39 protein-coding genes are annotated in these 50,372 nt (G+C 45.1%); 26 read left to right on the top strand and 13 right to left on the bottom strand.

The features are described 5' to 3' along the window. Positions 1-84 precede the first annotated feature (84 nt). The 3 genes from yjjG to CEX98_RS01265 form a co-directional block, all read right to left on the bottom strand. On the bottom strand, positions 85-762 hold the full coding sequence (gene yjjG / locus CEX98_RS01275; protein ID WP_099640336.1) for a pyrimidine 5'-nucleotidase: 678 nt from the start codon (positions 760-762) through the stop codon (positions 85-87). Next, the gene (gene yjjX, locus CEX98_RS01270) at positions 762-1,295 is read right to left on the bottom strand and encodes an inosine/xanthosine triphosphatase (protein ID WP_099640335.1); all 534 of its coding nucleotides are present in this window, start codon (positions 1,293-1,295) and stop codon (positions 762-764) included. The genes yjjG and yjjX overlap by 1 nt, the downstream gene beginning before the upstream one ends. Before the next feature lie 77 nt (positions 1,296-1,372). Continuing rightward, complete coding sequence (locus tag CEX98_RS01265) at positions 1,373-2,272, bottom strand: phosphoribulokinase (protein WP_099640334.1); 900 nt, start codon at positions 2,270-2,272, stop codon at positions 1,373-1,375. A gap of 135 nt (positions 2,273-2,407) precedes the next feature. Between CEX98_RS01265 and CEX98_RS01260 the strand changes: the two genes are divergently transcribed. The 3 genes from CEX98_RS01260 to phnW all read left to right on the top strand — a co-directional run bounded on the left by CEX98_RS01260 (position 2,408) and on the right by phnW (position 5,667). Beyond that, positions 2,408-3,292, top strand: a complete 885-nt coding sequence (locus tag CEX98_RS01260; protein WP_099640333.1) for a hypothetical protein — start codon at positions 2,408-2,410, stop codon at positions 3,290-3,292. Positions 3,293-3,351: 59 nt separating this feature from the next. Then, positions 3,352-4,368: a UDP-glucose 4-epimerase GalE gene (galE, locus tag CEX98_RS01255; protein WP_099640332.1), complete on the top strand. Its 1,017-nt coding sequence runs from the start codon at positions 3,352-3,354 to the stop codon at positions 4,366-4,368. A gap of 192 nt (positions 4,369-4,560) precedes the next feature. Beyond that, positions 4,561-5,667: a 2-aminoethylphosphonate--pyruvate transaminase gene (gene phnW, locus CEX98_RS01250; RefSeq protein WP_099640331.1), complete on the top strand. Its 1,107-nt coding sequence runs from the start codon at positions 4,561-4,563 to the stop codon at positions 5,665-5,667. A gap of 369 nt (positions 5,668-6,036) precedes the next feature. Here phnW and CEX98_RS01245 read toward each other — a convergent pair whose 3' ends face one another. The 8 genes from CEX98_RS01245 to CEX98_RS01210 all read right to left on the bottom strand — a co-directional run bounded on the left by CEX98_RS01245 (position 6,037) and on the right by CEX98_RS01210 (position 14,635). Then, on the bottom strand, positions 6,037-6,471 hold the full coding sequence (locus CEX98_RS01245; protein WP_099640330.1) for a PIN domain-containing protein: 435 nt from the start codon (positions 6,469-6,471) through the stop codon (positions 6,037-6,039). Beyond that, entirely contained in the window at positions 6,468-6,689 is a 222-nt protein-coding gene (locus CEX98_RS01240) for an AbrB/MazE/SpoVT family DNA-binding domain-containing protein (RefSeq protein WP_099640329.1), read from the bottom strand. Before CEX98_RS01240 ends, CEX98_RS01245 begins: the two co-directional genes overlap by 4 nt. A gap of 155 nt (positions 6,690-6,844) precedes the next feature. Next, positions 6,845-7,537: a UTRA domain-containing protein gene (locus CEX98_RS01235; protein WP_099640328.1), complete on the bottom strand. Its 693-nt coding sequence runs from the start codon at positions 7,535-7,537 to the stop codon at positions 6,845-6,847. A gap of 80 nt (positions 7,538-7,617) precedes the next feature. Continuing rightward, positions 7,618-8,166, bottom strand: coding sequence for an HD domain-containing protein (locus CEX98_RS01230; RefSeq protein ID WP_099640327.1), 549 nt, complete (start codon positions 8,164-8,166; stop codon positions 7,618-7,620). Continuing rightward, on the bottom strand, positions 8,163-9,581 hold the full coding sequence (locus CEX98_RS01225; RefSeq protein WP_099640326.1) for an FAD-dependent oxidoreductase: 1,419 nt from the start codon (positions 9,579-9,581) through the stop codon (positions 8,163-8,165). Before CEX98_RS01225 ends, CEX98_RS01230 begins: the two co-directional genes overlap by 4 nt. Beyond that, the gene (gene phnX, locus CEX98_RS01220) at positions 9,581-10,390 is read right to left on the bottom strand and encodes a phosphonoacetaldehyde hydrolase (RefSeq protein ID WP_099640325.1); all 810 of its coding nucleotides are present in this window, start codon (positions 10,388-10,390) and stop codon (positions 9,581-9,583) included. The genes CEX98_RS01225 and phnX overlap by 1 nt, the downstream gene beginning before the upstream one ends. 17 nt (positions 10,391-10,407) lie before the next feature. Further along, complete coding sequence (locus tag CEX98_RS01215; protein WP_242441588.1) at positions 10,408-11,754, bottom strand: DUF5690 family protein; 1,347 nt, start codon at positions 11,752-11,754, stop codon at positions 10,408-10,410. Between the two features lie 85 nt (positions 11,755-11,839). Continuing rightward, positions 11,840-14,635 carry a TonB-dependent receptor gene (locus tag CEX98_RS01210; protein ID WP_099640323.1) on the bottom strand — a complete coding sequence of 932 codons (2,796 nt, stop codon included), beginning with the start codon at positions 14,633-14,635 and terminating at the stop codon, positions 11,840-11,842. Positions 14,636-14,883: 248 nt separating this feature from the next. On the opposite strand from CEX98_RS01210, the gene CEX98_RS01205 reads away from it, so the two are divergent. Both CEX98_RS01205 and CEX98_RS01200 read left to right on the top strand, forming a co-directional pair. Then, complete coding sequence (locus tag CEX98_RS01205; protein WP_099640322.1) at positions 14,884-16,098, top strand: cation:proton antiporter; 1,215 nt, start codon at positions 14,884-14,886, stop codon at positions 16,096-16,098. Between the two features lie 174 nt (positions 16,099-16,272). Further along, positions 16,273-17,937 carry an alkaline phosphatase gene (locus tag CEX98_RS01200; RefSeq protein ID WP_099640321.1) on the top strand — a complete coding sequence of 555 codons (1,665 nt, stop codon included), beginning with the start codon at positions 16,273-16,275 and terminating at the stop codon, positions 17,935-17,937. Positions 17,938-17,952: 15 nt separating this feature from the next. On the opposite strand, the gene CEX98_RS01195 is transcribed toward CEX98_RS01200, so the two are convergent. After that, positions 17,953-20,946, bottom strand: coding sequence for a bifunctional diguanylate cyclase/phosphodiesterase (locus CEX98_RS01195; RefSeq protein WP_099640320.1), 2,994 nt, complete (start codon positions 20,944-20,946; stop codon positions 17,953-17,955). A gap of 428 nt (positions 20,947-21,374) precedes the next feature. On the opposite strand from CEX98_RS01195, the gene mraZ reads away from it, so the two are divergent. From mraZ to lpxC, 16 genes are all read left to right on the top strand, one after another. Continuing rightward, the gene (mraZ, locus tag CEX98_RS01190) at positions 21,375-21,833 is read left to right on the top strand and encodes a division/cell wall cluster transcriptional repressor MraZ (RefSeq protein ID WP_099640319.1); all 459 of its coding nucleotides are present in this window, start codon (positions 21,375-21,377) and stop codon (positions 21,831-21,833) included. Positions 21,834-21,847: 14 nt separating this feature from the next. Next, on the top strand, positions 21,848-22,780 hold the full coding sequence (rsmH, locus tag CEX98_RS01185; protein ID WP_099640318.1) for a 16S rRNA (cytosine(1402)-N(4))-methyltransferase RsmH: 933 nt from the start codon (positions 21,848-21,850) through the stop codon (positions 22,778-22,780). Next, the gene (gene ftsL / locus CEX98_RS01180) at positions 22,780-23,103 is read left to right on the top strand and encodes a cell division protein FtsL (protein WP_099640317.1); all 324 of its coding nucleotides are present in this window, start codon (positions 22,780-22,782) and stop codon (positions 23,101-23,103) included. The genes rsmH and ftsL overlap by 1 nt, the downstream gene beginning before the upstream one ends. Continuing rightward, complete coding sequence (locus tag CEX98_RS01175; protein ID WP_099640316.1) at positions 23,100-24,914, top strand: peptidoglycan D,D-transpeptidase FtsI family protein; 1,815 nt, start codon at positions 23,100-23,102, stop codon at positions 24,912-24,914. The genes ftsL and CEX98_RS01175 overlap by 4 nt, the downstream gene beginning before the upstream one ends. Next, positions 24,907-26,370: a UDP-N-acetylmuramoyl-L-alanyl-D-glutamate--2,6-diaminopimelate ligase gene (locus CEX98_RS01170; RefSeq protein WP_099640315.1), complete on the top strand. Its 1,464-nt coding sequence runs from the start codon at positions 24,907-24,909 to the stop codon at positions 26,368-26,370. The genes CEX98_RS01175 and CEX98_RS01170 overlap by 8 nt, the downstream gene beginning before the upstream one ends. Further along, positions 26,367-27,761 carry a UDP-N-acetylmuramoyl-tripeptide--D-alanyl-D-alanine ligase gene (locus tag CEX98_RS01165; RefSeq protein ID WP_099640314.1) on the top strand — a complete coding sequence of 465 codons (1,395 nt, stop codon included), beginning with the start codon at positions 26,367-26,369 and terminating at the stop codon, positions 27,759-27,761. The genes CEX98_RS01170 and CEX98_RS01165 overlap by 4 nt, the downstream gene beginning before the upstream one ends. Beyond that, positions 27,755-28,837 carry a phospho-N-acetylmuramoyl-pentapeptide-transferase gene (gene mraY, locus CEX98_RS01160; protein WP_099640313.1) on the top strand — a complete coding sequence of 361 codons (1,083 nt, stop codon included), beginning with the start codon at positions 27,755-27,757 and terminating at the stop codon, positions 28,835-28,837. The genes CEX98_RS01165 and mraY overlap by 7 nt, the downstream gene beginning before the upstream one ends. Then, positions 28,837-30,159: a UDP-N-acetylmuramoyl-L-alanine--D-glutamate ligase gene (murD, locus tag CEX98_RS01155; RefSeq protein WP_099640312.1), complete on the top strand. Its 1,323-nt coding sequence runs from the start codon at positions 28,837-28,839 to the stop codon at positions 30,157-30,159. Before mraY ends, murD begins: the two co-directional genes overlap by 1 nt. Then, complete coding sequence (gene ftsW, locus CEX98_RS01150) at positions 30,156-31,331, top strand: cell division protein FtsW (RefSeq protein ID WP_099640311.1); 1,176 nt, start codon at positions 30,156-30,158, stop codon at positions 31,329-31,331. Before murD ends, ftsW begins: the two co-directional genes overlap by 4 nt. Continuing rightward, a complete protein-coding gene (gene murG / locus CEX98_RS01145) occupies positions 31,328-32,395 on the top strand; it encodes an undecaprenyldiphospho-muramoylpentapeptide beta-N-acetylglucosaminyltransferase (RefSeq protein ID WP_099640310.1) in 1,068 nt (355 codons plus the stop codon). Before ftsW ends, murG begins: the two co-directional genes overlap by 4 nt. An 8-nt stretch (positions 32,396-32,403) precedes the next feature. Continuing rightward, entirely contained in the window at positions 32,404-33,837 is a 1,434-nt protein-coding gene (murC, locus tag CEX98_RS01140) for a UDP-N-acetylmuramate--L-alanine ligase (protein ID WP_099640309.1), read from the top strand. Continuing rightward, a complete protein-coding gene (locus tag CEX98_RS01135) occupies positions 33,834-34,745 on the top strand; it encodes a D-alanine--D-alanine ligase (RefSeq protein ID WP_099640308.1) in 912 nt (303 codons plus the stop codon). Before murC ends, CEX98_RS01135 begins: the two co-directional genes overlap by 4 nt. A 1-nt stretch (position 34,746) precedes the next feature. Next, positions 34,747-35,532, top strand: a complete 786-nt coding sequence (locus tag CEX98_RS01130; RefSeq protein WP_099640307.1) for a cell division protein FtsQ/DivIB — start codon at positions 34,747-34,749, stop codon at positions 35,530-35,532. After that, entirely contained in the window at positions 35,529-36,761 is a 1,233-nt protein-coding gene (gene ftsA, locus CEX98_RS01125; RefSeq protein WP_099640306.1) for a cell division protein FtsA, read from the top strand. The genes CEX98_RS01130 and ftsA overlap by 4 nt, the downstream gene beginning before the upstream one ends. Positions 36,762-36,782: 21 nt before the next feature. Then, complete coding sequence (gene ftsZ / locus CEX98_RS01120; protein ID WP_099640305.1) at positions 36,783-38,033, top strand: cell division protein FtsZ; 1,251 nt, start codon at positions 36,783-36,785, stop codon at positions 38,031-38,033. Positions 38,034-38,121: 88 nt separating this feature from the next. Then, positions 38,122-39,045, top strand: coding sequence for a UDP-3-O-acyl-N-acetylglucosamine deacetylase (gene lpxC / locus CEX98_RS01115; protein ID WP_099640304.1), 924 nt, complete (start codon positions 38,122-38,124; stop codon positions 39,043-39,045). Positions 39,046-39,078: 33 nt separating this feature from the next. On the opposite strand, the gene CEX98_RS01110 is transcribed toward lpxC, so the two are convergent. Beyond that, positions 39,079-39,579 (bottom strand): DUF721 domain-containing protein, encoded by a 501-nt coding sequence (locus CEX98_RS01110; RefSeq protein WP_099640303.1) that lies wholly within the window; start codon positions 39,577-39,579, stop codon positions 39,079-39,081. 576 nt (positions 39,580-40,155) lie between these two features. Between CEX98_RS01110 and secA the strand changes: the two genes are divergently transcribed. From secA to nagP, 5 genes are all read left to right on the top strand, one after another. Continuing rightward, positions 40,156-42,864: a preprotein translocase subunit SecA gene (secA, locus tag CEX98_RS01105; RefSeq protein ID WP_099640302.1), complete on the top strand. Its 2,709-nt coding sequence runs from the start codon at positions 40,156-40,158 to the stop codon at positions 42,862-42,864. 62 nt (positions 42,865-42,926) lie between these two features. After that, positions 42,927-43,319 carry an 8-oxo-dGTP diphosphatase MutT gene (mutT, locus tag CEX98_RS01100; RefSeq protein ID WP_099640301.1) on the top strand — a complete coding sequence of 131 codons (393 nt, stop codon included), beginning with the start codon at positions 42,927-42,929 and terminating at the stop codon, positions 43,317-43,319. 115 nt (positions 43,320-43,434) lie between these two features. After that, positions 43,435-45,504, top strand: a complete 2,070-nt coding sequence (locus tag CEX98_RS01095; RefSeq protein WP_099640300.1) for a M13 family metallopeptidase — start codon at positions 43,435-43,437, stop codon at positions 45,502-45,504. 368 nt (positions 45,505-45,872) lie between these two features. Beyond that, on the top strand, positions 45,873-48,464 hold the full coding sequence (locus CEX98_RS01090; RefSeq protein WP_099640299.1) for a family 20 glycosylhydrolase: 2,592 nt from the start codon (positions 45,873-45,875) through the stop codon (positions 48,462-48,464). Positions 48,465-48,658: 194 nt separating this feature from the next. Next, complete coding sequence (gene nagP / locus CEX98_RS01080; RefSeq protein WP_425334964.1) at positions 48,659-49,948, top strand: N-acetylglucosamine MFS transporter NagP; 1,290 nt, start codon at positions 48,659-48,661, stop codon at positions 49,946-49,948. The last annotated feature ends 424 nt before the right edge of the window (positions 49,949-50,372 follow it).

Here is a 50,372-nt window from a genome sequence, read left to right as displayed (position 1 = left end):
TAGCAAGGTGCACCTATTGTAGGAGCCGATTTACTCGGCGAGCCTTTAATATCCTGTAAGATCAGCTAGCTCCCGAGCACAGCATTACCCGTTTAAAATAGCTTGCAGCTGGGCAAGTGATCCCACTGTATAGGTTGGCTTTATATGATCAGGGCAGACTTTGCCATCGTGCTTTAGCCAGCAGCTATCAATCCCAAAGCGGTTTGCCCCTAAAATATCACTAGCTGGGGTATCACCAACCATCAATACTTTAGACTTGTCTGGGTTACCGAGTAACGCCAAGGTGTGTTCAAAAATACAGGGATCTGGCTTTGCCTTGCCAACCAGCTCAGAGATCACCACTTCAGAAAAACGATCAACGAGCCCTGTGTGCTCTAAGCGCTTTTGCTGCAGCGCCGCAAAGCCGTTGGTAATGATAGCCAAAGTACATTGGTCTTTAAGACTGTCAAGCAACGCTCTTGCTCCAGGTAACGGCTGGCAAATTTCGGCCATCGCCGCTAAGAACCCGGCATTAAGTGTTTCTGGTGCTACATCGAGCTTTTCGGCCCAGCGGCTAAAACGGGTAACTTGCAATGTCTTAGCATCAATTTCACCGTTTTGATACTGTACCCAAAGTGGTGCATTGAGGCTGTTATATTCCTCATAATCTGCATCACTAAAGGCAACATCATAATGTGAAAATAGTTTTTGTAGACCCAGTTTGGCATTAAAACTAAATAGGGTTTCATCGGCATCAAATAGAATATGGCTGTAGTGCGACATTATGAATACATCTCTGGGTGATTAAACGGTGCCATGGCGAGTAATAACGCCTGCGTATAGCTACTTTCTCGAGTGGCTAGGTGATTGGTCAACAGTCCAATCGCACCGCCTTGTTGCTTGATATTAGTGGTATTGAACAGGTCATCCATTACATGTCCTAGCTCTTCACCTTGTTCAAGGCGTGTGTAGACCGGTGCCGGTAGAGGCAAGTTACAACTACGGCCGACACTCGTACGACGGTTATCTGCAATGACTACGAAAGCAAATGTTGCTGCACCGTATTCAAACTTGGCAGCGCCTCCTTCCATCGCACAATAAAAATCGGCTTGATGATGTTTCTGAAGATAGCTGACTCTATTCTCAGCACCTTCACGGGTGGCTTGTTCACCTAAAGGTTGATCTGCAACGAGACTCGGCGCGGAGATGCCCTGACAGTCGATTTTTGTATTGGGAAAATACTGCGTGAAGATAGTTTTTGCAGCGTTGATTTTTACTGGGTTTTTAGACCCCACTAAAACGGTAAGCACGTCCATATAACAACTACTCGTGATGCTCTAAAAGGCGTCAGTGTAAAGTGTGATATGGACCGATGCAAGGAAGCTAAGCTGAGTTAAATTGGTAAATCGACGGGGGCCATATTTTCAAGGGCACGTTTTTTGATTAATAACTCTTTAATGAGTGGCGTGAGCACGAGCTCCATTGCTAGCCCCATCTTGCCACCGGGCACCACGAGCGTATTCACACGAGACATAAAGCTACCTTCAATCATTTGTAAGTAGTAAGGAAAATTAACATCTTCAATACCACGAAAGCGGATCACTACAAAGCTTTCATCTAGCGAGGGAATATCTTTGGCACTAAATGGGTTAGAAGTATCTACGGTTGGTACGCGCTGGAAATTTATATGGGTGCGTGAAAATTGCGGCGTAATATGGTTGATATAATCATCCATTGAGCGCACGATTGAGGTCATCACCGCTTCTTTAGAATGGCCGCGCTCATTGGTATCGCGGATCAATTTTTGGATCCACTCCAAGTTGATAATTGGCACCATACCAATTAATAAGTCTACATTGCTCGCCACATCATATTCAGGTGTTACAACGCCGCCATGCAATCCCTCGTAAAAGAGCATATCGGTGTTGTGTTCTAACTCTTGGTAAGGCGTGAAGGTGCCAGGCAGTTGATTGAATGGTACAGCATCATCAAAAGTGTGAAGATACCGGCGTACTTTTCCGTTACCTGTTTCTCCGTAACTTTTAAACAAGCTTTCCAGTGCGCCAAAATCATTGGCTTCCTCACCGAAGTAACTAATATGCTTGCCTTCTTGTTGGGCCTCGCGGCGGAGCTTATCCATTTCTGGTCGAGTGTAACGATGAAAGCTATCACCCTCCACGTACGCGGCCTTGGTATTTAGGCTGCGGAAAATATGTTTGATAGCGCTCGTGGTGGTCGTGGTGCCGGCACCTGAGCTGCCGGTAATCGCGATAATTGGATGTTTGTCTGACATAAATTTGCCTTTGCTTTCATCGTCCGTTAATTCGATGTTACTTGAAGCAAAGTTTTTGGCAAGCTTTGCTTGAAGCCAAGTGTTGGGTATTATAGCGAGGCGATATAACTACAATGAAAAATCAAAGGAACGTTCATGCCTACTTCAATGCGTGTGAAGCTCGCAGTTTGTCTACTCGCTTTCGCGTCCTGTTTACCCGCTTATTCAGCGATGCCAAAAAGCCAGATCTGGCTTGCAGAACTTGGAGAACATTTTAGTGCTAAGCCAATTACCGACAATACGGCTTATTTTAATCAACCATTGGTGACGGCTTCTGGCGTGTACTATACCGCGGAAGTGACAGAAGAGGGCAACAGTCAAACGGATTTGTTCTTTTATGACTATGAAAGTGCAAGTGCCCGTAACTTAACCCAGTCTCCAGTCTCTGAATACTCACCGACGCTCCACCCCAATGGTAACGGGTTGACGACGATTGTGGTCGAAGCATCTGGTAAGCAAAAGCTATGGTTTTATCCGTTCGACCAAGCGGAAAAGCCGAGTCGTGTATTTGAGCATATAGAGCCTGTGGGCTATCACGCTTGGGGCAGCAACCAAGATCTCATTATGTTTATTTTAGGTGCAACACAAAGCGCACCACACACGTTACAGTACACAGATATTAACGGTCATTTGCCACAAATTCTTGCCGAAGATATCGGTAGAAGCTTGTCGTACAACCGAGCTCGTGACGTGTTCGCTTTTACTTACCAAGTTAATGGCTTGATGTGGTTTGCAACATATCATCGTGAGAGTGACCATATTGAACGTTTCTTTGCTTTGCCAAGTCAGGTTCAGGATTATACTTGGTTAAACGACAATCAAGTGGCATATGCACTCGATAACAAGATTTATTATCGGGATTTAGACTCCCCCAAAAAAGTGCATTTATTAAGAAACTTAAGAAGTTACTGCCAGACGTCAATTTCTCGTTTAAGCTTTTTTGATAACAAGTTGGCATTTGTGTGCCATAGGCAAGACTGACAACAACAAATTAAGTAGAATATAGACGCGATGCGTAGACAACAACCACAGGAATAGGTATGACGATTCTCGTAACAGGTGGTGCAGGCTATATTGGCTCTCACACTGTATTAGAGCTGCTACAGCAAGGCAAAAAGGTAGTGGTCGTAGATAATCTAAGCAATTCTCAACAGACTTCATTACATAGAGTCGCTGAGATAGTAGGAAAGGAAGCTACATTCCATCAAGGTGATATTCTTGATAAAGCATTTCTTGATAGTGTATTTGCACAATATGATATCGAAGAGGTGATCCACTTTGCTGGCCTGAAGGCAGTAGGTGAGTCGGTTCAAAAGCCAATCGAGTATTATCAAAACAATGTGCAAGGGACGTTAACACTGCTGGATGCAATGCGTGACGCCAATGTATTTAAGTTGGTGTTTAGCTCGTCAGCGACGGTCTATGGAGATCCTGCAAGTTTACCCATCCGTGAAGATTTCCCTGTCGGTGGTACAACCAATCCTTATGGTACTTCAAAGCTAATGGTTGAAATGCTATTACAGGATGTCGCTAAGTCAGACCCTCGTTGGGCCTTTGCTATTTTGCGTTATTTTAACCCAGTTGGCGCACACGAGTCGGGGTTAATTGGTGAAGACCCAAATGGCATTCCCAATAACTTACTGCCCTACATCTCACAGGTTGCTGTTGGTAAACTGGCGAGTCTTGGCGTCTTTGGTAACGACTATGACACCAAAGACGGTACGGGCGTGAGAGATTACATTCATGTGGTTGATCTAGCTATTGGCCATTTAAAAGCACTTGAAAAAATCGCAGTAGCAGCAGGCACACACATCTATAACTTAGGTACCGGCAATGGCTACTCAGTACTAGAGATGGTTACCGCGTTTGAAAAAGCCGCGGGCAAAGCTATACCGTATGACATTAAACCACGTCGCGATGGTGACATTGCCGCCTGTTACGCAGCCCCTGAAAAAGCCAAATCTGAATTAGGCTGGCAGGCTGAGCGCGGTCTTGATGCCATGATGCAAGATGCATGGCGCTGGCAAAGCAATAACCCAAATGGGTATAAATATTAACTAACTTCTTATCCTGAGTTCAGGTTAAATAACCTGAACATCTGTAGCTTTTCTTCGCCTTTGCCTGTTAGGGTAAAGGCGAGGTTTCATTCAGCATCGTTACTACATCAATCTTAGTTTCATAAAACTGTCATGCCGTTGTCACCTAAACTCGGTTAAATAATCTGGTATAGACCAGTTTAGAGGCAAGTTATGAACAACGATTATTTACTCCTGACGCCAGGCCCACTCAGTACCTCTCATACCGTGAAAGAAGCCATGTTGAAAGATTGGTGCACTTGGGATGATGAATATAACCAAGGTGTGGTGCAAGTCATTCGCAAGCAACTTTGTGAAGTTGCGGTTGCAGATCCACAGTATCGCAGTGACTACAGTGCAACCTTAATGCAGGGCAGTGGTACAGCAAGTGTAGAAGCGGCTATTGGAACTTTTATTCCTAAGTCTGGCACTTTACTGGTTATCAATAATGGTGCCTATGGTGCGCGTATTATTGAGATAGCCAATTATCTAAATATTAATGTGATAGCACTCAACTTTATTGAAACCGAATTGCCGCAACTTGAGCAGATCTCACAAGCGCTTGAGCAACACCCAGAGATCACCCACGTAGCAATGGTACACTGCGAAACTACAACGGGGATGCTGAATCCAGCTAAACGCGTAGCGGAGCTTGTGAAACATCACAACAAAGTAATGATCCTCGATGCCATGAGCAGTTTTGGCGGCATTGAGATGGATATGCACCAGTGGCAAATTGATATCCTCATTAGCTCAGCAAATAAGTGTATTCAAGGTGTTCCGGGTTTTGGCTTTGTGATCGCAAAAACAGCGCTCTTGGTTGCCTCTGAAGGACAAGCACGTTCACTTTCTTTGGATCTTCACGCCCAGTGGAAAACCATGGAAAACCACCACGGTAAATGGCGTTTTACCTCGCCAACCCATGTTGTCAGGGCTTTTGCCAAGGCACTGGAAGAATTGGCGCAAGAAGGAGGGGTCTCTGCGCGATTTAAGCGTTACAGCGAAAATCAAAAGCAGCTCGTTAGCGGCATGAAAGCCCTTGGTTTTGAAGCCTTGTTACCAGAAGTTATGCATTCACCTATTATCACTTCTTTTTATTCACCAAGTGACGAAAGCTATGAGTTTAAGCGCTTTTATGAAGCATTGAAGCAAAAAGGATATGTAATTTACCCCGGCAAGGTATCAAACGCAGATTGCTTTAGGATCGGTAATATTGGCGAAGTGTATGCCGCAGATATTAGCGGGCTACTCGAAGCTATCGCACAAGCAAAATACTGGTAAACCGTTAGGGTAGGAGCCGCTTTACGCGGCGATTAAACGCAGATTGCTTTAGGTTTGGTAATATTGGCGAAGTGTATGCCGCAGATATTAGCGGGCGACTTAAAGCTATCGTACCGGTAAGCCGGTTAGCATACAGGGTAGGAGCCGCTTTACGCGGCGATTAAACACAGATTGCTTTAGGATCGGTAATATTGGCGAAGTGTATGCTGCAGATATTAGCGGACTACTCGAAGCTATCGCACAAGCAAAATACTGGTAAACCGTTAGGGTAGGAGCCGCTTTACGCGGCGATGGGTTAAGGGGGTTACACCCCTTTAGCTAAATATATGCACCTATTTAGCTGGTAACCCTTGCTGTTTATATCAATTATTACGGTTGCTTAGTACCGTCTATTTCTAACGCGGCTTTATCGAACGTATAAACAGTTGAGACTTCATCTTTATTCAAATAGCCATGACGCTTCGCTTTATTTACAATTAGTGCATCAGGGAAATCAGCTTGCTTGGTCTTGCCACCAGACTTAATTGGTGTTGCATTCGTGAAATCTTTTAATGCCCCCCATACCGCTTGAGCATCTTCAAACTTCAAATTCGGCTCCGCAAACAGTGCGTGAACCACATCAATAATTTGCTCTTTGCTTAGGTTGTAACGCTTGCCTTTGAGCGTCCAAATTGTTTCTGTTAGCACTACATCAGTTATCAGTACAGGTTGACTTCCTAAAATCAACTTGGACGCTTTATTGGCTTGCTTTTCATCGTCTTGCAACAAGTAGCGAAGCAATACATTTGTATCAATCGCTATCATTTATCTAGTGCGCTCTCTAATGACTCTTGATCATTTACTTGTGTATTAGTAGCAATACCTTTTAGTAAGCCTCTCGCTGCACCTGGCTGTTTTTTCACGATTGAAATAACACCTTGCCTATCCACAAAGCTTTCAACATCATCACCTGCGTTAATGTGTGCTATTACACATTGCTCTATGGGTAATGTAATTTGTCGTTTTGCGCTTACTTTAGCCATAAATGCCTCTTTACCAGTTAATGATAAGTAAAGATTAGCGTATCTTTACTTTGTGTCAATTGGTAAAGATAAAATTCATATTCAATACAATGATTGTGTCTACCATGTGACGAAAAATGGGAAAGGTTGTCGTGCAAAAGCACGACCTACGGGGGTTACACGCCTTCAACAATCATCTCGATGGCGTCATGGAGCCAATATTCAATATTGTAATCCACCAATGCTTGCTCGGCATCATAGCGGGCGCGCAGTACCTTTAAGCAAGGTGCGCCGCTGTTCTTTTCTAATTTGTCGGCAACATCATCGGGTAGTACGGTGACGCTTATTACACACTGTTCAAAGCTGACGTCAACTTGGTAGTGAGTCGACATCACTTCTGTAATAGAACCATCCAGCGGTTGGTTATGTAAGTCGGCAAAACGTTCGGCTGCACAATAGATCTGTTCCATCATTATTGCGCGACCATCTAACGCGCGTACTCGGGTTAATTCATACACCGGCTGGCCGTCAAAATGAGAGTCGCTAAACTCAGGGTCAGTGGAAGGAAGATTGATTGCTACCACTTGAGTTGTTGGCGTAAAACCCTGCTCAATGGCAAGGTGGTTAAAGTTCACTTTTTTAGCTGGATGCCATTTGAGTTTTTCGGGTGTGACAAACCAGCCGCGACGCTTTTGGCTAAAGATAAGTCCTTCGGCTTCTAGTCGTGCTAGGGCTTCACGGACGGTGATCCGTGTTGAGCTAAATGTTTCTTGCAGCGCGCGCTCTGAAGGCAATTTGGCACCGGGCGTCATGCTGCCAGCGGCTAGCAGCTTTTGGATATGGTTTCGAATACGTTGATAAAGCAGCATAATAGAGTCGATAAAACCTTTTGTGACAAGCTTACTATCGTTTTATGACAGGATAAATAGACTTGTAAACTCAGATTGGCCTAACTCGCGAGGTAGGCCTCTATTTGGCTAAACCAATAACTGCTAGGCAAAACGGTTAAACTTGGATCTTTTCCTAAATCATCAAAACGACGCAGCGCGATAATGGCATCCAATTCAGGCAGCTTGGAGAACGCCGCAAGTTCTTCGCTGCTCATCTTTCCGCCTTGTCTTGTTAGCGTTAATTGGCTGGCAGGAGAGAGGGTTTGGTAATACTTCTCATCCATACTGACCAGATAGCGCTTAGCATCTACGTGTTTACGCACTAGTATTGTCACCGCGCGGTCAAAACCAAGTTGAGTTAAATGATCCGCCCCTAAATCGCCATGATTGCTATATCCTTGTGGAGTAAAGTCGGAGTTATTCTGATATTGGGCAACAAAATGGCCAATATCATGTAAAAATGCGGCGATTTGGGTCGCTTGATCATAACCATTTTCTTTCGCGAGGGTGGCGCATTGCTCGGCATGGTAAATTTGGCTACATGCCTCGTCATAGGTGGCGTGACCATATTGCTCGAATAGCTGTTTGATTTGTGCGATGGCATTCACTTTATATACTCCTGCTTCACGTTCGGATCTAGTTTTGCTGCGCTGCCACTAAGCCTGCTTAGCCAAACATCGAGTTTATGCGGTGGCATGTTGCTATCTTCAGCGCTTTCTTTACGGCGAATGGCATTTCTCACCATTAAGGCCCCCGCGGTGCGAAATGGCTCGACGGGAAACTGTTTAAGCGTTTGGTTGACCAAGGCGCAGTGACGCCAGTCGTTATGTTGATTAAGCAGTAGACTCGCTAAGATTTGTCCACCTAAATAGGATTGCACCACGCCATTGCCCGAGTAACCACTGCCATAAAACACATTAGCTTGACCATTTAAGTGACCAAAGAAAGGCATACCAGAGACACTTCGGTCTGAGGGGCCGGTCCAGGTTCTTTCTATCTCAAGCTGGTGGGGGGCAAAAAAATGGCTAAATGAGCGTTCAAGAATGGCTTGATAACGGCTAGCACGGTGAAAGGTGTCTCTCACTTGGTTATTGAAACTAAAATAATTCCCGCCTTTGCCAAGCATTAATCGACCGCTTGAAGTGGTGCGATAGTAATTCACAAAAATACGTGCATCAATCACCGGAGCACCGTGGTTCAACCCCATTGCCGCAAGCTTTTCAGGTGCTGGTGTGGTGATCGCCATATCGCTCGAAACCAACACCACGCTGCGAGAAAACTGTGGCAATAAGCTTGGCAGCCAAGCGTTAACGGCAAATACCAGCTGATTGGCTCTGATCTCGCCTTTGTCTGTGGTAATGCTTAGTGTGTCTTGGCCTTGGTGCTTTAGGTAGCGGGTGTGTTCAAATACCTTGACCCCAAGGGTTCTTGCCACCTTCATTAGTCCACGCACAAGCTTGGCGGGTTGAACGCTACCGGCATGGGGAGAGTAAATTCCAGCAAGGTTGGCATTAGAGCCCGTTGCTTGTAACTGCGCTTTAGTTAGTCTTTGCCACGCATTAAGTTGGTGTTGCTCAAGTAGGGTGGTAATGGGGCCAAAGGCATTTCGCTGGCTGAGATTTGAAGCCGTATAGTAAGTACCATCAACGCGGCAATCACATTCAATCCCGTGTTTACTGGTAAAGGCTTTAATATCATGAACGGCCTGCTCTGACTGGCGTACTAAAAAGCAGGCTTGTTCTAAGCCAAACTCTTTAATTAAGCTGGCAAACTTAGTCGACCATGTCAGCATAGCTCCACCATTACGACCCGAGGCGCCTTGTCCACAGAGGTCTTTTTCAATAATGGCGATATTCAGCTCAGGTTTTTGCTTTTTCAGCGTTATGGCTGTCCAAAGGCCAGTAAAGCCGCCACCTATGATACAAACTTGGGTATCCAACGCGCCATGGGGCGGCGCGCTTGCTGCGGCTTTAATATCGGCTTGAGTGATTGCTTCATCAAACCAAAAAGGCTGAAAACGCATTACGGGCGCTCTCCACGGGCAATACGAGCAGAAATATCCACCAAGATCATTTCGATGTCGGCTAGTGAATCAATCACATAGTGCGCACCGGCCTCGCCAAGTTGCTGATAAGCATTAAGGGAACGTGCACTTTGCTCTTCATCACTCAGCGCCGTCCACTCTTCTTCGCTAAGTCCCACCGCATTACCCGTTAAAGCAAGTCCTACGGTCCACATACCAGCATTTAACCCCTCGCTTATTCCCGGCGCGGAGTCATCGACTTTTACGCATCCTGATACGCGATTAATCCCAAGTCTTTGCACGTTTTCTAGCGCCATCCAGGGGCCAGGGCGAGAGCCCGCCACGCATTCATCACTGGCAACCACACAATCTGGCTGATAACCATAGTCGGCAGCGGCTGGTACTAGCACGTCCATAACAGGCTTGGGATACCCAGAACAACTGCCAATCTTAACGCCTTGTTGTTGCAAACGTTTGATCACCGCAAGTACGCCCGGAATGGGGGCAGCTCGGTCGGCGACTTTTGCTTTTTGGAGCGGCATAAAGGTTTGATAAATATGGTCAACATCTGCCGTACTCGGTGCCTGACCAAACTGTGTTATCCAGCGAGTGCGGACGCTCTCCATTTGCAGCAAGGTATTAATGTGATCCCATTTGCCCATACCCATCGGGCCGCGCGCTTCAGCTAAGGAAATATCAAATTGATACGCCTGCTTAAATGCTTCAACAAAAATGCTAGTAGGGGCAATCGAGCCATAGTCGACTACAGTACCGGCCCAATCCAAAATTAATGCTTCAATGTGTTTCATGTTGCTATGACTCCTAGCTAGGAAATATGTGATGAAAGTGCCGTGGTGCGTACTTGCGTTGACGCCTTACGTGGTCGCTTTAATTTCACGGCAAAATAAATAATTGAACTCACTACAAGGGCACTTGCAATAAACGCTACCCAGTAGCAGGCCATGGTAAAAAAGTGCAGCCAACTGAGCTCAGGTGTGGCAAAGGTTTTATAAAGCAAAATGCCCACTGAGCCGATGTAGCCCGCCGAATCCGCCAGATAAATCAAAAACCCGGCGTTCGCAGTCGAGCCAACCGCTGAGATCATGCGGTCAAACAAAAAGCAGTTATAGGGGATATAACTGATATAAAGACCAGCCCCCAGCAGTACCATCCACGTTTTAGGATCGAGACTTTGGGTTTGGTATAAATACGTACTGCCAGCCAGCAGTAAAGCCCCGAGTAAGACAAAGCCATGGTTGGCAAAAAATGCGATACGGTTATTTTTAATTAACACCAATGCGGCAAGCGCAATGAGTACGATAAAGGCGATGCGGATCCCGGCATAAGCAAAAATGGCGGGTTCTTGCCCATACCCTAAGGCCTGCCAGATCTCGGCTGAGAAGTTATCTCTAAAGTCACGAAAGCCAGTAAAGAGTAAAAAGCTGAGCACCAGTACGGTTATTCCAAACCAATACTGTTTAAAAAACGCCAGCCGTGCTTTGCCATCCATTGGTGCGCGCTTTTGTCGTAATTGTTCATCCTCTTGTGTAGGTTCAGGAATGCTATTGAGACAAGCAACGCTGAGTACAAGCAGTGGCAGAAAAATCGCTCCGGTTGCCGCTGGCATCCATAGTTCAGGCACATTGAGCTCACTTACCAGCCATTTGCCCACAGTTCTAACCAACCCAGAGGCAAGAATAAAAGTCACGCTGAGTACCGCACCTAAGATTTCGGTGGTTCTGCGACCTTCTAAAAAGCTAAAAACCAGCCCCCAGATCATGCCAAGGGAGAGGCCATTGGCAAACAGCCAAACCAGATTCCAGCCCGTAGGAGTGATGGCAAATAGCACCAGTGCAATCTCGGCGGCTAAAATCATGGCCAAAATCGCACGACCGCGATAATGATGCTGCATTTCAGCAATCACTTTAACGCCGACAAATTTCGCGCATAAGTAGCCAAACACTTGCGAAAGGATCAGGGCAATTTTAAAGCTAACAATCCAGCTTGGGTCGTCAAAGGCTTCATAGGTATTGACCGAAAATGGCTTACGAAAGGCGTACATACAAAAGTAAGTCATAAACGCACTGGTCGCGGCAAATAGCACAAAGCCGATACCTTGGGCGCTTTTTAGCCAGTGTGGGCGAGTGTTAAATAGGGTGATCTGCAACATCATAGGATCCTCGGTAATTCGAGGGCAATCCTATGCGAATTGCCCATCAACCGGTTTATACCAATTGGCTTAATCAAGAGAGCTTGGATTAAAATTGATAGTTAATGCCGACCATACCGCGGATACCATAGTATTCCACCTGTAATGGACGACCTTGCTCACCTTGGTAGTACTGCAATGCTTCATTGGTGAGGTTACTCAGCTCTAGGTAAACTAATGTTTGTTCATTAAGTTGGTATGACGTTGTAAAGTCGACGCTGGTATTGGCGCCATAGTAGCTATCCGATTGGTTATCGCCACCGTGCTCTTCGATATAAGCACCTTTATGATTGAGTGCTATTCGAGCGGCAAAGCGGGTGTCGTCGTAATACAGCGTAAAGTTGTAAAGCTCATTGGCCTGACGTGGAATGGCTACTTTTTCTGTGCGCTCTGGGATCTGCATTTCAGAATCCATAAAGGTCGCATTGGTCATTACCCCAAAGTTGCTCAAACTGTCAGAAATAAAACCAAGGTCGCGGTTAAACGCCAGTTCAATGCCCGCAAGCCAAGCGCTATCACCGTTTTCAGGACGGATGATGGTCACGCCTTGCTTGTCGTTGTAATTGCCAACGCTGGTGGCTTGGAAGATTGGGTCTTGGATATCTTTGTAGAATACCCCCGCAGAGACCAAGCCAACGCGGTCAAAGTAATGTTCTACCATCAAGTCGAGATTATTTGAGTACGTAGGGTCGAGTGCTGGATTGCCTGAATTAAGCTGGTTGTCTTGTTCAAGGTAAGTTGCGCCTGGTGTTAACGAACCAAAGTCAGGACGGGCAAAGGTGCGAGTTAGTGCGAGGCGATAATTGGTAGCGTCATTGGCACGATAAGTAACATGTAGTGCGGGTAATATGGACCAATAATCATTGCTGTTGGTGGTATCAACAACTTTGCCTTCGTCGGCTAAATAGGTGTAGCCAGACACTTCGGTATCGGTGCGGGTAACGCGTAAGCCACCTAATACCTCCCAGTTGTCGCTGGCTTGGTAAGTTGCCATACCGTAGAGCGAGGTGTGGGTTTCTTCAACATCAAAGTTTCTGCCCAGCGCTCCACCATTGCTGATGAGTGCTGATTCACCAGCATCCAGCTTGAACTTATTGCGATTTTGCGTCCAAAACTGAGCAAGAACATCGGTGGAGGCCACTTGCGACAGCTGCGTGCGATAATCAAACTTGGCTTCGCTTAAGTAATCACTGCGACCGGGTTGATCGCTTAGCGCAAACTCTGCAAGCGTTGGCGCTGCGCCATATTGTTCGCTGTCCCAGGCGTAAAATTCATCAGCAAAGTCAGCTTTACGGACTTTGTCGCGGTATTTTGCCCCAAATTTAACCGCTAGCTGGTTATTGTATTGCCAGTCAAAGTCGGCATTGGCCACCAGTCTGTCTTTTTCGTTGACGTAGACTTTGTATAGCTCAACCCAAGATAAGCCCATTTTGCTAGGATCGAGTGTAAAACCCGTAGGGAAGTGATTACTAATGGCGTTCCAAGGATCGTTGCCGCCGTCTACTTGGTTGTAGGCATAATTTTTACCGGTTTCGCGGTCTTCAAGTCCAACATATCCCACATTTTTTTGATCAAAACGGGCGACAAAATAGCTGTTGTCATCGCTGTTGGGTTTATCGCCATAGCGGAACTCATTTTCGTAGGTCGCTAGTTGCCAAGAGAGCGTTTTATCAAAGCCAAAGTCATGTTCACCCGCAATTTCAAAGCCTTGCATTTCGGTAATGAGTTCGTTGCGAATATGCTGAAGCTCAGCACGGTCTTTATCAAAACGCAGTCTGTGTTTATAGTGGGTTTCATCGTCAATCAGTGTACCATACAGCGCGCTGGCGCTGAGCGTGCCGTTTTCAAGCTGATATTCCATCGAGCCATTTAAGCCATAAGTTTCACGGGTTCCCGTATAATCACGCAGCTCTAAGCGATAAATACCTAAGCCATCGTTACCACGACGTGGCTCATAGTTATCGGTTGCCCAATCTCGCTGCCAAGCTGTGGCGTTAATAATAAAACCTAGCTTGTCGTCGAGTAGACGGTCGCCGTACACCACATTGGCAGAATAGTTTGTGCCATCGGCCAGTTCATTTTGGCCCACAGCAAAGTTGGTTTTGAGAATAAAATCATCAGCGCCTTTTTTGGTCACGAAATTAACATTACCGCCAATCGCATCGCCTTCCATGTCGGGAGTGATAGCTTTAGACACTTCCACAAACTCAATCAATTCGCTTGGAAAAAAGTCGAATGCAGTGGCGCGGCTGGTGGTTTCCTCTTCAGCAGTGGGAAGGCGGTTACCGTTGATGCTGGCCGAACTCCATTGTGACGGTAAACCACGCACTGCAACAAACCGGCCTTCACCTTGGTCACGCTCTATCGACACACCTGGAATACGTTGCACGGCTTCAGCGGCATTTCTGTCTGGTAACTTACCAATTCCATCGGCAGAGATGATACTTTTGATATTGCTGGCATTTTTTTGGTTATTTGCAGCGGCCATTTCGCCACGGAAGATTTGCCCAACCGTAACGACTTCTTCCATCGCTTGTTGATGGTTTAATAAGATGGGAGACAACCTAGTGACTTTGCCATCAGTTACCTCAACTTGAAGCTCAGTTTCCTGATAACCCATATAATTCACGACTAAGGTGTAGCGACCGGCATCTAGTTTTGGCAGTTCAAAGCGACCACGATAATCAGATACAGTGGATACATCTTGGCCTTTTACCGAGACAACGGCACCAGATAAATTACTTTGTGGATCTTTTACAACACCAACGAGTTTACCTGTCGCAGCATATAGACTGGGGCTGGTGGCGAGTAACACGGCAGCAGCGATTTGGGTTAGTTTTTTCATTGCTCTTTTCTCAAAAGTTTGGGTTAATTTATCTGGTCTAGTCCAGTTTGTTGCAAATAGCCTAATGGTGGTTTTTTACAGTCCGATGACACAAAGGTGAAAAATTAACTAACCTGAGGTTTCAATGAGTGGTTATTTTGAGTTTGTGTGCTGTGATAACGTAGTATTTTTATCAACTTGGCTTACTTAGACTCACAAGATTTGCCATACTCGTTTGACAGCAGCAGTTTAAATAAAGGAATGGCAACGTGATTTATGCTTTGATTGCAGCGATTGGGCTCTCTCTTTTTATCTATAGCATCACGGCTCGGCAACTTGATAGAGCTGAGTTGACGGCCCCGATGTGGTTTGTCTTGACTGGGGCCACAATAGGTTTAGTGCTGGGTAATATGGAAGGAGGGCAGCAGGCATTAGCGGTAGATATTAACGGCCTACAGACGCTGCTGCCCATAATTGAGCTAACGCTAGCGATATATTTGTTTTCTGATGCTGCAAAAACGCGATTGCGGGTACTGTCTCATAGCTTTCAATTACCCTTAAAATTACTACTAGGATTGCCTTTCACTATGATATTGGGGGCCTGGGTGGCCTATGAGCTGTTTCACTTGTCGTGGCTAGCTTGTTTTTTAATAGCTGTGATCATTACCCCAACCGATGCGACTTTGTGTAAAACCTTTATCCAAGATAAGGTCGTACCTACTCGATTACGTGAAGCAATCAATGTTGAAAGTGGCCTTAATGATGGCTTATGTATTCCGGTTTTTCTCTTTTTACTCGGGGTGTTAGCAGAGCGAATGCAAGCAACGACTGAATCATTCGCTTGGATTTTTATACGAGAAGTAGGGATTGCACTTTTGGTTGCCGTGATACTTACAGGCATTATTATTTGGCTACTAAAACGGGCATATCAACATCATTATTTTGCCTCTAAAACCAGTCCCTTTTTGTTTGTGGGGATCGCATTTTTGGTTTTCTCTGCGACCCAAGCATTACACGGCAGTGGCTTCATTGCCGCATTCGTTAGTGGTTTGCTGTTTGATAAATATTATCGTGATGAGTTTAAAGATCAGCTCATTGAAGAAGGGGAGCACCTCGCCGAGTTTGCCGCCTTTATGATTTGGGTTGTATTTGGTCTCTCGGCCAGTGTGGTGTTGTTTCAGGTCACGCAATGGCAGGTTTGGTTATACGCGGTGTTAGCAACCGCTTTGTTTCGATTGATCCCCGTTTTTATTTGCTTGTTAGGCGGTGGCTTAACCACCAAAGAGCGCTTTACCTTAGCTTGGTTTGGGCCTAAGGGGCTGGCGTCTGTGGTGCTGACTTTAATGCTTTTAAGTGAAGAGCTACCAACGGGGCTACAAATTACGCAGGTTGCAATGGCAACCGTTCTATTGAGCATTTTTGTGTTTGGATTATCTAGTCGGCCGATTTCTAATTGGTTTTCCAATCGCTCGGAACGAGAGTAATCACTCTAAAATGGAGTGTAAATTGTTTCATTTTACCAAATTATTTGCACTGTTATATTATAACTCTTTGTAAACTAATATAATTTTTGTCACGTTGCTGAAATAAAAAAGTCATGTATTAGGCCTAGACTGTGCCCGCCTTACAGACAAATATTACGTTTCAGGAACAGTACAATGAATAAAAAGTTACTTACAGTTGCTATCTCTGCAATACTACTTACCGCGTGTGATGACGATACAAAAACCGTTGAGGTGATCAAAGAAGTTGAAGTCATCAAAGAAGTGCCAGTGCAAGAAGTGACACAAGTAAAAAATGTGATCCTTATGATTGGTGATGGTATGGGACCACAGCAAGTCGGCTTACTTGAAGAGTATGCTCAGCGCGCGCCAAACTCAACTTATAAAAATAAAGGCAATCAAACTGCGCTATCTAAGCTTGCGAATGGTGGTCATTTAGGTCTATCACTCAATGCTCCGCATGGTGCTTCTGGTAGTCTAGTTACTGATTCTGCATGTTCAGCTACGCAACTTGCAACTGGTCTTGCTGCTGGTTCAGAAATGATAGGTCTAGATGCTCAAGGTAACAAAGTGGCGACTATCCTAGAAAAAGCCAAAGCGGCAGGCAAAGCCACAGGTCTTGTGTCGGACACTCGTATTACTCATGCTACGCCAGCGGCATTTGCAGCACATATGCCACACCGTTCATACGAAGCTGAGATCGCAGAGCAATTGGTTCGCTCTGGTAGTGTTGATGTTATGCTATCTGGTGGTGCACGTGTTTTTGTACCAAAGAGCACACCTGATAACGCTGATGTAAAAGCGCAGCTAGACGCGCTAGGAATGCCTAGTAGCGTATATAAAAAATCAAAGCGTGGAGACGAAACTAACCTAGTTGTTGAAGCAAAAGAACAACACGGTTATGGCTTGGCATTTGATAAAGCACAGCTAAGTAGCTTTGAAGGTGAAAAGGTACTTGGTCTATTCGCAAACTCAGGCATGGACGATGCTATCGCGTATAAAGCTTGTCAGCAAAACGATAGCTGTACGCAGCCTTCACTGAAGGAAATGACGGTTAAAGCACTGGATATCTTATCTAAAGATGAAGACGGTTTCTTCTTAATGATTGAAGGTGGTCAAATTGACTGGGCGGGTCACGCAAATGACGCAGGTTGGATGCTAAACGAGTTACTTAAATTTGATGAAGCAGTAGAAGCCGTTCATGAATGGGTAAAAGACCGTAACGATACCCTAGTTGTTGTGACAGCAGACCATGAAACAGGCAGCTTTGGTTTTAGTTACTCTAAACATGAACGTCCTGAAGCACAGATGCTTTCAGGTGATGGCATGCATGTGAATGGCGTAGCGAAAGAGTACCATCCTAAATTTAACTTTGGCCCACTTGCGCAACTAGATAAGCTTTACGCGCAAACAGGGACTTTCTTCGATATTCTTGCTGAGGCAGCTCCTGATGAAGCTTATGAAAATGTATCAGGACCAACTTGGAAGCAAACCATTGAAGAAATGACATCTTACACGGTAACGCTAGACAACGCCGCGAAAGTGAGCGAAAGCGTATATGACGACAAAGATGCTACCATGATCCCAGCGTTTGAAGACTTTAGCGATTTCTATGTATACGCGAAAGAAGATTACACTGGTAAAATTGCGCGTGCTATTGCATCTGAACAGAATGTAGTTTGGGGCACAGGTACACACACGGCAGCACCTGTACCTGTCTATGCGTTCGGCCCTGCTGGTGTGACTAAACAGTTCTCAACCATGCAGCACCATGTTGATATCGCGAACAAGATGATGACTGCATTGGGGTTGGCTGAGTAATTCGAGCCGCACAGATTAAGCCACAGCAATGTGGCTTTTTTCTGTCATTAAGACTAAAAACTCGCTTTGTGGCAGTGGCTTTGAGTAATAATAACCTTGACCAAAATCACATCCAGCTTGTTTTAACAGCTGATGCTGAGTTGCGGTTTCAACGCCTTCTGCAATGACTTTTAAGCCAAGGCGATGGGCCATAAGAATAATGGTCTCGCACAGCGTTAAATCATCTGCATTGGTCGCAATCCCGTCAACAAATCGTTTGTCGATTTTTACAAAGTGACAATCTAGCTGCTTAAGGTAAGCCAAAGAAGAGTACCCAGTCCCAAAGTCATCAAGGGCAAACTGGAAGCCCTGTTGCTTTAATCGCTCAACTCGCTGTTTTGTGCGGCTATCATTATGCATCATCATGCCCTCAGTCACTTCCAATACCACCTGTGTTGTTGGTAACTTCAACGTGGTCAGCTTGTCACGCCATGTTGCTAAGGTACAGTTTTTTGCAGCAAACTGCACCGGCGACACATTGATACTAATTTGGGTGTCGTGACCTAAGTGTTTAAGTTGTGACAGAGTGTCTACCGATTGCGCAAAAGCAAAGTCCCCAATGTTATGGATCAACTGGGTTTCTTCTGCAAGCGGAATAAATTCAGCTGGGCTTATCATACCTTGCTCTGGGTGACGCCATCGGATCAAGGCTTCAGCCTTTACTACCTGATTATTAGTCATTGCAACAATGGGTTGATAATGCATTTCGAATTGGTTTTGCTGCAGCGCGGTACGGATCCCTTTAAGCATATGCATTCTGGATTCTGCAACTTTACGTAAGGTATCGTCAAAGATGACATAGCCATTACGACCTTGTTGTTTTGCTCGGTACATGGCTTGATCTGCCGCCTTTAACAAGGATTCAGCACCACTCCCATCATGAGGTGCAATAGCGATCCCAATACTCGCTGTGATGTGGCATTGTTCGTCTTGGATCTCAAATGCTTGCTTTAATGTAGACTGGATCTGAGTGGCTAGGGCCTTACATTGGGTTTTATGCTCATCATTCGGCAGCACAAAAACGAATTCATCTCCGCCAATACGAGATAAAAACGAATGTGGCGCGACGGTTTTCAAGCGCTGTGCGACAGCTTTTAGGAGTAAATCACCGTAATAGTGGCCTAACGTGTCGTTAATGTCTTTGAAGTTGTCGAGATCGAGAAGTAAAACAGCGGTGTGCTGCTGACTGTTTGCGACTTGTTTTTTAAGGTGCTTTTTTAAGCCCACGCGGTTATGTAAGTCGGTTAACTCGTCAAAGTGAGCTTGTTTCCAGATCAAAGCATCTTTTCGTTTTATCTCGGTAATATCGGTGAAGATCGCAACACGACGATAGATTTCACGGTTTTTATCATAGACACTGTCTATAGTTAGCCACTCCGTGTAGAGCTCTCCGTTTTTCTTTCGGTTAACTATCTCACCTTGCCAGCGTCCATGCTCATTGAGCTGTCGCCACATTAATTGATAAAAGCTGCGGTCGTGTTGTCCCGAGCTTAGCATAGAGGTTGACTTGCCCAAGACTTCAGCTTGGGAGTAACCCGTTACCTTGGTAAACGCGAGGTTGACGTCGAGAATAAAGCCATTTGCGTCCGTGATAATCATGCATTCACTGCTGTTGTTATACACCAAGGCCGCGAGGTTTAAGGCTTCCTCTTGATGTTTTCGCTGACTGATATCACGGAATATGAGCAATGCTTGAGGGTGCGACTCAAGCGCACATAAGCGACATTCGATGACTTTGTTGGAGCTTGGAGAAAACTCAAGTTGCACGTAGGTTTTATCGTTTAATAAAGCAAGCTCTGCACGAATACGCTTGTAGATATGCTCCGGTAAAAGCTCTCTAAGTGTCAGGGAGTTATTGGTATATTCACCATAGCGCGATAAGATTTGCGCATGTTTATCTAGGCGCACATAGCTGTCAGGTAGCGCATTCACCAATGCCCTTACCACGGCCAATCTGTGATTTGCATTATCTTCAGCTGCTAAGCGAGTTTGTGCCATATGAGCAAAACGCTCGGCGATATGCTCAAATTCACTCGGGACTTTAGCGGCATCTAGAGTCGAGTCCTGTTTGCCCGACTCAAGTTTAGTGATAGCGCGCCTTAATGTGCCTAACGGTTTCAATAGCTGCTGTTTAAGCTGCCAATGTGTTTGCCAAAACAACACAAAAACCATGCTGAAGAACACACCTAAAAATAGTATAAAACGTTGATCTATGGTGCTTAACTGAGATTCAAAATCAAAACTGAAGTAGATTTGCAGCGCACCATTACTGTTGTTGAGCGGCTGTTTAACATACACCAAGCGGTTCCCTTGCGGCGTCTTCATTAAGGTTGCTTGTTCCGTCAGTCCGCTTGGCCAAGTACTATTTACTACTCGGCCAAGCTCAGATTTTGAAGCTGGGTACTCTGCAATTATCTGCTCCTTGGCATCGGCAATCATCACTCGAGTACCCACTGGCAGAGGCAGTTTTGCCAGTGTTTGGCTCCAGTGCGTTAGCCCTTTAACGGCAACGAGCATAAATAAGAACTGTTGTTGTTCGTTGTAGATAGGCAAGGCAAAATTGACGGTTGCGCGCTGCATACTGCGATCAATTTGATAATCTCCAACACTGAATTTGGCGGTTCGCATTGCGGCTTGAAAATAGCCTCGATCGGCAATATTGATTGCACCTTGTCCCGCTTGATGAGTGGTGCACAGGACGTTTCCTTGGGCATCGACAATACCAAGGTTAGCGAGATGTGGGCTGAGTAACATAGCGTGGTACAGCAGGGGCGGGCAATTACCGTCGTCTACGGTAAGATGATCAATACGCGTCGACAGCTGTTGCAGCACAAGTTCAGTGTCTGCCAGTTCCACCTGTTGGATAGCCGCAACTTGCTTAGCATAGTGCAGGGCTTGTTGTGACTGTTGTGTTAATGCCTGTTGGCGTTGCTCACATAATAGAAATAAAATAATGATCAGACATGGCAAGCAAAGCAGAACTAGTAAGCGATAAAATCGAAACTGTATTGAAGATTTCAGAATAATCCCACCTTTGGAGCTGATCAGAGAGCGCGAATGATACCGAATCAATGGGGTACAACCAAGCGAATTTGCATAAATAATTCACTGTTTTTCGGTCTATCGCGAGTGAATGACGAACACGAATTTTTAATTTCTAATTTGAAAGTATTAAGTGATTATCCAGTCAAAAAACTGAGCTATTTTCATCTCTCCACTTTTTTCCACCAAATTCATGATCTTCCACAAATCCCGCGATTTTTCTGGCTTTCAAAGGCGTTAAAGGTGCCGACTTAGCTTGACAAAAGTGCTTGTCAAGCCCTAGACTGTTCTTCTGTGGTAAAAAGTGGGTTTTAGTGGATCAAACTGGATCAACCAACTTATAAATAGGATCACGCATGTTTCGAGGTGCAAGTTCGCTAGCTTTGGATGACAAAGGGCGTTTTGCGGTACCAACTAAGTACCGTCAACCGCTGCTGTCTGAAGAACAGGGAACGGTCATTTGCACTATTGCGATCAACGAACCATGTTTGTGGCTTTACCCACTCACCGAATGGCTAGAAATTGAGACCAAACTAAGTCGCATCTCTAACACCAATCCCAGAGTGAGACGCTGGCAGCGAATGTTGCTAGGTCATGCTACAGAATACCAACTAGATAAAAACGGTCGGATCTTACTGGCGCCTTCATTGCGCTCTCATGCGCAGCTCGGCAAAAAGATCATGTTAGTTGGCTTACTCAACAAATTTGAAATCTGGGATGAAGAACGCTGGTATCAGCAAATGCAAGCTGATACCCAAATTGAACACTCAGGAAACTTTGAGGAAAGCCCTGAACTGGAAAACTTTTCCTTGTAGGGGTAAACGAATTAATGAGCGAAGAGTTTAAGCATATTTCGGTACTAATGACCGAAACCCTAGATGCCCTAGCAATAAATCCTGAAGGTATTTATATCGACGGGACATTTGGTCGTGGTGGGCACTCAGGTGAAATCCTCAAACGATTATCGACTGGGCGTTTACAAGCGATAGACCAAGATCCACAAGCCATCAAAGCCGCTGAGAAGTTTGCTGACGATACGCGTTTTTCTATCGCCCGTAATCGCTTTTCACAGATTAAATCGGTTGCTGAGCAAGCGGGTATTTTAGGTCAGGTTGATGGCATCTTGTTAGATATTGGTGTGTCTTCACCTCAACTTGATGATGCTGACCGTGGCTTTAGTTTTATGAAAGACGGCCCACTTGATATGCGTATGGACCCAGATTCTGGTCGCAGTGCTGCGCAGTGGTTAGCGGAAGCCGAATTAGAAGAAATGGTGTTTGTGATCAAAAAGTATGGCGAAGAAAAATTTGCGACGCGTATTGCTCGTAAAATTATCGAAACCCGTGAGCACACTACTATCACCACAACAGCGCAATTGGCGCAATTAATCGACGATGCAGTGCCGGTAAAAGACAAGCACAAACATCCGGCAACTCGTACATTTCAAGCGATCCGTATTTATATCAACAGTGAACTGGAAGAAATTCAAACGGCATTACAAGCATCTTTAGAAGTATTGAAACCAGGTGGTCGTCTCGTGGTGATCTCGTTTCATTCGTTAGAAGATCGCATTGTGAAGCAGTTTATTAAAAAGCAGAGTAAGGGAGAGGCGATACCCAGAGGTCTGCCTTTAACGGATGAACAACTTAAACAAAATCTCACCTTAAAGGCAGTGGGTAAAGCCATTAAGCCAAGCGACGAAGAGATTGCACAAAATCCGCGTTCGCGAAGCTCAGTATTAAGAGTGGCGGAGAAGCTCTAATGAACGCCAGCAAGCAGCGTCAACCCAATCTGTTTGTCGAAATTGGACATTATTTAATTTCCAATAAGTTGACGGCTTTCTTGCTCTTGACGATCTTAATTTCGGCGCTGTCTGTCGTGCAGATCACCCATTTAACCAGGCAGCAACTAATACTGCAAGATGAGTTATTACAGCAGCGCGATGAACTCGATTTGCAGTGGCGTTACCTTGTTGTAGAAGAAGAGTTTTACTCACAGCACGCCAGAATCGAAGAAATTGCAAAAATGCAGTTAGAGATGCAACGTCCAACCAGTAAAGATGAACAGGTGATTGTGCTGCCATGAATAAACCTAAGCAAAAAACTCAATCCATTATTACCTGGCGCTTTGCATTGGTGTGCGGTGTGATGCTCACGGTATTTATGACGTTAGTCGCACGTGCAGCTTTCCTCCAAGTTATTGAACCCGATAAAGCAATAGAAGAAAACGAAAAGCGTACTGTACGTGTTGAAAAGCTCAACGTGCAGCGGGGAATGATCTTCGACCGCAACGGCAAAGAGCTGGCGGTGAGTGTTCCTGTGGTCAGCGTCTATGCAGATCCGTTAGCCATTGATAAAGCCTTAGCCAAAAAGGTGTTGCGTAGGGCACGCAAAGAAGGCGAAGATTACAAAGCACTAGAGAAAAACGCTGCCGAGCTGAGCAAACGTAAACAAGCTTGGTACGATGATGAGCTCAGGTGGAAAGAGCTTGCGGATGTGCTCAGACTCAAACCAGAGAATGTCGATGAACGGCTTCGGGGAGACCCAAGCCGTCGTTTTGTCTATTTGAAACGCCAAGTCACCGCGGTTGTTGCCAACTATATTCGTCAAATGCGCCTTCCTGGGGTTCACTTACTTGATGAGTCTAAACGTTTTTATCCCAGTGGCGAAGTAACTGCACACATGATCGGTGTAACCAACATTGATGGTAAAGGGATTGAAGGCGTAGAGCGTATGTTTGATTCGGCCCTGACGGGGACAGCGGGTCAACGTACCATTCGTAAAGACGCACAAGGCCGAGAGGTTCAAGTACTTTCAGAAGAGCAGCGGGTCGAACCTGAAGATGTCTATCTCAGCATTGACCTTCGGATCCAAGCCATCGCCTATCGAGCGTTAAAGTCAGCAGTATTAAGCTACAAAGCGACTTCTGGGTCGGCAATGGTTGTTGATGTTCATACCGGTGAAATTTTAGCTTTGGTGAATAGTCCAAGCTTCAACCCTAACGACTTGAGCACCGCAGCACCATATAAGCGCCGTAATCGTGCCATGACTGATTTGTTTGAGCCAGGCTCAACGCTGAAACCACTAGCGATACTCGCAGGTTTACACTATGGCGCAGTGAAGGCGACAGACACCATAGACACTTACCCAGGCTGGATGAACTTAAGCGGCGGGTTGGTGAAAGATACGCGTAACAATGGTGAGCTAAGCCTTAGAGAGATCCTCAAGATTTCCAGCAATATGGGGGTTGCCAAGATCTCGCAAATGATACCGAAAGAAGCATTTATAAACCTTTATCAGCAGGTTGGGTTTGGCGAGCCAACAGGCTCTCATATGATTGGCGAAAGCGCGGGGTTATTTTATCCAAACCGCCGTTGGTCTAACTTTGAAATTGCGACTTTGTCTTATGGCTATGCGGTGTCGGTGAGCACAGCGCAAATGGCAAGACTGTATGCGATGTTTGGTGCAGGCGGCATCTTGCGACCGCTAACGATAGTTAAACAAGACGAAGTACCAGAAGGTCGACGTATTTTTAGTGAGCGAGACACGCACGCTGTTGTAGAAATGATGGAATCGGTATTTGAGCGCGGCGGCACGGCTCATAACGTTAAGGTTGATGGTTATCGTGCTGCAGGTAAAACCGGTACTTCAGAAAAAGCGGTAGCAGGTGGTTATGGTGATGAATACGTAGGCTACTTTGCCGGCGTAGCACCGGTGAGCGACCCAAGACTGGCAGTGGTGGTGATGGTGAATGAGCCCGCTGGTGATGTATATTACGGCGGTCAAACTGCAGGCCCTGCATTTGCTGAAATCATGTCAAATGCATTACGAATTTTAAATGTGGCGCCAGATAAAGAACGCGTTGCCTATATCTCGGGAGCGGATAACGATGCGTGATCTGGCTCAAGTACTAAGTGACTTTGGGGTAACGATTGCTTCACTTGAAGTAGAAAACCTACGAATAGACAGCCGTGCTATCGAACCGGGTGATTGTTTTGTTGCCTTGCAAGGCCATACGCAAAATGGTGCTAAATATGCAGCCAGTGCACTTGCACAGGGCGCTAAGTGCGTATTAGCCGAAACGGGAAGCGAGCTTAACGCACCACCAGAGCAGGTTATTTTCATCGATAACCTTGCTGAGAAAGTAGCGGCTATTGCAGCCAAATTTTATTGTTACCCTAGTAAGAAGTTGAAGTTAACTGGAGTGACAGGCACTAATGGCAAGTCCACAACAACAGCCATGATTGCCAATTTAGCGACCCTAGTTGGTGGTGCTGGAGCCGTGATAGGCACGCTAGGCTATGGTCAGCCTGAGGCACTTATTCCACTAGAAAATACCACCCCATCGAATGTAGATTTACAACGTATTTTAGCGTGCTTGAACCGCGACTATAAGCAAGTCGCGATGGAAGTGTCTTCACATGGTTTAGTACAAGGCCGTGTTGATGAATGTGATTTTGATGTCGCTGTATTTACTAACTTGTCCCGTGACCACCTTGACTATCATGGCGATATGGACAGCTACGCTGAAGCTAAGCGGTTATTATTCACGCGCTGTGCGCCTAACTACAAAGTGATTAACTTAGATGATGAAGTTGGGGCAAGCTGGGCGCAAACCTTTGACGATGAGACGTTGGTAGTTTACGGGCGTTGGCATGCTGAGCATAGGTTCGAGCAATTTGTGTTTTTTGATGCCGTGTCGGCACATCCTAATGGCTTAACAGCGATGTTAAAAACCAGTTGGGGTGAATGTGAAGTCAACGTGCCGCTGTACGGTGAATTTAACCTTTATAACTTAGCAGCTGCCTTTGCCACGTTATTGATCCAAGGGGAGAGCCTTGAATCGCTGGCACAAGCGTGTTCTAAGCTTTCTCCCGTTGCCGGGCGGATGCAGCCTTTTAGCGCTCCAGAACAGCCCACTTGTATTGTTGACTATGCTCACACACCCGATGCGCTAGCCCTAGCGCTACAAGCGTTGAGACAACACGTACCTGGTGAACTTATTTGCGTGTTTGGTTGTGGCGGTGATAGAGACAAAGGTAAACGGCCTGAGATGGCCCGTGCGGCGGAAAAGTTTGCGGATAAGCTAGTGATCACCAGTGATAATCCGCGCAGTGAAGATCCTAATTTAATCATTGATGACGTTAAGGCAGGACTCATCCACTCTGAGTATGCTGTCTGCCAGCCTGACAGAGGGTTGGCCATTCAACACGCAATAGACCTTGCTGACGAAAACAGTGTGGTGTTGATTGCGGGGAAAGGTCATGAAGATTATCAGATTATAGGTACTGAACGCATTGATTTTTGCGATAGACAATGCGTTGCAGCGATTTTAAAAGGGGAAAAGGCATGATCAAGATGGATTTCTCTTGGCTTGCAGCAGTCTTAACAACCCCTTACGACGGGGAGAATTTGGCAGTCGCCAATATAAATACTGACACCAGAACCATTCAACCTGGAGAAGTATTCTTAGCGCTTAAAGGGCCTAATTTTGACGGTCATCGCTTTTTAGCCGTTGCGAAAGAACGTGGGGCAATTGCAGCCATCGTATCTAGTCGTGACGAAGACATTGATTTAGTGCAATTTGTGGTAGATGACACCCGCATTGCTTTGGGGCAAATTGGTAAGGCAGTTATTGATATTGTAGCACCAAAAACCATTGCCATCACGGGGAGTGTTGGTAAAACCACAGTAAAAGAAATGTGCGCAGCCATTTTAGCGCAAAAGGGTAAAGTACTGGCGACCAAAGGTAACTTTAATAATGATATTGGTGTGCCTCTGACACTATTACGTTTAAGCGAAGATGACCAATATGCAGTGGTTGAGTTAGGTGCTAACCATTTAGGTGAAATCGCCTACACAACTGCGCTGGTAAGCCCTGATGTTGCAACTGTATGTAATGTTGCCCCAGCGCATATCGAAGGGTTTGGTTCTATCGATGGTGTTGGTAAAGCAAAAGGAGAGATCTTCTCAGGTCTTAAAGCGGACGGTGTTGCAGTGATCAACGCCGATAGTGATTATGCCCAAATGTGGCAAGAAAATCTTACCGTTACAAACATGAAACGCTACAGTTTGCAGGAGTCGCTGGATACTTGGGTGGAAGATGTTGAATTAGACGAGTTAGCGCGTCCATCATTTACCTTATGCCGAGGTACACAGCGTGCTAGTGTGAGTTTGCCGCTATCTGGACAGCATAATGTGGGCAATGCACTTATTGCTGCGGCGCTCACCACTGAATTGGGAGCAAGCCTTGCAGAGGTAGCATCTGGTCTTGCACAGATGAGTGAAGTGAAAGGCAGAGTCAACATGATCCAAGTGTCAGACACGCTCCGAGTGGTAGATGACACTTATAATGCCAATGTTAAATCTGTGAATGCAGCAATTGATTTACTCGCTTCTATGTCTGGCTATAAGGTACTGGCCCTTGGCGATATGGCAGAGCTTGGTGAAGATGCCCGTGAATACCACCGTGAAGTGGGCGAGTACGCTAAACAACAGGGTATTGATGAGCTGTTTTCTTTGGGGGTTTTGAGCAGTAGTGCGAGCAATGTGTTTGAAAAACCAAACCGTCACTTCTCTACCAGAGAAAACCTGCTAAAGGCGTTAAAGGTTGTGTTGGCTGAGCAATCAGGCCAGTGCACCGTTATTGTAAAAGGATCACGTAGTGCGCGGATGGAATTGCTGGTTGAAGAATTAGTAAACGCTGGCCAGTCGGATAGCGAGACAGGAGAAGTAACATGTTAGTTTGGCTAGCCGAGTATCTCACCCAATATTACTCTGGGTTTAACGTATTTTCATACCTTACGCTTAGAGCAATTTTAGGCATTTTAACTGCCTTAATGATTTCATTGTATTTTGGTCCAAAGCTGATTGCAGCGTTACAGCGCATGCAAATTGGTCAAACCGTACGAGATGATGGCCCTGAGTCTCACCTTTCTAAATCCGGTACGCCTACGATGGGCGGGATTTTGATCCTCGCGGCAATTTTCACTAGTACACTGCTATGGGGAGATCTGAGTAACAAGTACGTTTGGGTTACGCTATTTGTTATTGGTAGCTTAGGTATTGTTGGCTTTGTTGACGACTATCGTAAGGTGATCAGAAAAGACAGCAAAGGTCTAATCGCTCGTTGGAAGTACTTTTGGCAGTCGGTGATTGCGATTTCAACCGCGGCATTTTTATATTTTACCTCTACCAACGCAGCAGAGACCACTCTAGTAGTGCCGTTTTTAAAAGATGTATTACCACAACTTGGCCTGTTCTATTTAGTGATGAGCTACTTTGTGATTGTAGGTACATCAAACGCAGTTAATCTTACCGATGGGTTGGATGGATTGGCGATTGTGCCGACCATTTTAGTGGCGTCAGCACTTGCCATCATTGCTTATGTAACTGGTAACGCTAACTTCTCAAGTTATCTTCATATTCCGCACTTACCACTGACCAGTGAGTTAGTGGTGGTATGTACTGCCATTGTTGGGGCAGGACTTGGCTTTTTATGGTTCAACACCTATCCCGCACAAGTGTTTATGGGAGATGTAGGTTCCCTAGCGCTTGGTGGCGCACTTGGCATTATTGCTATTTTGGTGCGTCAAGAATTGGTACTGTTGATCATGGGAGGCGTGTTTGTAATGGAGGCTCTGTCGGTTATCTTACAGGTCGGTTCATACAAGCTGCGCGGACAGCGGATCTTTAGAATGGCGCCTATTCACCATCATTACGAATTAAAAGGATGGCCGGAACCACGAGTGATCGTCCGCTTTTGGATCATCTCAATCATCTTGGTTTTGGCAGGTCTTGCAACGTTGAAGATTAGATAATGACGTATATTGAGCAATTACAAAAAATGCATGTCACGGTACTGGGGCTTGGTGTCACCGGGCAGGGGATTGTGCGTTTTTTGCTTTCTCACGGTATTAATCCAAAAGTGGTTGATAGCCGTCCTGTGCCGCCTGGCGCGGATTGGTTGAATCACAGCGCACCTGAATGTGAAGCGGTATTTGGCAATCTTGCCGATGCCGCTTTGGCGCAAACTGATCTCATCATTATTAGTCCTGGGATCCCACTTTTTGAGCAAAGTGTTGCGGAAGCCATAGCACAAGGCGTTGAAGTAATTGGGGATATTGAGCTTTTCGCGCGGCTAAATACTCGTCCCGTCATTGCTGTAACGGGCTCAAATGGAAAATCAACGGTCGTCAGTTTAGCCACTGAAGTGCTCAAAGCGGCAGGGTTAAAAGTTGGGCTGGGCGGTAATATTGGCACTTCCGTGTTGTCATTGCTTGAGCAACCCTACGATGTTTATGTGCTGGAGCTGTCAAGCTTCCAGTTAGAAACAACCCATAGCCTTGCTTGTTTATCCGCGATGATCCTCAATATTACTGAGGATCACATGGACCGTTACCCAGACTTCCAAGCGTATATCAAGGCAAAGCAACGCATTTATCAGCATGTTGAGCATGTTGTATTTAACGCCGAAGATAAGCATACCTTTGCTCAGCATGGTCAAGGCAGCAGTGTGTCGCTTACTGAAGGTGATTACCATTTGATGAATGTTGCAGGCGAGCCCTATTTTGCTCACCAGCAAAACCCGCTATTACCGGTCAGTACATTGACTATGGTAGGTAAGCACAACCAGTTTAATGCACTGGCTGTATTGGCTCTACTTTCACCGATGCAGATCGCGATGACTGCATTTGCTCAGGCATTTTCTAGCTTTACTGGGTTACCACATCGCTGTCAGTTGGTCGCCGATGTTGCTGGAGTCCGTTATTTTAATGACTCTAAAGCAACGAATGTTGGGTCAACGGTCGCCGCTATTGAATCTTTAGCGACGGATAAAAAGAACATTATTTTGATTGTTGGCGGTGATGCCAAAGGAGCTGATCTTACGCCGCTAAAAGCGCCGCTGAGTGCACACTGTAAGGCGCTATTCTGCTTTGGACAGGATGGCGAGCAGTTTATGCCTTTATTAAGGAACAGCCATCGGGTTAATAGTTTAACTGAAGCCGTGTTGGCTGCTAAAACTATTGCCACCAATGGTGACATTGTATTGCTAGCGCCCGCTTGTGCCAGTATCGACATGTATCCGAATTACATGGCGCGGGGGGATGAGTTCGTCCGTTTGGTGGAGGAACACGCTTGATTAATGTTGCGAACATCACAGAGGCGTTGACGCCTCGCCAGTCCGAAAGCTTATTTGACGTGCCGTTAATGTACTGCATGTTGATGCTTATTGGAGTGGGGTTCGTGATGGTGACAAGTGCTTCTATGCCGGTTGCAGAGCGGTTATTCGACAATCCTCTGCACTTTACTATCCGTCATCTGATCTTCTTGGTAGGTGCATTTATTCTGTTTTGGTTCGCCACCAATATTCCGATGACATGGTGGAAACGTAGTAATCCATATTTGCTGCTTTTTGGTTTGGTATTGTTAGTGGCGGTACTGATTATTGGCCGAGAAGTGAATGGTGCAAGGCGCTGGATCCCGCTAGGGCCTTTTGGCCTTCAGGTTGCAGAAGCATCTAAACTGTTCTTCTTTAGTTATATTGCAGGCTATTTGGTACGTAAGCGCGAGGAAGTACAAGAAAACATTAAGGGGTTCGCAAAACCTATGGTGGTGTTTGCAGCCTATGCGTTTTTAATTTTGATGCAGCCTGACTTAGGAACCGTTGTCGTGATGTTCGTGACAACCGTGGGGCTGTTGTTTTTAGCTGGCGCAAAGCTTTGGCAATTCTTTACCTTAATGCTAACTGGGGTTTCTTTGGTTGTGCTGCTGATTATTATTGAGCCTTACCGAATGAAACGTGTGGTGGGCTTTTTAAACCCTTGGGAAGATCCATTTGGCGCGGGCTATCAATTAGTCCAGTCATTGATGGCATATGGTCAAGGTGGCTGGTTCGGTCAAGGTTTAGGCAACAGCATTCAAAAATTACAGTATTTGCCTGAGGCACATAATGACTTTATTTTTGCGGTAATTGCTGAAGAGCTCGGTTTTATTGGGGTGTTTAGCATCATTATTTTATTGGGCGTGTTAGTCACTCGGGCACTATTTATCGGCCAAAAGGCGTTGAAAGCCAACAAAGAATATGAAGGATACTTTGCGCTTGGTATTGGTATTTGGTTCGCGTTTCAAGCGGTTGTGAATATTGGCGCCAGTGCAGGTATTTTGCCAACAAAAGGTCTCACGCTGCCGTTTGTGTCTTATGGTGGGTCAAGTCTATGGGTCATGACAATCGCGGCTGGTATTCTACAGCGCATTGATTTTGAAACTAAAATGTCTACAAGACAAGCAACATCCCGTGGAGGTAGACGATGACAAAGCGTCTTCTAGTGGTCGCGGGCGGTACAGGTGGGCATATATTCCCAGGTATTGCAGTGGCTCAGTTTTTACAGCAACAGGCTTGGCAAGTCAGTTGGGTGGGTACTGCCGATAGAATGGAAGCCGATGTAGTGCCTCGTTACGGTTTCGAAATAGATTTTATTGCGATGAAAGGGGTTCGTGGTAATGGCATTAAACGCCTAGTTACCGCGCCATTTATGGTGATAACCGCGATACTTGCGGCTAAACGCATACTTAAGCAACGTAAACCCGATGTCGTGTTGGCAATGGGAGGATACGTCACCGGTCCTGTTGGCGTAGCGGCAAAGCTGCTTGGGATCCCTTTGGTTATCCACGAACAAAATGCCGTTGCAGGCATGAGCAACAAGCTACTGGCCAAAATTGCCAACAAAGTATTGGCTGGGTTTCCGGGGGCATTTAGTGAAGAGCTTGCCGACGTGGTGGGCAATCCGGTTAGAGCCAGTGTGGCAGAAATCACCGAGAAGTCGCCTTCGGTGCCACTGAATATACTCATTGTAGGTGGCTCGCTCGGCGCAAAAGCACTCAATGACGTGGTGCCTGAAGGGCTGATGAAGTTGCAGCAACAAGCTGGTAATTTATCGCTGGCAGTTCGTCATCAAAGTGGCAAAAATAACCATCATGATGTGCAGCAGCGCTATGAAAATGCCGGTGTTAATGCTGAGGTCAGCGAGTTCATTCATGATATGGACGCCGCATACGCTTGGTCAGATATTGTCATTTGCCGTGCAGGTGCGTTAACCGTGAGTGAAATTGCGGCTGCTGGGAAAATGGCAATTTTTGTGCCGTTCCCCCATGCTGTTGACGACCATCAAACAGCCAATGCTCAGTTTTTGGTCTCAGCCGGTGCTGCACAGTTAGTTCAGCAATCAGCCTTGAATGCTGAAGCTCTCATGCAGATGCTACTGCCGTTAGTGACTGAGCCGCAAAAAATTGCACAGATGGCAACTAAAGCGAGACAATGCGGTAAGTCGGAGGCAACGGCTAAAGTTGCCCAAGTTTGTACAGAATTATCGAATTAGGATTTTAAATGGAAGCTTCAAGCAGAAGAGCAATGCGACGTATCAACACCATCCATTTTATTGGAATTGGTGGTGCAGGTATGGGTGGCATTGCGGAAGTACTGGCCTTTGAAGGTTACCGAATTACCGGCTCTGACATTGCCAAAAGCGCGATGACCGAACGTTTAAGTAACATGGGGGCGGAGATTTTTATCGGCCACCAAGCAGAAAATGTAAAAACCGCTGATGTGGTTGTGGTATCTAGTGCCATCAATGAGCAAAACCCAGAGATCCAAACAGCCAAAGCAAATCGAACACCGATAGTGCGTCGCGCGGAAATGCTCGCAGAGCTGATGCGTTTTCGTCATGGTATTGCGGTGGCAGGAACCCACGGGAAAACCACAACGACGAGTTTGATTGCCAGCATTTTCGCTAAAGCGGAGCTAGATCCAACCTTTATTATCGGTGGTCTATTAAATAGTGCTGGTAGTAACGCCAAAGTAGGAAGTAGCGAGTATCTGATAGCGGAAGCGGACGAAAGCGACGCCTCATTTTTGCACTTGCAGCCTATGGTGTCGGTGGTGACGAACATCGAAGAAGATCATATGGATACTTACGACGGTGACTTTGAAAAAATGAAAGACACCTATATCGAGTTTATCCATAACTTACCGTTTTATGGCCTAGCGGTGGTATGTATTGATTCACCAGTGGTCAGAGAGTTATTGCCACGTTTTGCAAGACCAACGATCACTTATGGCGAAGCCAATGATGCGGATTATCAATTGCTGGACTTCAAACAAACGCAAAGTGAGTCGCATTTTAAAGTCAGAACTAAAGACGGTGAAGTACTTGAAGTAACGTTGAATATGCCCGGCAAGCACAACGCGCTGAATGCGGTAGCGTCGATTGCAGTTGCCAAAGATCACAACATTGAAAATGAGGCGATTTATCAAGCACTGGCGAGTTTTGAAGGTGTAGGCCGTCGTTTTCAGCATTATGGTGCATTCAGCAATGAAGTAGGTGAGGTGATGCTGGTTGATGACTATGGACACCACCCATCTGAAGTCGCGATGACAATTGAAGCTGCAAAATCAGGTTGGCCAGATAAGCGCTTGGTTATGATTTATCAACCACACCGTTACAGCCGTACGCGAGACTTATATGAAGATTTCGTAAAAGTGCTGTGTGATGTTGATAAACTACTGCTGTTAGATGTATATAGTGCAGGCGAAGCACCTATTGTTGGTGCTGACAGTAAAAGTTTGTGTCGCAGCCTACGTCAACGTGGTGTTGAACCCATTCATATTAGCGACCATGCAGAGCTTGCTAAGGTATTGGCAACTACGTTGCAAGATGGTGATTTAGTGTTGACGCAAGGGGCGGGGAATATCGGCCAAATCGTTAAGCAGTTAGCCGCAACTGGGCTATCTATTGAGCAGTTAAAACAGAGTAAGTTATGAGCAGTCAGTTTGGAAAAGTAGCCGTATTACTTGGCGGTAGTTCAGCAGAGCGTGAGGTTTCGCTTAAATCTGGTCATGCAGTATTGAATGCTTTTATTAGCCAAGGCGTTGATGCGATTGCTTTTGATCCGGCAGAGCGCAATTTGTGGGAACTAAAAGACCTAGGTGTTGAGCGCGTATTCATTGCACTGCACGGTCGTGGTGGTGAAGATGGCACCATTCAAGGGGCGCTTGAGTTTATGGGGATCCCCTATACAGGTAGTGGTGTATTAGGTAGCGCGTTGGCGATGGATAAAGTGCGCTGTAAACACTTATTTCAATCGGCCAAATTAAGCACCGCGCCTTATGCCGTTGTCAGCAAAGAAGCGGGATTTGATGCTAAGGCATTAATAACCCAATTTGGCAAAGTGATGGTTAAGCCTAGTCATGAAGGCTCAAGTATCGGCATGGCACAAGCAGATAGCGAAGAAAGCCTAACTGAGGCGTTAAATAATGCATTTAAGTTTGACGATCAGGTTTTGGTTGAGCAATGGATCACCGGTCGTGAATTCACAGTGTCTATGTTAGGCAAAGATGCGCTCCCTGTTATTGAAATGCGTACACCACGTGGTTTTTACGATTATGAAGCCAAGTATCAGGTTAATAGTACTCAGTACTATTGCCCAGCGGACATTAGCGCAGCGCATACTGAACAACTGCAAGTGATGGCAAAACATGCTTTTGAATTAGTTGGCGCGACTGGCTGGGGTCGAGTTGATGCCATGCAAGATGAGCAGGGACACTTCTATTTATTGGAGGTGAATACTGTCCCTGGGATGACTGAAAAGTCCTTGGTGCCAATGGCTGCAAAAGCAACGGGTGTAAGTTTTGAACAATTAGTTGTTCGCATTTTGGAGCAAACCCTTTAATATGCGAACATTTTTGGCAAGGGTGAAGGCTATTAGTTCGAAAGTGAACTGGCCCCTTTTTTGGGGACTTACCTTCTTCTTTGCAGTTATTTTTACTTTAGTGAGAGGAACATACTGGGTTAGCGATTGGTTAGTTGCACATCATGATGCACAAATTAAAACGCTAAAGGTGCTCGGTAAGCCTTATTTCACCAGTGAAGATGATATTGTCGCGGCGATAAAAACCGCAGACTTGAATAGTTTTTTTAAGCTGGATGTAAAAGCCGTTCATGAGGCAGTCAAGTCACTGCCTTGGATTGCGACCGTTTCAGTGAGAAAGCAATGGCCGGATACACTGCAGGTATATGTTGTGGAACATAAGCCGGTTGCGCATTGGAATAGTGATTTGCTGTTAAATAATGATGGTGAAGTATTTCAAGCAATAAGTAACAAGTTACCCGAAGGCCTGCCTGAACTGTATGGTCCGGAGGGGAGTGCTGAAGAAGCATGGCACACATTTAAGCAGTTTAGAGCCCTGCTGGCCGTGAATCAGTTTACGTTAGAGAGTTTAGCGCTTTCTGAACGGTTTGCTTGGCAGTTGTGGTTGGATAACGGGATCCGCTTAAATTTGGGGCGTGAAGATAAAGCCAAGCGAGTACAGCGCTTTATTGATGTCTACCCTCGTATGGAGCGCCCTGAAGGTAAAGTGATCGACGTGATTGATTTGCGGTACGACACGGGACTGGCAGTGAGTTGGAAAGAACCCGCTGCACAGAAAGAACAACAAAATAACAAGAGTGAAGCATGACAAAGTCGGCAGAAAGAAACTTAGTGATTGGATTGGATGTAGGCACATCAAAGGTCGTCGCCACAGTTGGGGAGATCACTGTGGACAATCAACTTAGTATTGTCGGTGTTGGACGCCAAGATTCTCACGGGATGGATAAAGGCGGGGTCAATGATTTAGACCTAGTTTCTGAGTCTATCAAGCGTGCTTTAGACGAAGCTGAGTTGATGGCTGATTGTCGAATTAGTTCTGTGTATCTAGGTATTTCAGGCAAACATATTCAATGCCAAAATGAAAGCGGCGTAGTAGCAATCAATAACGCCGAAGTGACAGACGATGATATTGCTAACGTGATCCACATCGCTCGCTCAGTACCTATGTCAGCTGAGCGCAAAATGCTGCACTCATTGCCCCAAGAATATAGCATTGACATGCAGGAGGGAATTAAAAACCCACTTGGCATGAGTGGTGTTCGAATGGAGGCAAAGGCCCATATTATTACGTGTTCAAATGATATGGCCAAGAATATTGAAAAGTGTGTTGAACGCTGTGGCTTACAAGTGGATCAACTGACGTTTAATGCGCTGGCATCTTGTTACTCGGTATTGACCGCAGATGAAAAAGAGCTGGGTGTTGCGGTGTTAGATATTGGCGGCGGCACCATGGATATCGCGATTTATGTGAATGGTGCTCTGCGTCATACTGCTGTTATTCCAGTTGCTGGAAACCAAGTTACTGGGGATATTGCAAAAATATTTAGAACGCCTATTTCGCATGCCGAGTCCTTGAAAGTACAATATGCCTTCGCATCGAGCCAAATGGCATCCAGCGAAGAAACTATTGAAGTTCCAAGCGTAGGTGGACGACCTGCACGGGTAATGTCTCGTCATACATTATCTGAAGTCGTTGAGCCCAGATTTAGAGAGCTATTTGAACTGGCACAAGAAGAGATTCGCCGTTCAGGCTTTGAAGATCAAATAGCCGCAGGTCTTGTGATCACCGGCGGTAGCGCCAAAATGCAAGGCGCACAGGAAGTAGCTGAAGATATATTCCAAATGCCAGTCAGAATAGGTAAGCCGATTGGTATTAAAGGACTAACAGATTATGTGGATGACCCTGCATATGCAACAGCGGTAGGTTTGTTACAATATGGCCGAACGCTGCAATCGATGAATGCACAGAAGTCGAAAGCAGATGCAGAGGGGAGTTGGTGGAACCGTGTTACAAAGTGGTTCCAAGGCGAGTTTTAAAACTCAAGTCGGAGAGTGAAGATGTTTGATATTATGGAACAGCACAGCGAAGAAGCTGTCATTAAAGTCATCGGTGTGGGCGGCGGCGGTGGTAATGCCGTAGAACACATGGTGAATCAAGAAATTGAAGGTGTACGTTTTATTGTTGCGAATACCGATGCACAAGCATTGCGTCGTTCATCAGCAGACGTCACAGTGCAACTTGGCACGCAAATTACTTCTGGTTTAGGTGCTGGCGCAAACCCTGAAGTGGGTAAAAGTGCAGCCGAAGAAGACCTTGAAACGATCAAAAGCAGCCTAGAAGGTGCTGATATGGTATTTATCGCCGCAGGTATGGGTGGTGGTACTGGCACCGGTGCTGCACCTGTGGTTGCTCGCGCTGCAAAAGAGCTAGGCATTCTGACCGTTGCTGTGGTTACACGCCCATTTGACCTTGAAGGCAAAAAGCGTATGGCTGCAGCAGAGCAAGGCATTGCTGAGTTGTCAGAAATTGTAGATTCACTTATTACAATTCCGAACAACAAATTGCTTAAAGTTCTTGGTAAAGGGACTACACTGCTAGATGCCTTCGCTAAAGCGAATGACGTGCTTTATGGTGCGGTACAAGGTATCGCCGAGTTGATCACCCGTTCGGGCCTAATCAACGTTGACTTTGCAGACGTAAGAACCGTGATGTCTGCAATGGGTACCGCAATGATGGGAACCGCCTCAGCTACAGGTCCTGACAGAGCGCAAGAAGCAGCAGAAGCCGCGATTTCTAGCCCGCTGTTGGAAGATGTAGATTTAACCGGTGCAAAAGGTATCTTAGTCAACATCACAGCTGGCATGGACATTACTATCGAGGAGTTTGAAGTCGTTGGTAATCATGTTAAAGCGCTAGCGTCTGAAAACGCCACAGTTGTGGTAGGCGCGGTGATTGATCCTGAAATGAGCGAAGAACTCAGAGTTACAGTTGTTGCAACTGGTCTTGGTGGTGATCGTCGTCCTCAGTTCGGCATTGTCGACAACGGCTTTAAGCAAGCGTCAGGTTCGGATGCGGTAAGTGGTACACAATCAAGCTCACAAACGAGCATGTACGTACCAAGCTTTACTCAGCCGCAAACGTCATCGACTGAGCCTGAACAGCCGGCAGAGGCATCTGCACCACAACAGCAAGTGCAGGAGCAAAAGCCTCAATCGTCTAGCAGTTCGACGAACACCAAGGGCAACGAGAATAAAGAAAAAGGTGACTACTTCGATATTCCGGCTTTTTTACGTAAGCAGTCAGACTAAAGTTGGTATAAAAATTAAACAGTGATTGGCAGTTTGGCGGAACTGTGTTATACTCCGCCGCCTATCTGAAATTTAAGCGGGCGAATCTATGATTAAACAACGTACGATTGCACAAGTCGTTAAAGCCACAGGTGTAGGTTTACACAAAGGTGAAAAGGTTACGATCACTCTCCGACCAGCTGGTGTGAATACAGGTGTTGTATTTCGCCGCGTGGATCTTGACCCTGTTGTTGATTTTGAAACAACACCGGAAGCTGTGGGCGACACGCAACTGTGTACGTGTTTAACGAATAAAGATGGCGTTCGCTTGTCTACGACTGAGCACTTAATCGCCGCTGTCGCTGCATTAGGTATTGATAACCTGATAGTAGAGTTAGACAGCGCTGAAGTGCCTATTATGGATGGCAGTGCATTGCCATTTATCTACTTAATTCAGAAAGGCGGAATAGAAGAGCAAAGTGCTGCTAAACGCTTTATCCGTATTAAAGAAAAAGTACGTGTAGAAGACGGTGATAAGTGGGCAGAAATAGAACCTTATGATGGTTTCCACATCGATTTTGAAATCGATTTTAATCACCCAGCGATTAACGCTAGCCGTCAACGCATTGGTTTAGACATTACCGCGCAGAGCTTTACTGAAGAAATCAGTCGCGCGCGTACTTTTGGTTTTATGCGAGATATCGAATATATGCATGCTAACAACCTAGCTTTAGGTGGTAGCATGGATAATGCTGTGGTACTTGATCAGTTTAAAGTCTTAAATCCTGATGGTCTTCGTTATGCCGACGAGTTTGTTAAACACAAAATCTTAGACTGTGTGGGCGACATGTTTATGGCAGGTCACAACATTTTAGGAAAGATTTCATGTTACAAGTCTGGCCACGGTCTTAACAACATGTTGTTGCGTAAGATTATGGCGACAGAGTCGGCATGGGAATGGGCGACCTTTGAAGAGCCAGTCAGCATGCCTGCGCCGGGCATGGAAGCGGGTATCAATACCGCAACTGCTTAACAATATGATTTGATAAAAAATGACGCTGCGGCGTCATTTTTTTTGTGTTGAATTTGCATGTTTAGCTAGTTTCTCTAACTTGGCTTTAAGCGAAGGGGGGGCCGACTGTGCTAAAGCCAGCAATTGCTCCCCCGTAGCTTGGCTCATACTTCGATTCGCTTTATAGGTAGCTGAGGGAGACTCAACTTTGTTGTTGAGTCGCTGTTGTGCTTCTGGGTTGGTTGTTATTTTTACCAAGGCACAATCATGAATACCTGCCTTTCTAAATGCGCTAAGGATATCCATCTTTAAAAAGTTGAGGCGAGTAGCTAAGGTGGCGGACGCGGCCTCTATGGTTAATGTTCCTTCACGGTAGTGAGCTACTCGGCATTTTTTACTTAAAATAGGACCTAAGGTTTGTTCAAGACAAACTTGTAATTCAGCCGCCTGTGCACTTTTTTGACCATACTGATTGAGTTTATCTGACCATCCGCCCATCACTTCATCTAGCGGTTTTGGATTGTAGCGATTTTTAGTCAATGACTTACTTCCCATAGGTTGAAAAATAAAAAATAACCGCCATATCGAAATAATACAGATACGGAATGTGCTGTCATACCAATTCGCTTAATTAAGTGATCTGTTTGAGGCAAGGAAATTTTTAACGCCGTTAGCGTCAAATTTACTCCCTCAAATTGAGCAGGTATTAATGCGGATTGATATAATGGTGGTTTCTCAGTCTTTCTAAGTTATCCGACGCTAACGTTAATTATAACAGAGACTGGTTTTTGAGAAATCCAAAAGTACCAACATTTGTTGTTGAAGGCACTTAGCACTTAAGTGTCAATTAAACTTTATCACTTGCAACGGTACGCTTACGCCTAACAGCAAAGATTTCTTGCAATTGAACTCGGTATTATTTGCCCAATAAGGTTTGCAGAAACAAAGAGTCTGGTATGATAGGGCATAATTTTAATTCGGCAAGATACAAATGCTCACTCCTAAATTGGCAAATATTAATCTCGAATTTAGGAACGCTTTTTGTCGCCAACAGGACAAGCGCGACCCAGCCTTAATAACATCGGCTTAAAATTATGGGTCAGCCAATACACAGAGTGAATCGGTTTAAACATGTTAGCTAATATTTTTACCAAAATTTTTGGTAGTCGTAATGATCGCACCATCAAAAACCTAAGAAAAACAGTCGCTTTAATCAATGCCCTTGAAGAACAATATGGCAAGTTAAGTGATGATGAATTAAAAGCAAAAACGGCTGAATTTAAACAGCGTATTGAGCAAGGTTCAAGTCTAGATGATTTATTACCAGAGGCGTTCGCTACGGTGCGTGAAGCATCTAAGCGCGTATTTGGAATGCGTCATTTCGATGTGCAAATGATCGGTGGTATGGTGTTGCATCAAGGTCGCATCTCCGAAATGAGAACGGGTGAAGGTAAAACCTTAACTGCGACACTACCTGCATACTTAAATGCGATTTCTGGTAAAGGTGTTCACGTAATCACGGTGAATGATTACCTAGCTAAGCGTGATGCTGAAACTAACCGTCCTCTGTTTGAATTCTTAGGGCTAACGGTTGGGTGTAACGTCCCTGGTATGATGCCACAGCAGAAAAAGCAAGCTTACGCGGCTGATATCACTTACGGCACAAACAATGAATTTGGCTTTGATTATCTTCGTGACAACATGGCGTTTAGTGTAGAAGAGCGCGTTCAACGTCCATTGAACTACGCGGTTGTGGATGAGGTGGATTCAATCCTAATCGATGAAGCGCGTACACCACTTATAATTTCAGGTCCTGCGGAAGATAGCTCTGAACTATATAGTGAAATTAATAAAATCGTCCCTGAACTTATTCAACAAGAAAAAGAAGATGAAGAAGGCGTTGAAGGCGATGGCGACTTCACTATAGATGAAAAAGGTAAACAGGTTCACCTGACCGAGCGCGGCCAAGTTAAAGTTGAAGAGCTATTGACAGAGCGCGGCCTGATTGAAGAAGGCGACTCGTTATACTCGGCGGGTAATATTTCATTACTAAGCCACGTATATGCAGCACTTCGTGCTCACAAGCTTTACCAAAAAGATGTTGATTACGTAGTAAAAGACAATGAAGTTATCATTGTTGATGAACACACTGGCCGTACGATGGAAGGACGTCGTTGGTCTGAAGGTCTACACCAAGCGGTAGAAGCCAAAGAAGGGGTTCGTATTCAAAACGAAAACCAAACGCTGGCATCAATCACGTTCCAGAACTACTTCCGTTTATACAATAAACTTGCGGGTATGACAGGGACTGCAGACACTGAAGCGTTTGAATTCCAGTCAATTTATGGTCTAGATACCGTTGTGATCCCGACCAATAAGCCAATGGTTCGTGATGACCGTGCGGATTTAGTTTACCTAACCCAAGAAGAGAAGTTTGAAGCAATCCTTGAAGACATTCGCGATTGCCAAGAGCGTGGTCAACCAGTACTGGTTGGTACGGTATCAATCGAAAGTTCAGAGTATCTTTCACACTTCTTACGCAAAGAAAAAATCGAGCATAATGTACTTAATGCTAAATTCCACGCGCAAGAAGCAGATATCATCGCAGATGCTGGTTTACCAGGTAAAGTAACCATCGCGACGAACATGGCAGGCCGCGGTACGGATATCGTGCTAGGCGGCAGTTGGCAGTCAGAAGTTGAAAAATTAGAAAACCCGTCAGAAGCGCAGGTAGCTGAAATCAAAGAGGCTTGGAAAGTGCGTCATGATGCTGTATTAGCGTCTGGCGGTTTGCACATCATTGGTACGGAACGTCACGAATCTCGTCGTATTGATAACCAGTTACGTGGTCGTGCAGGTCGTCAGGGCGATGCTGGTTCAAGTCGTTTCTATTTGTCGATGGATGATGCATTAATGCGTATCTTCGCAGGTGAGCGCATGACTAACATGATGCGCAAACTTGGTATGCAGCGTGGCGAGGCTATTGAGCACCCTTGGGTAAACCGTGCAATTGAAAACGCACAGCGTAAAGTAGAGGCACGTAACTTTGATATTCGTAAACAGCTTCTTGAGTACGATGATGTGGCTAACGACCAACGTAAAGTTGTATATGAGCAGCGAAACGAACTACTTGAAGAAGGCGATATTTCAGAAACTATCACAGTGATCCGTGAAGATGTCTTGAATGCGACTATCGATCAGTACATTCCACCACAAAGTCTTGCGGAAATGTGGGATATACCTGCACTGGAAGAGCGTTTGAAAAATGACTTCCACGTAGAGCTGCCAATCGCAAAATGGTTAGAAGAAGACAGCAAGCTATATGAAGAAGTACTTCGTGAGCGTATTGTTGAAGAAGTAGATAAAGCCTACAAGCAGAAAGAACAGATGGTCGGCCCAGATGTACTTCGCCACTTCGAAAAAGCGGTAATGCTGCAAAGCCTAGATCAACACTGGAAAGATCACTTAGCTGCAATGGATCATCTACGTCAAGGTATCCACTTACGTGGTTATGCACAGAAGAATCCGAAGCAAGAATACAAGCGTGAGTCATTCGAACTGTTCTCACAAATGCTTGAGAATCTTAAAATTGATGTAGTAGGTGTATTGAGTAAAGTACAAGTTCGCGCTGAAGAAGATGTCGAGAAAGTTGAAGAGCAGCATCGTAAAAGCGAGCAAGCACCACGTGAATATCAACATGAAGAAGTTGAACGGGTAGGCGGTGAAGCACCTGAAGGTGCGGCAGTCGCAGAACGTACTGAACCAAAAGTTGGTCGCAACGAGCCATGCCCTTGTCGATCCGGCAAGAAGTACAAGCAATGTTGTGGCAAGCTAAAATAATCGAATTATCGAGACTTAACGAATAAAAAAGCGACGCGAGTCGCTTTTTTATGGGGTAAATTATGGAAAAAAAGCGAGTAGAAGTCGCCGTTGGGGTGATTGAAAAGCAACAGCAGATCTTTGTTTGTTTACGTGGTGAAGCACAACATCAAGGTGGGCTTTGGGAATTCCCTGGTGGAAAAGTAGAAGCCAATGAAGACGTCTTTTCCGCATTGCAGCGAGAGCTTAAAGAAGAAGTCGGTATAGACATTCATAGTTCAACAGAATTGATGCGCATTGAGCATGATTATGCAGATAAAGCCGTGTGTTTGTACATTCATCATGTGGACGATTTTTCTGGTGAACCCCATGGAGCTGAAGGGCAGCCGTCACAATGGGTCGCGGTATCCAAACTTCATGAGCTTGCGTTTCCAGAGGCAAATAAAGCGATTGTGGAGCGGTTGCAAGCTCGATAAAAGCGATGACAAACTTTGTTACCAAATTCCAGACTCGGAATTCTAGTCAACGATAGTATGCGTCGGTAGACTAGTGAATGGTCGCTTACAAGCGAAACTCTATCAGGGGAATAAAATGAAGAAATTATCACTGACCGCTGCAAGTGTCGCGCTTGCATTGGGATTAATTGGTTGCAGTGAACAACCACAAACGCAACAGCAACCTACGCAGCAAGCTGAAGCGCAAAAAGCAACGATGAATTCAGGTATCGAGCTGAGTAACCTAGATAAGTCAGTTCGCCCTCAGGACGATTTTTATTATCACGTTAACGGGAAGTGGTTAGAAAAGACCAAGATCCCTGCGGATAAATCCAATTACGGCTCTTTCACACAGCTGTATGATGAATCACAAAAAGCACTACGCAAAGTACTTGAAGAAGCGGCAAATAACAGTGCTGCTAAAGCCGGCTCTGATGAGAAGAAACTGGGTGCGTTTTATCAAAGTTATATGGACGAAGGTGCAAGAAATGAGCTTGGCTTAGCGCCACTAAAGCCTTATCTTGCTGAAATTCAAGCACTGAATAGTAAATCAGAGCTTCCAGCTATCTTTGCTAAAATGCGTTTAACTGGCGCAAGCACACCATTTGGTTGGTATGTGAATAATGACGCTAAGAATTCAAGTGAAAATGCGCTCTATATGTTTCAGTCTGGTTTAGGTTTGCCAGATCGCGATTATTATCTTAAAGATGATGAAAAGTTCACTAAGATCCGCGAGCAGTATCTAACTTATATTCAGCAGCTCTTGGCAAAAACAGGGCATAAAAACCCAGCTCAAGCTGCACGTCATATTGTTGATCTAGAAAAGCAAATTGCACAGGCGCAATGGACGCGTGTGGAAAGCCGCGATGCAACTAAAACATATAATAAGTTGACTGGAGAGGCGTTTAATCAATTGATGCCAGACTTTGATACTGCTGCATTTTTATCAGCGCTTGGGATCAAAACGGATGCCTTAATTGTCAGTCAGCCAAGTTTCTTTGAAGCTCTGTCTGGTATTATTGCCGATTCAGAGCTGGAAGCATGGCAAGACTATCTAACATTCCACTTTACCAATGATTATGCGGAGTTATTAAGTAAAGATATCGTCGATCTTAAGTTTGGGTTCTTCGGCAAGACCCTAACCGGTGTTGAAGAGCAAGCTCCAACTTGGAAAAAGGCGGTAGATGCAAGTAACTCAGTACTTGGTGAAATGCTCGGTAAGATCTATGTTAAGTCGTATTTCCCACCTGAAGCAAAAGCGCGTATGGAAGAGCTAGTTGCTAATCTTATCAAAGGTTTTGACCAGGCAATTGACGGCCTTGAGTGGATGAGCGCTGAAACTAAGGTTGCAGCAAAAGAGAAGCTAAATAAATTTACCCCTAAGATTGGCTATCCAGACAAGTGGAAAGATTACTCTGCACTTGAGATTAGCCCAGATGACTTAGTAGGAAACTATGTCCGTTATAGTCAGTTTGCAAACCAAGAAATGATCGACAAACTTGGTAAGCCGGTTGACCGTGGTGAGTGGTTCATGACGCCGCAAACAGTGAATGCTTACTATAATCCAGTTAACAATGAAATCGTGTTCCCGGCCGCAATTTTACAGCCACCATTCTTTAATCTAGAAGCGGATGATGCTGTGAACTATGGTGCGATAGGTGCGGTTATTGGTCATGAATTAGGTCATGGTTTTGACGACCAAGGTGCTAAGTATGATGGTGACGGTAACCTACGTAACTGGTGGAGCGAGTCTGATTTGGCACAGTTTGAAGCTCGTAGCCAGAAACTAGTTGCACAGTTTAATAACTTCAAGCCATTTGAAGATGCCGCTGTAAACGGGCAACTAACACTGGGTGAAAATATCGGTGACTTAGGCGGTTTAACGGTGGCTTATAAAGCCTACCAGATTTCATTAGGTGATAATAAAGCGCCTGTTATTGATGGTTATACCGGTGAGCAACGCTTCTTTATGGGTTGGTCACAGATCTGGCGTCGCAAATACCGTGACGAAGAACTTCGTAACCGTTTAATGACAGATCCACATTCACCAAGCCATTACCGTGTGATTGGTGTGTTACCAAATATGCCTGAATTCTATCAAGCGTTTGCTGTTAAAGAAGGCGACAAAATGTACCTGAAGCCAGAAGATAGAGTCAAAATCTGGTAATTTGCATTGTTTTAAATAAACGATGGTGTAACTGTTTAAGTATGAGCAGTTACATCATCGTTTTTCTCTCATTTCATCATTCACTTTCCACGCCTTTTCGCTTTCTTAGTTAAAATTTTTTGATTTTTATCTGCTTACTTTTCTATAAAGCAAAACAAAATGCCCTGTCTTTTAAGCTTTTTGGATTACGTTAATGTACCTTTATGTATGGCATTTGCTCGAGAATTGAGGAAAATGTATTGGTGGTAGCACAAACAGATGAAAAAATAATGATAGCGCTGTCATTTTAACTTTTATATGATGTTCTGGAACAATAAGTGATTAAATGATGTTCATTTAGAATTGAACATGGAGACTGGGAGCAAAAGATGAGAATAAAAACGACTTTGCTTGGGGCGGCAATTGCTGGGTGCTCGTTTTACACGCAAGCATCATTAACACAGCAGCAATTAACGCAATTCGCAACTGACACCCACTTTGAATTTGCAGTGGAAAGTAACTTTAGCAATGGAGCCGCAGGCTTTACCGGCGCAATTACTCTAACAAATAATTCAACAGTGGATCTGCCGAAAGGGCAAAGCGATTGGCAAATTTATCTGCACTCAGTGCGCCATATTTCAACCGAGTCTGTAAAAGGATTGCGTTTTGAACACATTAACGGCGACTTGCACCGGATCACAGCCACAGATTCATTCGCTGGGTTAAAAGCCGGTGAAAAACTAAAGCTTATATTTGATGGTTCTGCTTGGGTCGCGGCATATACTGACTTTATGCCTAGGGCATTTATTGTGTCTAGCAATAATGAACCGGTGATATTTGCCAATACAAATACGGAAGACATGACACAGTTTGTTGCACCATTTGAGCGTGACAATCAACTAAAAAGATACAATACGCCAACGGACTACACCAAAATCGCCAATGCGGCATTACGATTTGAACGAAACCAAAGCAACTTGCAGGTTTCTAAAGAGGAAGCGCTCAAGCGCATTATTCCAAAGCCAGAATATATCGACTTTAATCGTGGGGAAGTCACGCTCAATAGTGACTGGCAGATCCGATTTGCTGGACGACTAAAATCTGAAGTTGAAGTTTTTCAAGAAGATTTATCTGAGTATGGCCTTAATATTCAGGCTGAACCAAACCATATTCCAGAAGGCAATCTTCCTACAATTCGTCTAAAGGTGGCGAAAAGTCTAGGTCGAGATTATGACTACAGCAAGGCTGGCTCCTACACAGTCGAGATCGACGATGACGTGATTGAAATCGTCGGTATTGATAATGCAGGTGTATTCTATGGTATTCAAAGTCTATTGGCGCTCTTTCCTGCCAACAGCAAAGATGAAATTACGTTATCTCATGTAGAGATCAAAGACTCTCCACGCTTTGATTGGCGAGGGATGCACTATGATAATGCTCGTAACTATCATGGTAAGGATGCGCTATTCAAATTAATAGAACAGATGGCGCGCTATAAACTAAACAAGTTTCATTGGCACTTCTCTGACGACGAAGGTTGGCGCTTGGAAATACCCGGTCTTCCGGAACTAACCGAAGTAGGGGCATTCCGTTGTTTTGACTTACATGAGCGTGAGTGTTTACTTACTCAGCTTGGTACTGGCCCCTTTAAATCAGGAAGCGGTAATGGCTATCTCTCTCGAGAAGACTTTGTCGAGTTATTAAAATTTGCAAAAGCACGGCATATAGAAATTATTCCAGAAATTGAGAGCCCAGGGCACGCCCGTGCCGCAATTAAATCAATGGAGGCCCGCTACCATAAACTTATGGAAGCAGGAAAAGCACAAGAAGCTAAGGCTTATTTGCTAACGGATATTGATGATAAATCGGAATACTTGACGGTTCAGCTTTACAAAGATAATTCAATTAATGTTTGTTTAGACTCAAGCTATGCCTTTATGGAAAAGGTAGTATACGAACTGCAAGATATGTATCGAGAGGCAGGTACCATGCTTAACACCGTGCATTTTGGCGGTGATGAAGTTGGAAAAGGCTCTTGGACACAGTCGCCGGCCTGTAACCAGTTATTTGCTGATGCAGATAATGGTGTTGCTGGACCTAACGATTTAAAACCCTACTTTACTCAAAAGGTTGCTAAGCTACTTGCGAAACGCGGGATCACACCAGGCGCTTGGGAAGATGGGTTGATGTATAATACCACCACGACGTTTAAGCGTGATGAGTTTCCGAATCCGCAGTTTCTAGTCAATACCTGGGACAACATTTGGGAGTGGGGCGTTGCCGACCGCGCTCACCGCTTTGCTAACAATAATTATCAAGTGATCCTATCCCATGGCACACATTTGTACTTTGATCACCCTTACGAAGCACACCCTGAAGAGCGCGGTTATTATTGGGCAACACGTTACACCGACACCAAAAAAGCATTTTCGTACATGCCAGATAATATCTATGCAAATGCCGATTTCACCCGTAATCGTGAGCCTATAGCTAATTTAGAAGCCCTAGTTGGGCGTGAATTGCCACCGCTAAAAAGGCCGCAAAACATTCTGGGCATGCAAGGGCAGATCTGGAGTGAAACTATTCGTACAGAGGAACAAGTACTGCGTTTAATTTTCCCAAGAATTTTGTCTGTGGCTGAGCGAGCATGGCATAAAGCTGATTGGGAAGGGCGTCGAATTAATCAAAAAGAACTGAACAAAGATTTCACCACGTTTGCAGCTGCTTTGTCTTTGAAAGAAATTGCGAAACTGCAAAATGATGGCATTGAACCAAATCTGCCAGTTCCAGGAGCAAAAGTGGTGCTTGGTAAGCTGGAGGCAAACAGCGCATTTCCTTATCTTCCTATTGAAGTCAGTTTAGATAGTGGAGAGTCTTGGCAGCCTTATACTGATCAGATGAGTGTCGCAGATGAAAGTAAGGTATTGTTGAGAACACGAATGGGTGACAAAAATACCAGCCGTGTCACTGGGTTGAAATAAACTCAACATTCAATTTATCGCAAAAAAGGGCTTTGGCCCTTTTTTGGTGATAAATTTGCTCAAAATCTATCTGGAAATGAAATTGATTTTAACGTAAAGTTAAATGTCAGCGCTGTCATTTTTGTGAAAGAAAGCTGTAAAAGCAAAAATAATAAGGCAAAAGCCATAGAAACAATAAACGATGAGTAATGTTTATGGAAGCTACCGTGTCGAATACAACAAAACGAAGTAACGCTATCCCCATGGCGATAGTTGCCGCCATGTTTTTTATACTTGGCTTTGTGACTTGGCTAAATGGGTCACTGATGCCATATTTGGAGCAAGTATTAAAGCTTACTCCATTCCAATCTTCATTTATCTTATTTTCTTTTTATATTGCGGTCACTTTTACCGCTGTACCTTCAGCGCTGGTGATCAGAAAAGTCGGGTATAAAAACGGCATGGCGATAGCTATTGCCATGATGATGTGTGCTGCCTTGCTTTATATTCCTGCGGCAAAAACACAAATGTTTGCATTATTCCTTTTTGCTCAATTTACCATGGGGATCGGGCAAACCTTATTACAAACAGCGGTAAATCCATATGTTGTTCGTATTGGCCCAGAAGAGTCGGCAGCGGTACGTGTAAGTATCATGGGGATTTTAAATAAAGGTGCAGGTATTGTTGCACCGTTAGTCTTTACCGCGTTAGTGCTTAGCAACTTCACCGACATGGCAGGCAAAGAGCTAACCCAAGCTGACATTGATGCCATGGCTAATGGCCTTGTGGGCCCTTATTTAGGTTTGGCGGCATTTATCGGTATTTTTGCTTTAGGTATTAAATTTGCGCCACTACCTGAAATCGAAAAGGATGGCGAAGAAGAGCATGGCTCTGTGAAAGAAGCCTTGTCACACCCAAACCTTAAATTAGGCGTGATTGCACTATTTTTGTACGTTGCAGTAGAAGTAATTGCAGGGGACACTATAGGTTCATTTGCTCTCGCGTTGGGCGTTGAAAAGTATAGTGTCATGACCTCGTATACTATGGCTTGTATGGTAACAGGTTACATTCTGGGTATTTTATTAATCCCACGAGTGATATCTCAAGAAAGGGCGTTAACGGCTTCTGCGGTGCTAGGTGTGTTACTGACGTTAGCAATTTCATTTGGTAACCCAGATTCGTTTATTATCTCAAACTTGTTTGGTTTATCAGCATTACCTGATATTTTACTTATGGTTGCTATACTCGGTTTAGCCAATGCCATTATGTGGCCTGCAATTTGGCCTCTCGCATTATCTGGACTTGGTAAGCTAACCAGTGTAGGCTCTGGTTTATTGGTGATGGGTATTGCAGGTGGCGCGTTTGGCCCTGTATTCTTGGGATTAGCAAAAGGCACCTCAGGAACAGTTGAATCGCAACAAATTGCGCACTTAGTGATGTTACCTTGCTATCTATTTATTATCTTCTACGCTGTGAAGGGTCATAAGATCAAAAAGAAAGCGTAGCTAGAAAACGTAAAGCATTTCTATGTATGTAGAAATAATCCCGTGTGTGATGCCACCTGAATAAGGTGGCATTTTTTTATGCCCAAACCACAGCAATAATACAGTTTCTTCGTATGTAGGACCGGCTTTACGCCGGGATCTTTCGGCAATACCAAATCGCAGCAACAATGCCGCTTCTTTGCATGTAGGAGCGGCTTTATGCCGGGAACTTCTCAGCAATACCAAACCGAGCAACAATGCCGCTTCTTTGCATGTAGGACCGGCTTTATGCCGAGATCTTCTCAGCAATACCAAACCGCAGCAACACTGCTATTTCTTTGCATATAGGACCGGCTTTATGCCGAGACCCTCTCAGCGATACCAAATCGCAGCAGCAATGCTGTTTCTTTACAGGTAGGATCGGCTTTATGCCGGGATCTTTCGG

Source organism: Pseudoalteromonas piscicida (assembly GCF_002744175.1).
In the GTDB taxonomy this organism is placed as follows: domain Bacteria; phylum Pseudomonadota; class Gammaproteobacteria; order Enterobacterales; family Alteromonadaceae; genus Pseudoalteromonas; species Pseudoalteromonas piscicida_B.
This window is presented reverse-complemented; position numbering and strand designations above follow the sequence as displayed.

Bases quoted from the DNA above. Each gene is read 5' to 3' on its own strand.
- yjjG (WP_099640336.1), bottom strand. From the start codon at position 762: ATGTCGCACTACAGCCATATTCTATTTGATGCCGATGAAACCCTATTT.
- yjjX (WP_099640335.1), bottom strand. From the start codon at position 1,295: ATGGACGTGCTTACCGTTTTAGTGGGGTCTAAAAACCCAGTAAAAATC.
- CEX98_RS01265 (WP_099640334.1), bottom strand. From the start codon at position 2,272: ATGTCAGACAAACATCCAATTATCGCGATTACCGGCAGCTCAGGTGCC.
- CEX98_RS01260 (WP_099640333.1), top strand. From the start codon at position 2,408: ATGCCTACTTCAATGCGTGTGAAGCTCGCAGTTTGTCTACTCGCTTTC.
- galE (WP_099640332.1), top strand. From the start codon at position 3,352: ATGACGATTCTCGTAACAGGTGGTGCAGGCTATATTGGCTCTCACACT.
- phnW (WP_099640331.1), top strand. From the start codon at position 4,561: ATGAACAACGATTATTTACTCCTGACGCCAGGCCCACTCAGTACCTCT.
- CEX98_RS01245 (WP_099640330.1), bottom strand. From the start codon at position 6,471: ATGATAGCGATTGATACAAATGTATTGCTTCGCTACTTGTTGCAAGAC.
- CEX98_RS01240 (WP_099640329.1), bottom strand. From the start codon at position 6,689: ATGGCTAAAGTAAGCGCAAAACGACAAATTACATTACCCATAGAGCAA.
- CEX98_RS01235 (WP_099640328.1), bottom strand. From the start codon at position 7,537: ATGCTGCTTTATCAACGTATTCGAAACCATATCCAAAAGCTGCTAGCC.
- CEX98_RS01225 (WP_099640326.1), bottom strand. From the start codon at position 9,581: ATGCGTTTTCAGCCTTTTTGGTTTGATGAAGCAATCACTCAAGCCGAT.
- phnX (WP_099640325.1), bottom strand. From the start codon at position 10,390: ATGAAACACATTGAAGCATTAATTTTGGATTGGGCCGGTACTGTAGTC.
- CEX98_RS01215 (WP_242441588.1), bottom strand. From the start codon at position 11,754: ATGATGTTGCAGATCACCCTATTTAACACTCGCCCACACTGGCTAAAA.
- CEX98_RS01210 (WP_099640323.1), bottom strand. From the start codon at position 14,635: ATGAAAAAACTAACCCAAATCGCTGCTGCCGTGTTACTCGCCACCAGC.
- CEX98_RS01200 (WP_099640321.1), top strand. From the start codon at position 16,273: ATGAATAAAAAGTTACTTACAGTTGCTATCTCTGCAATACTACTTACC.
- mraZ (WP_099640319.1), top strand. From the start codon at position 21,375: ATGTTTCGAGGTGCAAGTTCGCTAGCTTTGGATGACAAAGGGCGTTTT.
- rsmH (WP_099640318.1), top strand. From the start codon at position 21,848: ATGAGCGAAGAGTTTAAGCATATTTCGGTACTAATGACCGAAACCCTA.
- ftsL (WP_099640317.1), top strand. From the start codon at position 22,780: ATGAACGCCAGCAAGCAGCGTCAACCCAATCTGTTTGTCGAAATTGGA.
- CEX98_RS01175 (WP_099640316.1), top strand. From the start codon at position 23,100: ATGAATAAACCTAAGCAAAAAACTCAATCCATTATTACCTGGCGCTTT.
- CEX98_RS01170 (WP_099640315.1), top strand. From the start codon at position 24,907: ATGCGTGATCTGGCTCAAGTACTAAGTGACTTTGGGGTAACGATTGCT.
- CEX98_RS01165 (WP_099640314.1), top strand. From the start codon at position 26,367: ATGATCAAGATGGATTTCTCTTGGCTTGCAGCAGTCTTAACAACCCCT.
- mraY (WP_099640313.1), top strand. From the start codon at position 27,755: ATGTTAGTTTGGCTAGCCGAGTATCTCACCCAATATTACTCTGGGTTT.
- murD (WP_099640312.1), top strand. From the start codon at position 28,837: ATGACGTATATTGAGCAATTACAAAAAATGCATGTCACGGTACTGGGG.
- murG (WP_099640310.1), top strand. From the start codon at position 31,328: ATGACAAAGCGTCTTCTAGTGGTCGCGGGCGGTACAGGTGGGCATATA.
- murC (WP_099640309.1), top strand. From the start codon at position 32,404: ATGGAAGCTTCAAGCAGAAGAGCAATGCGACGTATCAACACCATCCAT.
- CEX98_RS01135 (WP_099640308.1), top strand. From the start codon at position 33,834: ATGAGCAGTCAGTTTGGAAAAGTAGCCGTATTACTTGGCGGTAGTTCA.
- CEX98_RS01130 (WP_099640307.1), top strand. From the start codon at position 34,747: ATGCGAACATTTTTGGCAAGGGTGAAGGCTATTAGTTCGAAAGTGAAC.
- ftsA (WP_099640306.1), top strand. From the start codon at position 35,529: ATGACAAAGTCGGCAGAAAGAAACTTAGTGATTGGATTGGATGTAGGC.
- ftsZ (WP_099640305.1), top strand. From the start codon at position 36,783: ATGTTTGATATTATGGAACAGCACAGCGAAGAAGCTGTCATTAAAGTC.
- lpxC (WP_099640304.1), top strand. From the start codon at position 38,122: ATGATTAAACAACGTACGATTGCACAAGTCGTTAAAGCCACAGGTGTA.
- CEX98_RS01110 (WP_099640303.1), bottom strand. From the start codon at position 39,579: ATGGGAAGTAAGTCATTGACTAAAAATCGCTACAATCCAAAACCGCTA.
- secA (WP_099640302.1), top strand. From the start codon at position 40,156: ATGTTAGCTAATATTTTTACCAAAATTTTTGGTAGTCGTAATGATCGC.
- mutT (WP_099640301.1), top strand. From the start codon at position 42,927: ATGGAAAAAAAGCGAGTAGAAGTCGCCGTTGGGGTGATTGAAAAGCAA.
- CEX98_RS01095 (WP_099640300.1), top strand. From the start codon at position 43,435: ATGAAGAAATTATCACTGACCGCTGCAAGTGTCGCGCTTGCATTGGGA.
- CEX98_RS01090 (WP_099640299.1), top strand. From the start codon at position 45,873: ATGAGAATAAAAACGACTTTGCTTGGGGCGGCAATTGCTGGGTGCTCG.
- nagP (WP_425334964.1), top strand. From the start codon at position 48,659: ATGGAAGCTACCGTGTCGAATACAACAAAACGAAGTAACGCTATCCCC.